Here is a 56,111-nt window from a genome sequence, read left to right on the forward strand (position 1 = left end):
CATAGCCCTCTCCGCGCCGCCGGTCCTCCATGCAGGGACAGACACCGGCGTGTATTCTTTGCCGTTGGCGTGATAATAAATTTCGAGTTATTGAATGCAGTCCGTAATCTATGGCGATAATTCCGTCCATTCGATAAACCCTCAGGGCAAGCCGATATATTATTTGCCACAGAAAGCACAAAGGGCACAAAGGGAATTTCGCAATTGCTCAACCAGCGATCGTCATGCCGGCGCCTGACCTCGGAACGGGGGTGAACTTAGCCGGCGTCCTTTTTTTTACAAGAACTTGATCCAGGCTTCGAGCACCCCCGCTTCGCTATCGGCATTACCCGAATGCCAAGAGCGGGCAATGCCACTCCACGAGGGCAAGCGCCGGGGTGACGGACAAAACCAATAATACCGGTGATGTATGGTTGTGATTATTCTGTCGAACTGAACCGCCTGATACGGAATTTCAAAATATTGGGAAAATTGATAAGGGGAGCAAATAGTAAAAAGTTATTTGTGTTTTATGTGCTTTTTGTGGCCATTTATCGGCGCATTGCAGGATATCCATCCAAAGCATTGCGAATTCCCCTTGAAGAAATGTGGAAAAAACTTGACCGGTGGTTTCGCCCGCCGCGGCACCCGCTTCGCAATCGCACAGGTTCCAAAAAGCGTCGATGCCTTTTTCGCTTCGCGGGTGCAGGTGCGGATCGTGCCGGAGACACGGTCGAGAAGAGAACTCGGCCTGCTCAACCAACTTATTTATACCTTGTCCTCCACCTCGCCCGGTTTGACCTCCCACACCTTCGAAGCCCGGTCGACGTACAGCGTCGCGTTCAAGTGATCGATCTCGTGCTGGAAGATCCGCGCCAGCCAACCCTTGGCTTTGATTTTTACCGACGCCCCTTGGACGTTATGCCCTTTCACCACAACCTCGGTATGGCGTTCCACCTCCCCGGCAAAACCCGGCACCGACAGGCAGGCTTCGATGCCGGCGACCTTTTCCCGCGAAGCCCGCGTGATGTCCGGATTAATCAGGACGTACAGCTCCGGCGTGGGCGGAGGAGTCCCCTCGGGCGGCGGCGGATCAGGCTCCTCGGCGTATTCGACCGTGATCACCCGCAATCCGACCCCGACCTGCGGCGCCGCCAAACCCACGCCCGGCGCGTCGCGCATGGTGTCGATCATATCGTCGATCAACCGGCGGATCTCGGGGGTCACCGCTTCGACTTTCCGGGCTTTCTTGCGCAGCACCGGATCCGGCTCGGTGCAAATCTCCCGTACGCTCATCGTTTACTCCTTTTGTTCAAAATCCTCCGACTCGGGGCGGGCGAGATGATGGTAAGCTTCGATCCAATCGGCGATTTCCTCCCGCCGGCGGCGGCGTTCGGATTCCGTCATCCGCCGCTTCTTGGATTCCATTCTCCGAAAAATATCTTCCTGCACATGGACCGGGTCGCCGACTTCCTCGAACACCAAAATCACCTGGCCGACGGTGGCTTTCACCGTGCCGAAATTCAACAGCCGCGCCAGGAGCGAAGGGCGGTCATACTCCAAGCTGAGGATGTTCTCCAACCCCGCCGCGCGGCGCTCCTCGTCCCCCAACGGCCGGCGGTGAAGGGCGAGGATTTGATCGGGGGTGATTTGATACAAATCGTTCGCCCAATCCAGGTATTCGTATGCGGCCCAGGCCGCCCCCCCCAGCATCACCCCGGCCGCCGTCAGCATACCCGCGGCTGGGCCTATCGGAAGGATACCCGCGTTCGCCGCCGCCCCGAGTGGAATCGCCGACAGCGAAAGCAGAACCGGAAGGAAGGTGTTGCGAACGAGGAAAAACCGGTGCTTACGGTAGGTAACGACGTTCCCCGATTCCACTCGGGTCTGGATGCCGCCCAGGGATCCGGACGGGGCTTCCGGACCGGAACCGGGCGGCATCGCCGGCGTCGAGGAATCGGTCTCCTCGAGACTCGCCTCCCCCGCTTGCCGCTGACTCAACCGCTCGGCAAGCAACCGCCCGATCTCCTCGCGGTCGTCCTGTTCTTGCGCCTGTTGCCGGCGCTTCCAGATCGTCTCCACCATTCGGGCGACGGCGTTGGGGTTCGGCACGGATTGAAAGACGATCGGGCGGGTGAAGGTCCGCACGGCCACGTCGCCGAAACCGAACGCGCGCTGGTTGACCGTGCTGGTCACGGCCACGGATTGGATCATATCGAGCGGGGTTTCCTGCCGGTCGTCATAAATCAGCGGGATCCGGCGCAGGGCGACGATCCTCCGGTTGGTGACCAGGTAGTAATCGTTGCTCCAGTCCAACGCCGACCAGAACCCATAGACGAGGGCGGCCAGCACCCCGGCTCCCGGGACCAGATACGCCCATCCATCCCAGCCCTGACGAAACACCAGAATGAATCCGGCCATGCTGAAAAACCCCAACAGAATCGGAAGGGCCAGACTCGGGACCAGGAGGAAGTTGGTTTTCCGAGTCGCCAGGAACACCGCCTCGTCGGGATCGAGCCAGGAAAAGGAGGCTCCGCGCACCAGGCGCCTTCCGCGGGCGACGGCCCGCAGCATTTCGTCCGTCTTCGGCAGATTCCGCAGACTGTCCCGGATCGCCGCCGAGGATATCCGCAGGACGGCTGCGTCGCTTTCCACGAAGGCCGAGGCGTGGCGCCGCGCCGCGCCAAGCACGGCTTCCTCGCCGAATATTTCGCCCGCCTCCAAAACCCGGATCTGCTCCTCCTGTTCGCCCAGCCGGTGCCAGATGCTGATCCGGCCCTCCAATATAAAATAGCAGTACCGGACGGGTTCGCCTTGGCGGAAGACGTCCTTGCCCTGCGGAAGCCGCTTGGCTTCCATCGCGGATTCCAGCGCGGACAGTTCTTCCGCGGGAAGATCGGCGAAGAGCTCGAAAGAGGATAAGCGGGGTTCGGAGTGGTCGTCGGCAGCCATGGGAATCATCGGTTATTTTACACCGGTAAACCCGGAAGTCAGGAAAATAAAAATGGAGTGTAAAAGAACCTTTTCGCGGTAAATGGGCAAAGGCCTCAAAGGGTCGAGGGCAATTTTCTCCGCACTCCAGCGACGATCCCGGCTTGCTTCTCGGGAAACCGCATTCCTTGATCCTGTAAAAATGCTCCTCTCCTTTCCTCTACGGCCTCGTTTCCGGCTTTGGATGGGCTTTGAAAAAATCCCACATCACGGCCGAGGCGGCGACCGCCGGGGAGGATTCATCGGCTATGGCCGCTGCCCATCGGCCGTCCGGCCAGCTGTGCCCTCCGCCGATGATAGTGTACAGCTCCACGGCGGTGCCGTCCGCGCAGGGGGAGTAAGAATCGCGGATGAGCGCGGCTGATTCCTCGTGTTCTGCGGCTGTGGGGCATCCGTCGGCCCGGATCCAGAAATCCGCCGTATCCCAGACCGAGGTAAAGGCTACACCGCTTATTCCGCTTCCGAACCCGCCGTTGTAGGGAACCATCGGATCCGCCGTGCCGTGAAAGTGGATGACGGACACCGGTTGGGACGGGGTGCATTCGGCGATGTTCTGGGTCCCGGACACCGGACCGATCGCGGCGATCCGGTCCGCCATTTCGCACGCCAAGCGGTAGGAGAGGATCGCCCCGTTGGAGAGGCCGGTTGCGAAGATCCGGCGCGAATCGACCGGCGCGACGGAGGCCAGATCGTCGAGCAGCGCGCGGACGAAACCGACGTCGTCGGCGCCGGACTTCTGGGCGTATCCGCAGCACAGGCCGGCGTTCCAGGTGTCGAATTCCAGCACCTCCGACCGCGAGGTCCCGCGCGGGTAGGCGACGATGAATCCCTCCTTATCCGCCAACGTGTTGAATCCGGTCCTCGTCGGCATATTCTCCGGTTTGCCCAACCCGCCGTGGAACACCAGCACAACCGGGGCTGCGGAAACATCGCGGACTCCCTCGGGGATGTACAACAGGTAGGAACGTTCCTGTCCTCCAACAGAAACGCTCCGTTCAACCATCGGATACGCATCCGCCGCCTGCGGGGATGAGAGGAATCGACAACCGGCAAGGCCGGCGGCGGAGAGTAGGCAGGCGAGCAAGGTCGGCGGAAAAAATCTCAGGGAAGGAATCGCCACTCGGGCAACCTCCGGAACCTATTATGAGGAATCATACTCCCGAATGGAACGGAATCCGGAGGCGTTCGATGGGGAGGCGAGGGGATCAGGCTTTCGGCCGCCGCGGGATAAGCATCGACGTTTTGGCTTTGTATTCCACGTAGGATTCACCGAAACGGATTTCCAATTCCCGTTCTTCATGCACTTTCAAGTAGAACGTCCAAAAGGGGGTGAGCAGAAAAACCACCCAAAGGACGAAGAGCGCGGATTGGATCCGGATCCCGAGAGAGAGGAAGAACAGCAAGGTGGCCAGCACCATCGGATTGCGGGTCCAGGCGTAGATCCAATCCGCGGCGAGTTTCCGGCTGAGCGACACGGCGAAGGGGGCGCCGAGTCCCCTCAAGGCGAGATTGGCCACGGTGAAGGCCAAGCAAGTGCCGGTCAGGACAACCAGCGCAAGGCCAACACCCGGCGGAATGGGGATTTTCCAATCGGGCCATTGCGGGTAGGTGGCCACGGCCCGGAAAATCGAGGCGCCGAGAAGGAACACTACGAGGTAATGCAGGATCGTGGTGACGCGCACCGTGTGTTCCAGGGTCGGCCGCCGATCGAGGATTTTTCTTCCCAGCCAAACCAGCGGAAAGATTATCAGAACAAGCCCCACCATTATTCCGAAATCCGGAGCCGGCGCATACGGCCGTTCCATCAGCCGCCGCCAACAAACCAGCATCACAAGAAGCGCAGCGATCCGCAGCAGGGCTGCGACGGTTTTCCTCATCGGACCCTCGATCTCTTTTCCGGCTTCGAACCGAATCCCCGCGGCCGCTTTTTCCTCTTCGCCGAATTGGAAATATTTGCCGGGCAGGAGGCTGGGATGCCGGCTTCAGCCCGTGAGGCAAAAGGAGGAAAATCCGGTCACAATCCTTGATATTTGGAATCGTCGATCGCTTTCTTCAGCTTTTCTTCCTCGGAAGGCGCGGGAATTCGCGTTTTCGCATTCTCCAATTCGGCCTGTTCGGCGGCCCGAAGGTCCGCAAGCGACGAGAGGCGGACGGAGCCGATCCTTCCGCAGTGGGGGCAGCGGGCGAACTTGTGCAGCAGCAGATTCAGGGAGAGAAAGGGAAACGGGAACGGACGTTTGCACTTCGGGCAGATGCCGCCGCCGAAGGTGTAGGTGCGCCGAGTGCCGGCCGGGAGGGGAGCGGATTTGCGTCCGGTCAGCAGGGGGATGACGGCTGAAACCGCGATCGCGCCGAAAATCACCGCAAAGGTCGGAATCAGGATTTTCACCAGCGCATCGCCCGCCTCCGAAGCCGGGACGAAGGTCGGGAAGGCGGAATTCGAGCGCAGCGTCTTTCCGTCGTCGGTGTGCCCGATCGCATACAGCTCATGCGGGCCATCCGGATAGCTGTCGGTCACGAATTGCAGGCTGAACGGCGCGGTTGCATCCTCGCCGACCAGCAATTCGTCGATGAAAAACTCCACCCGGACGAGATTGTCGGGTCCGCGCACGTGGAAGGAAAAGGTTCCCTGGATGTCGCCACCGAAACCGCCGTAGCCCCAATCCCGCGAAAGACTCATGGTGAGCGTTTCCTCCTGCGCCAGGACGGGGAAGGCGGATAAGCCAACGGCCAGGACGGCCAGGAACAACGCAATCCGAATTCTTTGGATCATTTTTTCATCTCCACCGGGTGAGGATCGATTCGCGCTGAAACACCTTTGTCGCCAAGTAAAACATTAGCCCGTCCAAGGCCAGGAAGATCAACGCCGCGAAGACGATGATCTCCCGATTAAGGACGAACAGGCCGGAAAGCTGGCCCAGGAAGCCCGCCATGACCGGGATGATGACGACCGCCGAGATCTGCTCGGCGACGCGCGGATCGTTGACACGCGAGGAGACCATCAGGGCGAAGGTCACCGCCAGGAACGCCAGGAGCGGGCCGAGGACGAAGACCGCCAGCAGCCAGCGCAGATCCAGGAGCACCGTCACAAGCGCCGGATTGGCCAGGATGATCGCCGCGCCGAGCGCGAAGATGCCGAACGCACCGAAGGTGGCCGCCACCGCCGGGATGACCGCCGCCAGGCACTTGCCGATCAGCAGTTCAAAGGTGGTGATCGGCGTCGCCAGGAGCGGTTCGAGCGAGCGGGTGGTTTTTTCGCCGACGACCGAGTAGCCGGCGATCGCGCCGGGGATGACGACCGGGATGATCATGAACAGGACCATGAAGGCGTTCATCATGTACACCTTCAGGCAGTCGCCGGGCTCCAGCGAACTCGGGCACAAGGCGGCCATCTCCCGCGGGATCGTCTCCGAGGACAACGTTCCGGCGGAGGCGGCGCCCGCGTCTTTCATGGAAAACAGAATGCCCAGTGGGAGGGCGGCCATCAGCAGGGGGAGAAATGCCACCGAGAAGATCACCAGCCGGTTCTGGAAAACCTCCAGCCACTCTTTTCGGATGATGGTGCGGATCTTTTGCATGCCCACCTCAAGCGTTCTTGACCAGCTGGAGGTAGACGTCCTCCAGCGTGTGCCGCAATTCGCCGACGAACACCACCTCCGCCCCGGCGCCGATCAGGCGGTGGAGGATTTCGGGATTGTGCGTTTCGGGATCGTCCAGGGCAATCACCAGTTTGTTCTCGATGATTTTCGCGTCCCGGATGAAAGGCAGTCTGTGCACCTCGTCGAGGAACTTGGCGTCCGCCGTCCGCAGATGAACGACGACTTTCCTCCCGAACACCGATTTGCGCAAGTTGGCCGGCGTGTCCACCACCAGCAGACGCGTTTTAAAAACGCCGATCCGGTCGCACAGCCGATCGGCTTCGTCCAGGTTGTGGGTGCAAAGGAAGATCGTGCGGCCTTCCTGCCGCAAACCGGCGATGAACTCGCGGACTAGGACCGAGGCTTCCGGATCGAGTCCGGCCGTCGGCTCGTCGAGGAACACGACCCGCGGTTCGTGCAAGAGCGCCCGCGCGATCGCCAGTTTCTGGCGCATCCCCTTGGAGAAGGTGCCGGCCGCATCCAGGCGGCGGTCCCACAGGCCGAGCATTTTTAAATATTTTTCCACCTGTCCGCGGACGTCCTTGACTTCGTGCAATTCGGCGAAAATCCGCAGGTTGTTTTCCGCCGAGAGGTTATCGTACATCCCCGGCGTTTCGGTCAGCACGCCGACCGTGCGGCGGATTTCGGTATCCTGACGGCCCACCGTGAGGCCGGCGACGGAGGCCGATCCGCGGGTGATCCCGATCAGGCTGGTCAACATTCGGACGGTGGTCGTCTTCCCGGCTCCGTTCGGGCCCAGAAAACCGAACACCTCGCCCTCGCGCACGTCCAGGCTGAGGGAATCCACCGCCAGAACCTTTCCGAACTGCTTGGTGACGTTGTCGGCGCGGATTATCGGCATTTATGAAAACCTCGTATCGTCGAGCTTTTGGGGCGTTTCTTCCACGGGCCGCGGGGTGAACGCGGCGGCGGGAGGAGTCGGACGGGGTTCCTGATCCGGAGGCTCGGGCCGGCGCAGCAGGTAAAGAATGCCGATGGAAAGTGCGCAATACCCCGCGACCATGGCCTCAGTGCCGTAGACCCCGAAATGCCGAATCGCCAATACGGCCGAGGCGTCGATGACCGCATGGAACCCGACCGCCAGCCAGAGCCAACGGTGTTGGCCCCGAACGAAGCACTGCAGCACGATCACGGCGAGGGCGATCTGCACCGGAATGGTGAGTGCGCGCTCGAGTGCGCCGAGCAGGGAATCGTACCAGGTCATCGACCAGTAGGCCCCGACCTGCTCCTGGGCGGCCGCCAGCTGGTCGGCCGGGACGAGCGCCGCAAGATCCGCCCCGCGCAGCGCCGCAAGCTGGAGCAATTCCAGCAGGACGAAGAATCCGAGCAAGATCGCTTCCGCGCCGCCGTGGCCGGCGCCGGTCAATACCCCCGTCCGCCACGAGCGGGCATCGGTGGCCCACCAGCGGTACATCCCGTAGCGGAAGAGTTCCTCGAATAATCCGGCGCTTAATCCGAGGAACGCGGCGTTGAAAAGCAGCTGCCCGGCGGGAGGAAGCTGGGCAAGCGGAGTCCGATTGAGGAGCGCGCCCATGAAGAGGTTGAACGGGATGTGGCCGACCTGGGAAAGGATGAACGTCGCGGCGCCGATCAACCACAGTCGCCACCCCAGCTTCCACCGGCGGGTCAGGAAGATCGCCAACCCGACGGGCAGGGCGATCATCAAGATGCCGTTGGCGGCGTGCGCGATAAAAATCCCGTCCATATCAAGACTCCCTTTTACCCGGAATCGATGGCCGGCTCAGGCGCGCGGAATCTCTGTTGAGAAGCGGGGGGGGGCCTCAGCCGAGCTGGGCGTCCAAACCGGGTATACTGCGCCTCCGGCGTACGGACGCGGTCAACGGACGCTTGGCGATGATCCGCAGGCGGGTGGTTCCCGTGTGATAGAACCCGCTGACGATCTCCCAGCCTTCTTCGCCCCAGGCGTTCAAGAGCGCCTCAAACTCCTCGCGCTTGGGCTCGCTCCTGATCACCCCGCCGAAATCCTCGACGCGGTATTCCCAGAGGGGATATTCGGATCCGGCCATCGGTTAATCCTTTTTGTTGACCTGGTTCTCCAACGAGACGAGCCCCGCCATCCCCCCTAAATTCATGGTTTCCACCGCGCCCGAAGGGACGATAACCAGCGCGCCCTTTTCCTTGAGTCCTTCGAAGAGCATGTTCATCGCCCGCAGGTGCAGCGCGGTTGGGTTGCCGTGGTAGGCGCGCGAGGCTTCGGCGAAGGAACCGGCGATCTGGCGTTCGGATTCGCCGAGGATAACCCGCGCCTGGCGTTCGCGCTCCGCCTGCGCCTGGCGGCTCATCGCGTCCTCCAGGTCCTGCGGGATGACGATGTCGCGGATCTCCACCGACTGCACGGTCACGCCCCACGGGGTAGTGCGTTCGTCGATGATCTTCTGCAGTTCGGCGTCCATTTTGGCGCGGCCGACAAGGATGTCGGCCAGGGTCATCTGGCCGATGATCTCGCGCAGGGCGGTCTGGGCGGCCCAGGTGATGGCGACGCGGTAGTTCTCCACCTCAAGTGCGGCCTTCTGGGCATCCCAAACCATCCAAAAGAGAACCGCGTCCACATCCACCGGGACGGTGTCCTTGGTGAGGGTCTTTTCGGCATTGAACGGCGTGACCATCACGCGGTGGTCGATCCAGGCGGCGATGGAATCCACGACCGGGATAATCCAGAAAAGGCCCGGACCGCGCAATCCGCGGAATTTCCCCAAACGCAGCACCACCGCCTTTTCCCATTGATTGGCCATCTTGAGCGCGGCCATGAAATAGAGGCCCGGCAGAACAGGCGGAACCATCGACAACGCAATGATCTCATCCGTCGCGGCGGTGAAGGCATCCAACGCGACGGCCAGGAGGACCGACAAGATAAGAAACAGGAAGAAAAGAGAAAGGCCGAGCGGGCTGACCGCATGCGCTGCGGCCGGATCCTTCCCGCGGTTTCTTTCACTTCGAATGGATTCGCCGGACATTTGTTAACCTCCGTTCATTAACCCCTAGGGATCCAGAAAGCCGGAACCGCACTCAGGACCGCCGCCAGCGGTGGAATCCTTCCTGCCAGGCTTTTTCCACCTCGTCGGGGGAAAAGCCCAACCGTTTTGCCTCCTCCAGCCAGCCGTGAACCATCGCCTGCAGCCGTTCCCGTTTCATCCGCCGGCCCTCCGACGGAGATGGGGGTTCCAGGACGTACGTTCCGCGGCCTTGCTGTGTGGAAATGATCCCTTCTTCATGCAGCAGGCGGTAGGCGCGCGCGGCGGTGTTGAAATTAATGCACAGTTCGGCCGCCACTTCACGGACCGTGGGCAGCTGGCTGCCGGGGGCGAGCACTCCGGAAGCTACCATGCTCTTCACTTGCTCGACGATCTGCAAGTAGATCGGCTCCTTTTCGTGAAAATCCAATCGGAGCTGCACGGCCGCACCTCTTGTATCAATTGTATCACTGAACTAATTGTATACTAGATTTGAGCTCTGTCAAGTAATTCCAGGGGGACGGAAAAAGCTGCGGCTCAAAAAAACCGGCGGGTTAATCGGATCGAACAAGGCTTCCGTTTCCTGAAGCCGAGGGGTCCATTCTTGTCCGTAGGTACCACCCGGCTTGCGCTCGTACTGGTTTGGGTTTAGACTCCAAGGCACCTGTTGACCAACGGGAATCTCATTGCGGGAGGGACTCATGGCTGAATTTCTCACCGACACGTGGAATCCGCTGTGCGAGTTATTTGGAAGCTTGCTCCGGCCGCTCGGCGGGCTGGTGTTCGGCGTTGCCGTCGGCTGGCTGACCGCTTCGGTGTTCCTGGATGCGGCCAGGGAGTGGCAGCTCAAGATCGCCATTTTCCTCGGGTTGCTTGGCTCCTTTGTCGCCGTGATCGACCATGCCGGAATCGGCACGGCGGGAATGCTCATGCTCGGCACCGGGGCCGCGGTGATCGCGTACGCGGTTATGAAGAATCGGCCGGAGAAGAAAAAGGAAAAATAGCAGTTCGGGAGAATAACCGACGCGCCCGCCGAAGCTACGCGGGCGCGTTTTCGTTAATCCATCCGGCGCTGTACCACACCAGGTACTCTCCGAGGTGCTCGCCCCAATATCCGTCGCTGTGGTCGCCGGGGGGGACTACTCGTTCGTAGGGCCGGTTCAACAAATCCAGAACCTGCAAGATCGCCTGCATCTGCGGAAGTTGCGGATCCGAGTATCCGGCGTCAAACCGCAGGCGCGGCCATAGGCTTTCCGGCACGGCTTCCGCCCAAAGGTAGATGTCCGCCAGGGCGGTCGGACCGGGGGAAATGCTGTGAGCGCCCGCCGCGCCGAATAAATCCGCCCGCCGGAGCGCAAGGCGCAGAGCCCACGCGGCTCCGCGGGATACGCCTCCGACGGCGCGGTGTCTGCGATCCGCGCGGATGCGGAATTTTGCTTCCACTGCCGGAAGCAGGTCGGCGAGGAACACGGCGTCGTTCGAATCCTCCCCGGGGATATGGGGAAGGACAATCACCAGCGGGGGAATTTGCCCGGAGACGATCAGGTGGTCCAGGGTGGCTTCCAATCCTAAATCGTGCCATTGATCCGGCGAACGACCCAGACCGTGGAAGAGGAACAGCGCCGGATAACGCGCTTGCGGATCGGATTCGTAGCAGGGCGGAAGGTAAATATAGAACATCACCGTCGTCCCGGTGATCGAACTGGAAATGCTTTCAGGCTGCAACGTTCCCTTGCGGTCGGAGCAGGGAAGCACGGATTTCAGCGTAGCGGTGTCGGCGAACGGCGCGGGCGGGGATTCGGTCGGCCGATAGGGCGCCGCCAGCGGCGTGGCGGTCGGGCTGGGAAGGGCGGTGGCCATCCGTGCGCGTTTTTCGCTTCGCCCGATTAGGGCGCAGGAGGCCGAGAAAAGTAGAATTCCCAAAGCGGAAAGGTTTTTTCCCGCGCGTCGGCTGAGGGAAACGGATGCGGGCGTCATCGGCTTTTCGGGCGGAGGCTCCTTCGCGGCCGGCGGTTTGAAAAACCCCGCCCGCCCGTAGCCAACGCGCCTTGCGGGCAGACGGGGCGCCTGTTAGGGGTTAGTGTAGACCGCGCCGATACGTACGTCAAGGCGGGGATATAATGGGGTCGGCCGGGATGATTCCCGGATCCGCTGCCCGGAGGAGAGGATCGCATGACTCTGCCCAAGTTCGCTTTTTTTAAAGGAAAGATCGTGCCGTACGAACAGGCGAAAGTCGGCGTCTTGACGCACACGCTGAACTACGGCACCGGCGTGTTCGGAGGCCTGCGGGCATATTGGAACGAGAGGGATGAGCAGCTTTACCTGTTCCGTCCGACGGATCACTTCCGACGGTTTCTGGATTCCACCCGCCTGCTGTGCATGGAGCTGCCGCATACTCCCGAACAGTTGACCGAGGTGGTGGTCGAACTCCTGCGCCTGGAAAAACGCAGCGAAGACACATACGTCCGCCCGCTGGCGATCGTCCCCGACGAAGTGGTCGGCGTTCGGCTGCACGATCTGCATGCGGATATTTCGATCGTCTCGGTCCCGATGGGCCGCTACATCGAGAGCGAGGAGGGGTCTTCGGTGACCTTTTCCTCCTGGCGGCGGGTAGACGACAACGCCATCCCCGCCCGCGGGAAGATCATCGGTTCTTATGTAAACTCCGCCTTCATCAAAACCGACGCAATGCGCGGCGGATACGACGAAGCGATCGTCCTGAATCCGAACGGGCACATTTCCGAAGGCAGTGCGGAGAATTTCTTCATGGTCAAGGGCGGCATGTTGGTCACTCCGCCGGTCACCGAAAACATCCTGGAAGGCATCACTCGCCGGACGGTGATCCAGTTGGCGCGCGAAGAGCTGGGAATGGCCGTCGTCGAGCGTCCGATCGACCGGACCGAGGTCTATCTGGCCGAGGAGGCGTTTTTCTGCGGAACCGGCGTCCAGATCTGCGCCATTTCGCGCGTGGACAAACGCTTGATCGCCGACGGCAAAATGGGCCCGTTTGTGACCAAACTCCGGGATCTATACTTCCGGATCGTCCGCGGCATGGAGCCGAAATTCCGCGCCTGGAATGTACCCATCTACCCGCAGGGCGCAGGCGGCTGATCCCAGCCGTCTGATCCGCTCGGCGGATACGGCATACGACGATATTTTCCCCGATCGACCGCCGAGAACCGCTTGCGGAGGATCGGGGACACCCTTCTTCTGGGCTGAGGATGCGTTTCCCCGTTGTCCGTAACCGTCTGCTCCTCCTGCACGCCGCTGCGGCAGTCGTGCTGTTCGCCGTAGCGGGTGTCTCCGTCTGGCGCCTGATCCGCTTTTCTCCGGACCCGATCGGCGCGGCGGCGCTTATCGGAGCGGCGATCGGCGTTTGCCTGCTGCCTCCGATTCTGTATCGGTTTTATTTCCTGTTGCGCGCGGGTTATGAAACCACGCCCGCCGGCGCATTGATCCTGCGGTTTGGGTCAAGGCGGGAAGTCCTGCCGATCGAGGAGATCGAGGAGATCCGCTCCGGGAGCAAGATCCCGGATACCGTCCGCCGCGCCGCTCCGGGATGGCTGGATATGTGGCACGGTCAGGTGGACATTCCGGACGGGGAAGTGATGGAATGGATGGCCACCGACCGCGGCCGGCCGTTGTTGTTGTTGGTCACCAAACGCCGGTATCTGGCGGTTTCGCCCGCCTCATCGGTTGAATTTGCGCGGTGCATCACCGATTTATCGGCACAAGGGGGATTGGAAAAGATCGAGCCGGAATCCGCAAAACCAAAACCGGTTTTCGCAGAAATCCTTAGGGATCCGCCGGCCGTCGGCCTGCTCGGGCCAAGCTTGGCGGGCGGAATCGCCTTGGGGGCGTTTCTGACGGCCATCCAACCCGGCTTGCCGGCGGACCAGCCGTTCCGGTTTGACGCATCCGGAATTCCAACCAGCTTGGGAGATCCTGGAAGGCTGCTATTACTCCCACTTGCGGGCGGGGCGATCTGGTTGATCAACGCGGTGCTGGGCTGGTGGGCTTGGCGTAAAGGACAGCGCCCTCCAGCGTATACATTTTGGGCGGTATCCTTCATGGTTACAGCCGCCTTATGGGCTGCATCCTTATCCCTGCTCTCGGCAAAATAACCTGCAGACTTCATTGAATATCCGCTGTTTTTTTCTTATTTCATTGATCCTTTCTCCACACCGCCCGTTCTTTTTTTTTCATAAACGCCAGGTTTTTCCCATTTCTTCCACAGTTTTATGTTAGTTATCCACAGATATAAGATAAAATAGATAAACAATAGCAATAATTGTTGTTATTTGCGTCTGCTCACTCTGATGAAGGTATTTTAAATAAGCCGGATAAAATTATTTTCCTCTTCAAACGATCCTCGCAAGGTTCGGTTTTGGTATACGCATTTCTAGCGCAACTCTCAAGGGTGTCAGTCTCGAAATGCCTATCTTTTTTCGGCAGTGATTGGGCTGAGGAGCCGGTCCCGGGACAATTTCGGGAAAAGCACCCGAACCTATCCCGGAGTTCCCGTTCAGAGCGCTTGTTCCGAGCGCCTTTTCAGAGCGCCTGTCCCGAGCGAAGCGAGGGAACGCGAGGGAACGCGACGGGAGGGAGAAAAGGAGGGAAAGGAGACTTTTTTTTACTATCCGGGTTTCGGGAAACGCTTTTCAAGTCCGCCGGATCTTCAACCGGAAAATCTTTTCTCCGCGACCGCCCCATTGGAACTTGTACGGCTCATCGCCGCGCATGAAATCGAAAGCTTGGAATCCGTCCTCGATCGCTTTACGGATCAGCAGCGCCAGCAGCACCCACCCCGGGGAGAGCGCCGCGTATTTTGGATCCATGCCGGAGTTGTAGACCCAGATCCGATTCCCGAAGGTGAAGTTAAAGAACGCGGCGATGTTGGCGTTGTCCATTTCCAGAAACGCCAGTTGCAGCATTTCAGCCTTCTGGGCGGCGTCCGCGATCGACCGGAATTGGGCGCGCATCGACGGGGTGAGGAACCGCGCTTTGGCTCCGTCGCAGGCCATCAGGCGGAGGAATTCCTCCGAAGCCTCCGATCCGCGCAGGTGCAGTGTTAAGCCGCCCTCGCCGCCTTCGGCCCGCCGCAGTTTGCGGCGGATTTCGTGGCGCGTCTTTTTATCCAGCGAGGCAAGGTAATCCTCCCACGAACGGGGCAAAGCGATTGCCGGGCACACTTGCAGAAATTCTCTAGATAATCCCCACCCGCGGCGTTCGGCTTCCGCCTCCAGGAGCGGGATGGTGGGGGAAGAAGCGTGCAGGTTGAACAAGTCGAGCGCGGCGAACTCCGATGCCGGAAAAGCCGCAAGCGATTCGAAGAGCGCCGCGCAAAACGAAGGCAGACGGTCCGGCGCGGCGACCAGATCCAAATAGTCGGATATCTCTGCGCTCCCGATAAAAAGCAGGCGGTGTTCGCCGTCGCAGGTGGTCCGAAAGAGCGGCGCGACGCCGGCCAAAGAGCCGTCTTCGCGCCAGACGGCAATGCGCAACTCGGCCGCCGGCCACTCGCCGGCGCCGAGATGATCCCACCAGGCGCGGAGGTATTCGCAGCGAAGGAAAGGATAGGCGGCCGCGCTGGCGGACAGCAGGCGGTTCCATTCCTCAGATATGGCTTCCCAAGTTCCCACATCGCGGATGATTTCGATCGGCATCGGTCTTCACCAAGCGGCTTGGCGGCGGCGGAGTTTACACCTCCCGACACCTCGAGATAACCCGCAGCGCCGCGCGGGCGGATCGGCGCTGGCCCGCTTGCCATCCTTCTTCCATCGTCATGGCCTGCAAATGCGCGCCGACGATCCGCCGTTCTTCCGGATTCAGCAATTTCCACGCGGCGCAAATGAGGTCCGGATCTTCCGAAAGCAGGCGGATCCAGAATTCCTCGGGGGGAAACGGAGCATTCATGGCGGCGGCCTCGCGGCTTCCTCCCGGAAGTATAATCGAACCGGACGCAAAAATGCATTTAATCCTCACTCACGATCAGGCCGATTTTGACGCGCTGGCCGCCCTTCTTGCGGCGCGCCTGTTGGAGCCGGATTCGCACGCGGTGATCCCGAACCGCACGAACCGGAACGTCCACGCGTTCCTCGCCCTGTACGGCGAGGAGTTGCCGCTCGAATCCCCGGACGACCTTCCGAAGGAGCGGGTCGAAAGGGTGACGCTGGTCGATACGCAGTCGATGCCGACAATCCGCGGCGTCGGAGAGCACACCCGGGTCCACATCGTAGACCACCACCCGGAGCGCACATCCCTGCCGAAGGGTTGGACCGCGGCTGTGGAATCCGTCGGCGCCACCACAACGATGCTGGTCGAATCCCTGCAGGCCGTCGGCCAGCCGGTTTCGTCGGAACAAGCCACCCTGCTCCTGCTCGGGATCTACGAGGACACCGGCTCACTCTCCTATGCCGGGACCACTCCGCGCGACGTCCGGGCCGCCGCCTGGCTGCTGGAGCAAGAGGCAAACCTCTCGCTGGCCGCCGGATTTCTCAACCACCCGCTTTCCGCGCCGCAGCGCCGGCTTTACGACCGTCTGCTGGAAAGCGCGGAAACCCGGATCGTCCAGGGCCGGAGGATCCTTCTGGCCCGGGCCGACGCTCCGGCGGACGTCGAGGAAATCTCCACCCTGGCCCACAAACTCCGCGACCTGTTCCATCCCGACGGATTGTTCGTGCTGGTGGACTTGGGCTCGCATGTCCAGCTGGTGGCGCGTTCCACCGCAGATTCGATCGACGTTTCCAAAATTTCCACGCACTTCGGCGGAGGGGGGCACGACCGCGCCGCGGCGGCGATGATCCGCGGGCGGACTCTCGAGGAAGTGTACCGGGAGTTGACGGATCTGCTCCCGACCTCGATCGTTCCGCCCTTGCAGGTGGCGCAGATCTATTCCCCGCGCCCCCAAGTTGTGGAATCCGATCTGACCGTGGCCGAGGCTTCCGAGCGGATGGCGCGCTACGGGTACGAGGGCTTTCCGGTGGTGCGGGAAGGCAGGGTGGTCGGCCTGCTCACGCGGCGGGCGGTCGACCGAGCGCTCGCCCATGGGATGAAGCGCGCCCATGTCGAGCACGTGATGGAAGGCGGCAATGTTTTCGTCCGGCCTTCGGATTCGATCACCCACCTCCAGCGCCTGATGGTGGAGCAAGGGTGGGGGCAGATTCCCGTCCTCTCGCCCGAAGGCGACGCCGTGGTGGGGATCGTCACGCGCACAGACCTGATCAAAGCCCTCGCGCCCGGACAGAAAGGCAGCGCCGCGGCCCGGTTGAACCTGCGGGACCGGTTGGAACGAGAGTTTCCGCCGGCGCGGATGGCCCTGTTGCGCGCCGTGTCATCCGTCGCGGATCGACAGCGGATTCCGCTGTATCTGGTGGGCGGCGTGGTCCGCGATTTGGTGCTGAACACCCCCTCCTACGACCTCGACCTGGTGGTGGAAGGCGATGCGATCGCACTTGTCCGCTCCGTGGCGAGGCAGTACGGCGGACGGGTGCGCAGCCACGACCGCTTCGGGACGGCCAAATGGCTGCTGCGCGGTGCCGACCTCGGCAAACTGTCCCTCTCCGCGGACGCGGCATCCCGGCTTCCGGAATCGTTGGATCTGGTTTCGGCGCGCGCGGAATTTTATCCGCATCCTTCGGCGCTTCCCGAAGTCGAGCGCGGCAACCTCAAGCTGGATCTTCACCGGCGGGATTTCACCATTAACACCCTTTCGCTTTCGCTCAACGCCGCTCATTTCGGAGAGATCAACGACTTCTGGGGCGGGCTGCGCGATCTGGAGGAAAAGCGCATTCGGGTCCTGCATTCGATTTCCTTCGTCGACGATCCGACCCGCATCCTGCGGGCTGTGCGCCTCGAACAGCGGCTGGGATTCCAAATCGAACCCCGGACTCGGGATCTGATCGACCGCGCCCTGCCCCTGCTCCACCGCGTCAGCGGCGACCGCATCCGCCACGAGTTCGAGGCGATCTTTGAAGAGCCGTCGCCTGGGGATGCCCTGCGGCGCCTGCAGGAGTTGGATGTGCTCGGACGGATCCACCCCGGATTGTCTTGGAATCCGGCCCACGCCGAGCATGTGCGCCGAGCCCGCGCCTTTTCGCCGGATCCGCGCTGGCGGCTGGCGGACGGCGGTCGGGGGGTTTTTCCTCCGATGCATGCCTGGCTGGTCGGGCATCCGGACTCCGACCTGGATGGAATCCTCGACCGCCTGAACCTTCCCAAGCGCGAGGCCACCCGGATTCGGTGCGCGCGCCGGGTGTTGGACCGTCTCTCCGCGACGGCGGCGGATGCCGCCCCGAGCCGCATCTGTGATTTGCTGGAAGACGTCTCCGAACCGGCGTTGGTGGGGGCGTATTTGCTGGCCGCCGAGCCGGTTCGCGGATGGCTGGATCGCTACCTGTCGGAGTGGCGGTTTGTGCAGACCGCGACCGACGGTACGGTCCTCCGCGCGCGCGGATTGCCGCCGGGCCCACGGTATCGGGAGGTCCTGCATCAACTCCGTTGCGCGCGACTCGACGGCCTCATTTCCACGGCGGAAGAGGAGGCGCGGATGCTTTCGGAGCTGATATCCGCTTCCTTGGCCGATGAAACGAACGGCCGGAGGAAGCCGGGTTGAGCGCCGGAGCGGTCGCGGCCGACGCCGTCCGCGCGGGCGAGGAATTCATCATCCGCTTGTTGGTGGAGCGGGACCTTCCGGCGTTGGAATGGGACGGCGTGTTCACCCATTTCCGGCGGCTGTTCCGCCAGGCTTACGACGATATGCGCAACGGATCGCGTCTGCTCTTAGTGATGGAATGCCGGACGACCCGGGAGCTGGTCGGGCAGGTGTTCATCCAATGGAACAGCAGCGACTCCCGATATGCCGACGGCCGCCACCGGGGCTACCTGTACGCGCTGAGGATCAAGCCGGATTTCCGCGGAAGGGGGTTGGGGTCGCGCCTGATCCGGTCGGCGGAGGACGAATTGCGGCGGCGGGGGATGGACGCGGCGTCGATCGGCGTGGAAAAAGAAAATTTGCGCGCGCGCACCCTCTACGAACGGCACGGCTACCGGGTCATCGCCGAAGATCCCGGTCATTGGTTCTACAACGATCATGAGGGGGTGCTTCGGGAAGTCGTCGAGCCCGCTTGGTTGATGGAAAAACGCTTTGCCTGACGGGCTTGGTCCACATCCCGTTATGGGGCTGGCAGGGTGAAAAAGAACGTGGCGCCGTTTTCCACGGCGCCCTCCGCCCAAACCCTGCCCCCGTGGCGATGGATGATCCGCTGCACCGTCGCCAACCCGATTCCGTTCCCCGGAAATTCCTTAACCGTATGCAGTCGTTGGAAGGCCTGGAACAATTTTCCGACGTGCTCCATGCTGAACCCGGCCCCATTGTCTTTGACGAAGAACGCGGTTTCCCCTTCCGGGGTGGCGCAGGCGCCGAATAGGATCTTCGCCTTTTTCCGCCGGGAGGTGAATTTCCACGCGTTTCCCAACAAGTTTTCCAGGACCGCCGACAGGAGTCGTTCGTCGCCGAGGACGGATAAACCCTTCGCGACCTCCGATTCTACATTCCGGTCAGGATCGTTGCGCCGCAATTCTTCCAGGATCCTGCCGGCGACGGCCGAGAGATCCACCTTCCTGCGGTTGATTTCGCCGCGGGTCAGGCGTGAAAGGACCAGCAGGTCGTCGATCAGCAAACCCATGCGCCGGCTGGCGGCGCGAATCCGCTGCAGAAAATCCTTCCCCGGATCGTCCAGGACCGCGCCGTAATCCTCTTCCAGGGCCTGGCTGAAACCGTCGATGCTCCGCAGGGGGGCGCGCAAATCGTGCGAGACGGAGTATCCGAAGGCTTCCAGCTCCTTGTTCGCGGCTTCCAGCTGAGCGGTCCGTTCGGCCACCCGGCGCTCCAACTCCGCGTTCAACCGCCGGATCTCCTCCTCCGCCTTCTTCCGTTCGGTGATGTCGGTGGCGAGGCACAGCACCTTGTCGCTGCGGCCGGTCTCCTCCCGCAGCGGGATTTTGTTGATGCTGAACCAGCGCTCGCGCCCCTCGGCGAAGGTGATTTTCTCCTCCGGTAACAGCTGCGGTCTTTGGCTGGAGAGGACCACGCCGTTGGCTCTCAGAATCCGGCGCACGTCTTCCGGCGGGTGTCCGCATTCGGCGTCCTCTTTGCCGGCCATCGCTTCGGGGGTGGACCCGTAAATGTCTGCCAGGGCTTGGTTGACCAACGCGAAAGTCCCGTCGGATTTCTGGACGCATACCAGATTGGGGGAAGAGTCGATCACCGCCCGGAGAAAGGCGCGTTCCTGGGAGAGCTCCTCCTCGACCCGTTTCAGCCGGGTGATGTCCATCCCGATCCCCACCAGGCCGATGATGCCGTCGTCCGCATCGCGCAGGGGGACCCGGGAGGTGAGGAGGGTCCGGGGATTCCCTTTGGTGTCGGAAATTTTCATCTCCTGGTCCAGAAAGGTTTCCCCGGATACCACAACCCGCCGGTCGAATTCCCGAAACCGGTCCGCGGTGGATTCGGCGTCGGCGGACCCCGGCCCGTGCGCGGCATGGAGCGGGCCCATCATCTCTTCGTCCATCCGGTTGGAAAGGATTTTGTGGGAATGCGCATCCTGGGCAAAGACGGCCACCGGCAGGTTGTCGATCACCGTCCGGAGCAGAACGTGCTCGCGGTTAAAGGCTTCCTCCGCCTGCCGCCGTCCGGTGATGTCGCGGATTCCGAAAATGATGCCTTCAAAGGTCCCGGACGGATCGTACATCAGGCGGGTTTCCGATTCGGCCCACTTGAATTCCCCGTCGGCGCAGCGGATGCGGAATTCCTGCCGGATGGTGGGCAGGAGGTTCGCCACGGCCCCTTGGACCTGTCGGAGGACCCGTTCGGATTCCTCGGGATGGATGCATTCCAAGACCGACCGGCCTTCCAGCTCCTTCGGCTCCCAGCCGAATATTTTTTTCACCGAAGGGCTGGCGTACAGGAGGATGCTGTGGGTGTCGGCGTGGCCGATCACATCGAGCATGTTTTCGGTGATCATCTGCAGCCGGGTTTGGAAGAGGCGCGATTGCGAGAGGGTGGATTCGAACCATGTGGCGCAGACCCAGGAAATGAACGCGATCAGCCCCATCACGAGCAGGGAAAAATAATTAAATTCCTGGGCCGCGCCGGCTTGGAAATAACTCGCCGTGTACAGGCCGGATTGGACCGCCAGGACGAGAAAGGAGGCGGCGGGAGAAATCAGGAAGGATGCCAGGGCGATCGGCACGGCCGCCACAATCAGCACCCGGTCGTAGTCCGCTCCGGCCAGGCTTAGGAAGGGAAGGAGGCTGGATAGGCAGACGAAGACCAGCGAGGCCGCGCGGTTCCATCCCCGGCGGTTGATCCACCAGATGCCGCTGATCGACACCAGCCCGATCAAGTTGACGAAGACGAAGGTCATTTGCCGCGGATCGGAATCCCTGAACCACAGAAAGAGGTTGATCAAAAACAAAAACAGGCTGGCGTGCAGGCCTCCGAGCAGGAAAAGGCTCAGGAGCTGGCCGCGCCAGCGCAATCCCGGTTTGCCTTGGCGCACTTCCATCCAGTCCGCCAATATTTTCTTATACACGGAGACAATCATATCCCGCTCCCGAGAACGAGGATGGCGTTGGGGGTCCGGCTTTTGAGGACCATTCGGGCCGGATCCGATTATCGGATAAACGCGACTCGGACGCAACCGGAATCGGCTGTCCGCAGGGGTGCTCTTCCAGGAAGCGTGCCGTCTGAAGGAAGCCCTGCGCGAAAAAAGGCAACCATCCGGTGCGGCGGGTAGAGCTTGTTGGAAAGGAGTCGAATCGACCGATGCCGCCGAGGGCGTTGACGACTCCGCTCGGGATTTCCGCGGCCGAGTGCTTTTCATCGGCCGGCGCGGAGCGGAACGGGCGAGGAGCGGCGGGTCAGCGGAAGTTCAGCAAAATGTCCAATACCTTGAGGTTGATCGCGAAATCCGTATTGGTGTGACTCAACAATTCCAGGTCCACGGCGGCGATGCCCTGAAAGGCGGCCCAATCGACGAGGTTGCCGGTGTACTTGCAGCCGGTGTCGATCGGCGGATATTGGTAGGGGGATTCGGCGGCGATCGCCTTCGCCAGGCGGACCGACGCCGGATCCGGAGGCTGGCCGGCGGCGAAGACGCCGAGCGCCGCGCTATGGTAATTGATCAACGCGTCGAAATGGTGCTCGAGGATGAAATCGCGCATGGCTATGCTTTCGGGTTCGGAGAACGGATACGGGCCGCCGGTGACGGGCGTCGCTACCCAGCAGCCGTACAGGTCCCATTTCTCCTGCCAATAGGCGTCCCAGTTCCGGTTTAGATCCACCCCGTTTTCGTTGGCGCGTCCTTCGGGTCCGTGCGCGCGGGCCTCCCCGTCCGGGTTTAGGGAGCGGACGATGTAGAGGGTCACCTGCTCGGGAATCATCTCCGGATGCTCGGTGATTTCCTGGATCAACTGGTCGGCCAGGGCGATGGTGTTCCACTCGCCGCCGCCGTGGATGCCGTGGATGGTCAGCCGTTCGACGGGCCCCGTCCCGAACCGGAAGGCTTCGATCGGCCGGCCGGCGACGGAATACCCGATCACCGCCGGGTCGGAGGCGAACGGGATCGGCGTCGGTGGAAGCGTGGCGGTGACGGTCGGGGTGATCGAGGGCGTGAAGGTCGCGGTGGCGGTCGCGGCCGGCGAAGCCGTCGCCGTGGAGGGGCCGGTGGGAGTGAGGGTGCGGGTGAGGGTGGGCGGGGCGCCGGGCGCGAGGGTCGGGGCAGGGAAGAGTGCGGCCGCCGCGGAATCGGCCAATCCGCTCCAAACGACGAGCATTCCGAGAATCAACAGCAGGCAGATCCCCCACACGGCAAGCGCGATTCTCTTCAGAGTCCGGGTGTCGTTCATGGCGCCACCAAAGCCGCCTCCAAGGCTTCGCGCAGCGAACGGCAACCGACAATGTCAATCCCCGACGGAGGCGGTTCGCCGCGGCGGACCGTCCGCGGCAGGATTGCGCGTCGGAATCCGAGCGCCGTCGCTTCCCGAAGGCGGGTCTGGGTTTGGCTGACGGCGCGCAACTCGCCCGACAATCCCACCTCGCCGATCAACACCGCGTCGGCGGCAACCGGCCGGTCCTTCACCGAAGAGGCGATCGCCGCGGCCATGGCCAGATCGGCCGCGGGTTCGCTCACCCGCAACCCGCCGATTACGTTCAGGAAGACGTCCTCTTCCGCCACCCGCACCCCCGCCCGGCGGGTGAGCACCGCCGAGACCAGGAGCAGGCGGTAGAGGTCGACACCGTTCGGCGTCCGCCGCGGGGTTCCGTAGGCGGCGGGGCTGGTCAGCCCCTGCAGTTCCAACAGCAATGGACGGGTTCCCTCCATGACGACGGCGATTGCCGAACCGGGCGATTGGGCGGCGCGCTCGGCCAGAAACGCCTCGGAGGGATTGGGAACTTCCACCAGCCCGTCGCCGCGCATTTCGAACACCCCTACTTCGGAAACCGCCCCGAAGCGGTTCTTCACCGCCCGCAATAACCGGTAGCTTTGAAACCGGTCCCCCTCCAGGTATAAGACGGTGTCGACGATGTGTTCGAGCACCCGCGGCCCGGCCAGCACGCCCTCCTTCGTCACGTGGCCGATCAGGAACACCGCGATCCCGGAGGATTTCGCCAGCGCCTGCAGGCGGGAGGCGCACTCTCGGACCTGCGAGACCGAACCGGCGGAGGAGGTCAACTCCGGAAGGTAAGCGGTCTGGATCGAATCGATGATCAGAATCCGCGGAGCGAGATCCTGCACGTGCTGCAGAATGGCGTCGAGGCGGGTTTCGGTGACGAGGAACAGCGATTCCGGATAAGCCTCCGCGGCGGCGGCGCGGCCGGCTTTTCCCGCCGGGCGGTCGGCGGCGCCTCCGGCCAGCCGGACGGCGCGCATCTTCATCTGGCGCTCGGATTCTTCGCCCGATACGTACAGCACCGGACCCGAGGAACCGGCGAGTTTCCACGAAGCCTGCAAGAGGAGGGTGGATTTTCCGATTCCGGGATCGCCGCCGATCAGGACGATCGATCCCGGGACGACCCCTCCGCCGAGTACGCGCGAAAACTCCTCGATCGGAAGGGGCAGGCGGCTTTCCTCTCCGCCCTCGACCTCGCGCAGACGCTTGGGCTTGGAAACGACCGGCCCGGCGGCGGAAGCAGGGGCCGGGACCGCCGGGATCTGCTCCACCATGGCGTTCCATGCGTTGCAGCGGGGGCAGCGGCCCATGCCGCGCGGGCTGGAATATCCGCATTGTTGGCAGACGAATTCGGTGCGGGGTTTCGGCAAGTCCGGCTCCTTACGGTCTGATTATCCCAACGAGGAGGCTTGTAAGCAAGGGGACCGCCGGCGCCCTTCCCCGCGGCGCAGAGGCTGGCGGACGGATCCTGTAAGGTAGGAACACCGGTTTCCACCCTTCCGGCCAGGATCGCCAAAACCGTATCCCGGGGGCCGCCCGCCCTCCAACCGGCGATGGAGGAGTAGAATCCTACCGTCCTAGCGAACTCGCTTGCCGGAGGGGATTACATTATTAGGAGGATATGCCGATGGTTTTTTTCGACAAGCTTATGAAAGCATTCTCCGGGGGAGGCCCGCGGATGTTTCCGCTGGCGGTAAAGTGCAAACGCTGCGGGGAGATCCTGACCGCGCAAGTCAACCTGGCGAACGATTTGAGCATCGAATACGACGATTCGGGAAATCCGGAATTTTACACCTGCCGGAAAGTCCTCATGGGAAGCGGCCGCTGCTTTCAGCGGGTGGAAGTCGTCTTGACCTTCGATACCAATAGGGTTTTACAAGAAAAAACGGTCCACGGCGGCTCCTTCGTCGAAGAATGACGGATGTCCTGGATAGTTCGTTGGGCCGGAATGACAAAATTCTCAACCCTCTCCGCAAAACGTCCGGACCGAAGGCTGCGGACCGCGGCATTCCCCGCGTCATCCTGAGAAAGCATCCGCGAAGGATTCTTCCCAGATCCGCGACTTAGGAATAGGAAGGAACCGCATGGCAGATCCGTCGGGAGCGGCCACCGTCCTGGTCGACCGTTTGCGCCGGGGCGACCCGGAAGCCTGGGCCGATGCGTGCGCGCAGTACGGCGGCCCGCTCTTCCGATACGCCTACCACCTCGCCGGAGGGGAATCCGCTTGGGCGGAGGACATCCGCCAGGAGACTCTCCTGGCGGCCGCATCGTCGATCCGCCGCTTCCGCGGGGAATCGCCCTTCTTCGGCTGGCTGTGCGCGATCGCGCGCCGGAAGGCGGCCGACGAACTGCGTCTTCGCGGGCGGATGGCCGACCCGCCCGGGGAGGACGATCCGGCGGCGGGGATCTGGGACCGGCTGGAAAGCGAGCCGCTCCCGGAAGAATGGGTCGAGCGGGCCGAATTGCGGATGCGGGTGGTGGAAGCGTTGGGCAATCTCCCGCGGGAATATCAGCGGCTTCTGGTGTCGCGCTACGCGGATGGGCTGGCCGTGGAGGCGCTTGCCCGGAGGATGGGCCGGACCTACAAGGCGACGGAGTCGATGCTTTCCAGGGCGCGGGAGGCGCTGCGGAGACAACTGAAGGAGGCGGGCCATGGCTGAAAGCGATCCCGTGAAATCGATCGAGGACCGAAACCTTGAGCGGATCATCACTTCCGCACTCGCCCCGCAGTCGCCGCCGCTCCCCGACGATTTGGCCGCACAGCTTGCGGCGCGTGCACGTTCCCGCCCGCCGACGCGGGATGATCTGCCGCTCGCGGCGGCGGTTTGTTCCGCGGCCGGCATCCTGCTTCTGGCCGGCGCGGTCCTGCTTCCCGCGGGGCGGACGGACCTGCGCGCCTGGGTTTTGGTCCTCCCGGCCGCGAACCTTCTGCTGGGGCCGGTGGCCGCGTTCATCGTCATCCGGAATTTCCAAGGAGGTGTTTCCAATGCCGAAACGTAATTGGATCCTGATTGCGGCCGTGACCGGATTGGCGGCTTTTATCTGCATGGTGGCCGGGATGTTCCTTGTCGTAGGCGTAAACGCTTCCGGGCGGGATTGGGGGGCGGCGGACGCGCGCCGGCAGGCGGTGGAAAATGCGCTCGAAGCCATGCTTCCCGACGAAGTGCAGGCGGCGGATTCGGCCGACCTTGCCCGGGCCATGGAGCGGCTTAAGCAGGAAGAATTCATCGTCCGGGTGTGGATGGTGGATCTGGAGGGCGATGTCAGGCTTTCGCTAAACGGGCCGGCCGGGCCGGAGAGCAACGTCTACGATCTGTCGCAGTACGAGGAGGACCTGATCTTCGCGGTCGAACCCGGGCAACTGGATCCGCTCACGGAATTGGAACTGCGCCTGGCGATGGCCTTGCGGCGCGAAAGCGAGTTTAACGACGTCTACGGCCACGTAGTGCGGTCGATCCCCGGACCGGATGGGACGGCGGCGGTTCTGGTCGGGGTCACCTACGAAGCGGTGGATCCGACGCCCAAGACGTTTGATCTTGCACTCGCCCTCGTCGGCACGGTGGGTTTCTTTTTGTTCTGGCTGGGACTGCCGTTCTGGACCTTCCTCGACGCGCGTTCCCGCGGAGATGGCCGCGCCGCCGTCCTCTGGGGTCTGTTTGTCCTGGTCGCGAACGCCGCCGGGCTGCTGGCGTATCTGCTGGTTAAGCGCCGCAGTCCGTGATCCGGACGGCGAAAAGAAGGCCGCGGCGAATCCGCCGCGGCCTGTTTCTTGGCCGGGAGTGAAGGTTGGCGTTGCCGGGATTGTCTCCGCGGGCGGGATGATGCGCCGCCGAGGGACTGCTGAATCAGCCGGCGGAAGAAAATGAACGGCGCGGACGGATTTGTCCGCGCCGAGAACAAACGCATCGTAAGGCGTACCGTCACCGCGGGATGGCGAAGGCTTTCCCGCGGTTCATTTTTGCGTCCCGCTCTTCATCAAGTCTTCCCCCTCGCCGGTGGCGGCGGACTTAACGGCGCTGGCGATCCCGACGCCGCCGCCGACGACACCTGCCAATCCGAAGACGAGTTTAATGATTAGAATGCGGGCTGTGTTCGCCATCAGCACGGCGTTCACAACCTTTTCGGCGTCGAGCGGGGGTTCCAGCGCAGCAAGAATCGGAAGAAGATCCATACAGGCCGAATAAAAGGAGAAAGCCCCGATCGACAGGAACAGGATGCCGAGCGCCACCAGCAAAGGCATCCTCCGCTGGTGGACTTCCTTCTGATCCAAGTCGATGACTTGTTCGACGAACCGCTTGGATAAGTTCCAATCCCAGCCGGTGCGGTGGCATATTTGGAAAATGATGTCGTTTGGTTTTTTATGGCCGGCCAGGCTGGAAACCACCCACTTGCGCAATTCCGGGTATCGGCTGGCGTCGATGTCCTTGATGTTTATGCTGCCGTTGTACATCGCACCTCTCAATCCCCGGCATCGCGCTCGGTTTCGACCTCTTCCGGATCCAACCGGACCCACAGCATCAGCAGGTGCCCTTCCTGGGTGGACACGTAGCGGGCGGCCTGGATCGGCGCTTGGGCGACCCGTCCGTCGGGGGCCCGGAATTCCAGGACGATCGGCTCGCGCTTTTTCCAGGCGTGGTAGCACCGTTCGACCAGCGCCGGCCCGTTGAACGTCCGCATCCGCGTCAGGGCGGACCGGTACGGGCGCACGCTGTCGCCCAGGCTGGCGGGCCATGCCGCACCCGGATCTTCGAACACGGGCGGCGGACCTTCGATGATGGTGATCTTTTGTTGAGCGCTCATGATTTTATGCGACCTCATAATACCATGGTTGCTGTTCATGGCGGATAGAAGCGACCTAAAAAAGCCGATCAGATCGACCACGGCTCCTTCTTCCACTGCTATAATTCCTGTCAGGATAACGAGCCGGGAAGCCGTACATAACAGCTTTTTATCCGGAATATACGCGGAGGCCTATGAAACAAGACCTGGACCGTCTGATGCAGGAACGGGATCTGGATGCCCTGTGGATAACCGGGCCGGCCAACCATAATCCTTCGATGGTGTACTTCACCGGAGTGGCCAACATCACCCGCGCCGATCTGATCAAAAAACGCGGGGACCCGCCGGTCCTGTTCCATTACCCGATGGAGCGGGAGGAAGCGGCCCGGACCGGCCTGCGCTGCCGGAACCTGGGCGACTTCCGACTCGGGGAAATCTTGAAGGAGGCCGGGGGCGATCCGTCCAAGGCCGGGGCGATCCGCATGGCCCGGATCTTCCGCGAGTTGGATGTGAGCGGGCGGGTGGCGGTCGGCGGAAACGTCGAGCTTTCCGGAGCGTATGCGCTGCTGGCGAAGCTCCCCTCGCAAGCGCCGGACATCCGCTTGGTCGGGGAAGGCGGCGATCCGATCCTTCTCCGCGCCCGGGCGACCAAAAGCGCGGAGGAAATCGAACGCGTTCGTTCGATCGGGAGGGTCTCCACGGCGGTGATCGCCGAGGCGGCCGAGTTCCTGGCGTCGCACTCGGCGAGGGGAAGCACGCTGGTCGGCCGCGACGGGGAGCGGCTGACGATCGGCAAGATGAAGGCGTTCATTCGGCTCCGGCTGGCGGAGCGCGGCGCGGAGGCTCCCGAAGGACTCATCTTCGCCCAGGGGCGGGATGCGGCGATACCGCATTCGACCGGGACCGACGCGGATCCGGTCGAGGCCGGCAAGACGATCGTCTTCGACCTGTTCCCGTGCGAAATGGGGGGCGGCTACTTCTACGACGTCACCCGCACGTGGTGTCCGGGATTCGCAACCGAGGAGGCGGAGCGGCTGTACGAACAGGTGCGCCAGGCCTATGCCGACGCCGAAGGGAAGATTCGCGCGGGCGTGCCGGCCAATCAGGTCCAGCCTGCGGTTTGCGACCTGTTCGAATCGATGGGCCACCCGACCATCCGCACCGATCCTCAGACGGAGTGTGGATACGTGCACACCGTCGGCCATGGAGTGGGGTTGGACGTCCACGAATCCCCCTCCTTCCTGTACGCCGAATCCAACCGCGATGTGGTGGAGAAGGGGGCGGTGTTCACCATCGAGCCGGGCTTGTATTATCCGGAGCGGGAGATGGGCGTGCGGTTGGAGAATACCGTCTGGGTCCGGCCGGACGGCGCGGTGGAAGTGGTCGCGCCGTATCCGATGGACCTTGTTCTCCCGTTGCGGAAGGGGCCGAAGGGCCGGGCCGCGGACCGGATCCGGACTCCCGTCCGCCGCGCGCGCCGGGCGGCGCGGACCGCTTCCGGCAAGCGGAAAACCGGCCGGCGGCCGGGATAGGCGGAGCGATGAGTCCGTCCAAGGTTCCCATAGCGGAAGTGCGGATTCTCGGAATTGAAACCTCCTGCGACGACACCGGCGCCGCGGTCGTTGCGGACGGCGTGCGCATCCTCTCCAATGTGCTCCTCTCGCAAAGTGAACTTCATGCCCGCTACGGCGGAGTGTTTCCGGAGATGGCTTCGCGCAGCCACGTCGAGACGATCGAGCCCGCCGTCCGGCGGGCGCTCGAGGAGGCTCATCTGACGGTGGGGGAATTGGACGCCGTGGCGGTCACGCGCGGACCGGGTCTGGCTGGATCGCTGGTGGTGGGGGTCAATGCCGCCAAGGGGCTGGCGCTGGCGGCGGATCTTCCGCTGCTCGGAATTCACCACCTGGAAGCCCACATCCATTCCCTATGGCTGGGGCGCGAGGAGGAAGACCTTTTCCCCGCACTGTGCCTAATCGTCTCCGGCGGGCATTCCGATCTGTACGTAATGGAGGGGCACGGCCGATACCGCCGATTGGGCGGAACCTTGGACGATGCGGCCGGCGAGGCGTTCGACAAGGTCGCGCGGCTGCTCGGTCTGCCGTATCCGGGCGGACCGGCGATCGAGGAGGCCGCGCGCGACGGGGATCCGGAATCGATCCGCTTCCCGCGCGCTTGGCTGGAGGATTCGTGGGATTTTTCCTTCAGCGGATTGAAAACCGCCGTTCTGCGCGAGGTCCGGCGACTTCAGCCCGATATCGCCGCCGGAGTCGACGCCCCCACGCCGGGATTGCCGGTACCCAATTTGGCGGCGGCATTTCAAGCGGCGGTGGTCGACGTCCTGGCGCAAAAAACCGTCAAGGCCGCGCGCGAAACCGCGGCGAAGGAAATCCTGGTGGCCGGCGGAGTGTCGGCCAATCAGGCCTTGCGCGGAGCGCTGCAACGAACCGCGCCCTGCCCGGTGCGGGTACCGCCGCTGGAACTGTGCACCGACAACGCCGCGATGGTCGCCGCCGCCGGCTACTTCCGGTTCCAAGCCGGACACCGCACCTCGCTCAACGCCGATGTGGAGCCGGATTGGGAGCTGGTCGAGGCGTAGCGGCTGGCGGACACACCCACCCGGCCTGCCTACGGAGGGAGCTCCGATCGCGCCGTTCGCCCGAATATTCGATCTAAGATCCGCGCAGGACCCACGTTTTTCCCGCAAGCCGAATACTCCGCTTGCCTTTGATCCGAGTAGGGTTTGGAAAAATGCCGGCGGGCCGAGACCCGGCTTTCCCGGGCGACTGCGATCCGGGAAGGGCATATCCGCCCATTCCTTTTTTGTAGCTCCTCAGCCTATCCCTCATCCCATTCTTCTCCCAGCCCATCTCTCAAGATAGGTGGCTTCGAATAATTTCGTTTTTTTCCGCTGTTGTCGGGGTGGGAAAAGGTGCCCGAACCTGCCCCGGAGCGCCTATCCCGAACAAGGCGAGGGAAAGCGACGGGAGGGCGGATGAAGGGCAGGCTGAGGAGATTTATTAATGCGAAGGGAGGAGGGAGCTGATTGCCAATAGCGGATCCAATCGCAATTGCCGCCCGTTAAATTTTGTTTTATGCTCGCCGGAATTCTTTCCGCCCCGAAGGAGCGGGGGGACGGATATTGACGATTTTACAATCCTCGGTTAGAATACTTCTACAACAACGGGGAGCCCGTATCCGGGCTGAGAGGAAGGCGCCCAACCTTCGACCCGCAGAACCTGCTCCGGGTAATGCCGGCGGAGGGAAAACGTGGCTAACAGTCACCCTCCGCAACGGAGGGTGTTTTTTTATGCCGACGAACCGCGCGGTGATTTTCGCCAATGGAATCCTGCCGAATGTGCCAGCAGCCCAGCGGCTTTTGCGGGAAGGCGACTTCTGGATCGCCGCCGACGGCGGGTGCCGGCATGCACTGGCTTGCGGCCGCGCTCCGGATGTCCTTGTCGGCGATCTTGATTCCATCCCCAATGGAATCCGCCAAACCCTCGATCGCGCCGGAACCGTCGTGAAATCGTTTCCCGCCGAAAAAAATGAAACCGATCTCGAGTTGGCGATCCGCTTCGCAGTCCGGGAGGGATTTGCCGCCGTGCTGATCCTGGGGGGCTTGGGCGGCAGGACGGATCAAACTTTGGCCAACTTGGCTTTGCTTTTTGATGCAGAGCTGGCGGGGATCAACATCCGGATCGACGACGGGCGCGAAGAGGCGGTAAGAGTTTGGAAGCGGACGATGTTGCGGGGGGCTCCGGGCGACACCGTCTCCCTGTTGGCGTGGGGCGTCCCTGCGGAGGGTGTGACGACCGAGGGATTGAAATATCCGCTGTCCGGAGAAAGGCTTCTCCCGCATAAAACCCGCGGAATAAGCAACTGCATGCTGGCGGACGAGGCGGCGGTAACGGTGCAAAAAGGAGCATTGCTATGCATTCACACGCGATCGAACATCAAACCCGCAAGCATGTAGGGTTGGGGCGTTGCTTGCCGGCCGTTCTCGGGACGTCGGTCCTGCCTTTGATCCTTCTGGCCGGATGCGCGGCGCCGGCGGCAGAACCCTCGCCGCGCGAAACCCGGACGGTCACCCTGATGACCCACGATTCCTTCGCGATCAGCGAAACCGCGTTGCAGGAGTTCGAAGCCGCGACGGGCGCCAAGCTGGCCGTTCTGGAAAGCGGCGATGCCGGAGCCGCGCTGAACAAGGCGATCCTCACCAAGCAGGCACCGCTGGCGGACGTTTTCTTCGGCGTCGACAATACCTTTCTCGCCCGCGCCCTGGAGGAAGGGGTTTTCGAAACCTATGCCTCGCCGCGGTTGGATTCAATTCCCGCCGAATACCGGCTGGATCCGGGCAACCGCGCTCTGCCGGTCGATTACGGAGACGTGTGCATAAATTACGACCGGGATTGGTTCGCCGCGCATTCCCTGGACGTACCCGGATCGCTCGAGGACTTGGCCGAGGAGGAATACCGGGGCTTGCTGGTGGTCGAGAATCCGTTCACATCCTCGCCTGGATTGGCGTTTCTCCTGGCGACCGTGGCGCATTTCGGGCCGGACGGATTCGCGGATTATTGGGGATCCTTGAAGTCCAACGGAACCGTGGTCGTCGACGGATGGGAGACCGCGTATTACACGAATTTCAGCGCGTCCTCCGGAAAGGGGTTTCAGCCGATGGTGGTTTCATACGCCACCAGCCCGGCCTTCGAATTCCTGTACGCCGACCCGCCGCGGGATGAGCCGCCGACCGCCTCCCTGCTCGGCCCGGAGATGTGCTTCCGCCAGATCGAATTCGCCGGCATCCTGGCCGGGACCGAACAGCGGGACCTCGCGGAAAAATTGGTCGAATTTCTTTTAAGCCGGACCTTCCAGGAGGATATCCCGCTGCAGATGGCGATGTTCCCGGTGAATCCGGATGCGGTTCTGCCCGAAGCCTTCCTGCGTTTCGCGCCCTTGCCCGCGGAGCCCGCGGTTCTCGCGCCGGAGGAGATCGCGGCGCACCGGGAGGAATGGATGAATGTATGGAAAGGCGTAATGCTGTCGTAGGGCGGGCGGCGTTGTTCGGAGCAAGACGGCCGGCCTGGTTTTTCAGGATCGTGCAGTGGATTCCGGCTGTCGCGTTTATCGGCCTGTTCTTCTACTATCCGCTGGCGGCGGTTCTGCGGCTGGGGGTGGAGGCCGTCCTGCAGGGGGAAGCGGACGCACTGCCGCTGGGCTCCGCTTTCCGGGTCCTCGGCTTTACGGTTTTCCAGGCGGCGCTGTCGATGCTCCTCACCTTGGCCGTCGGATTGCCGGGAGCGTATCTTTTTGCCCGGTATGATTTTCCCCTCAAGCGGTTCCTGCGGGCGTTTTCGATCGTCCCGTTCATCCTCCCCACCGTGGTGGTGGCGGCGGGATTCGAATCCCTGCTCGGACCGCGGGGATGGATCAACCTGGCGCTGCAACAAACCGGGTGGATCGGCCGGCCCATCCCGTTCCTACACACGCTGGGGGCGATCCTGCTGGCCCATGTGTTCTACAACACCTCGATCGTCCTGCGGACGGTCGGAGCGGCCTGGGAGCGTTTAGATCCGCGCTTGGGCGACGCCGCGCGCGTGCTGGGCGCCGGAAGGCGGCAGGCTTTCCGCCGGGTGACGCTTCCGCTCTTGATGCCGTCGATCCTCGCCGCGGCCTCGCTCGTGTTCCTGTTCGATTTCACCTCATTCGGAGTTATTCTGATCCTGGGAGGTCCGTCCTTCTCCACCCTGGAAGTGGAGATCTACATCCAAGCCCTGCAAGCGCTCAACCTTCCGGCGGCCGCTCTTCTTTCCATCCTGCAGATCCTCTGCAGCTTGACTCTGATCGCGGTTTCGGGGCGGCTTGCCCGGCGGATGGAGGCCGCATCGGCGCGGGTCGGAATCCGCGCCGCACGCAAGCCCGCTTCCACGGCTGAATGGATCCTGGCCGCATCGATCCTCGCCGCACTCGCCGCGTTGTTCCTGGCGCCTCTGGCTTCGCCGGCGGCGAGGTCGCTGCTGCGGATGGACGCGGGGCTCGGCGAGCGGTCGGGGGTCCGGGCGGAATGGACGCTGGAGTATTACCGCGAGCTGTTCTATAACCGGAGGGGGACCGCGTTCTTCGCCACCCCACTCGAGATGGCGGGGAATTCCCTGCTGGCGGCCGCGGCGACGGCGGCCTTCGCCCTGGCCTTTGGAATACCGGCGGCGGCTTTGCTTTCCCGTCCGACACGGATCGACCGCGCGCTCGAGCCGTTGCTCCTGCTCCCGCTCGGAACCTCGGCCGTCACCCTCGGTTTGGGCATGCTGATCGTCTTTTCCCGGCCGCCGTGGAATTGGATCCGTTCGCCGGCGATGATACCAGTCGCCCATACCTTGGTCGCGTTCCCCTTCGTGGTCCGCGGATTGAAGCCCGCCTTTGCCGGAATCCCGGAGCGGCTGCGCGAAGCCGCCGCCGTCCTGGGCGCTTCACCGTGGATGGTGTGGCGCACGGTGGTGTTCCCGATCGCACTGCGGGCGGTTCTCTCCTCCGCGGCGTTCGCCTTCGCCGTCTCGCTCGGCGAATTCGGCGCAACCTCGATCATCGTCCGCCCGGATTTCCCGACCATGCCGGTCGGGATCTACCGGCTGCTCTCCCAGCCCGGCGGATTGAACTACGGCCAGGCGATGGCGATGACCACCCTGCTGATGCTCTTTTGCGCCGCGGCGGTGATGTTCATCGAATGGGAACATCAACCGGCAAAACCTGCCTGAAGTGCGCCAGAACATCAATCGCATGGCAAATGGGGGGGGGACAACAGGGGGAGGGGGGCGTAGGAAGGAAAAAAAACTAGCCATGCTCGAATTAGTCGATATCCATAAAAATTATGAAGCCAGGCCGCTGCTGGCAGGGGTAAACCTGGCGGTCGCAGAAGGCGAAACGGTCTGCCTGCTCGGCTCCTCCGGCAGCGGGAAAAGCACGCTGCTGCGGATCGTTGCCGGCTTGGAGCAACCCGATTCCGGGCGAGTGCTGTGGGACGGCGAAGACCTCTCCCGCGTTCCGGCGCACCGCCGCGGATTCGGATTGATGTTCCAGGATTACGCTCTGTTCCCGCATTTAAACGTCGCCGAAAACGTCGCGTTCGGATTGCGCATGCAGAATCAGCCTGAAGATCGGATCCGGTCGGAAACACAGGCGGCGCTCCGCAGGGTGGATTTGGAGGGGTTTGCCCGGCGGGCGATGGCCGGTCTTTCCGGGGGGGAGCAGCAACGGGTGGCGTTGGCGCGCACGCTCGCTCCCCGCCCGAGGCTGTTGATGCTCGACGAGCCGCTCGGCGCGCTGGACAGGGCCCTGCGCGAGCAGTTGGCCGATCAGTTGCGCCGCTTGCTGGCGGACTTGCGGATCCCCTCGCTGTACGTCACGCACGATCAGGAGGAGGCGTTCGCCGTGGCGCAGCGCGTGGCGTTGCTGCACGAAGGGCGGATCGTGCAGGCGGATTCGCCGGAGAACCTTGTCAACTATCCGGCTTCAAAATGGGCGGCGAATTTCCTCGGGCTGGGGAACCTTCTGCGCGCCGGGGTCCGGAAGGTTCGGCCGTTGACGGTTCGCACTCCGCTGGGCGAATTCGAGGCGGAGTGCCGTGGGCCGCGGCCGGTTGCGGGGGACGAGGGATGGATCCTGCTTCCGCCCGGCGGAGGAGTTCTGCGGCGCGGCGGTTCGGCCGCCGCCGGCGAGATCCGGGGAGAGGTGATCGAATCGGTTTGGCGGGGCGGCGCCTACCGGATCCTCTTGCGTTGCGGCGGGGAAAGGGAGATCTTCTGCAACGACATCCGTCCGGCGGAGGAGGGAGAGCGGCGTATTTGGCGGCCCGGGAAAGGATTTTGGATTCGGGGATAAAACGGAAAAGGCGGCCCGATCCGGGCCGCCCGAGGATATTCCGCGAACGGGTGGATAACCGGTCTGCTAGAAACCGCAGCTGCCGCCGGTCAACACGTCTCCGCAATAATACAACAAGCCTGCGAGGAAGATGGAGCAGCAGCAAAGCAGAACGAGCGCGGCGCCGACGATGACGATTACTGCCGGGCCTTTTGACTTTTTCGCTGGGGCTGGTGCGGGCTGGACCATGAAATATCCTCCTCCGAACTGACGTATCTGGGTTAGGGTGTCAACCATTGTACCCGATTATGAAAAAACGATGCGGGCGGCCGTCTGGCCGCCCGTTCCGGATACTCCGCGGCCGAACGGCGAACGCCGTCAGGTTTGTCTGGCGTCGCGGTTGATTTTCCTCAGGATCAGCCAGATGATCCAGGCCGTGACGATGCAGATCAGGGCTCCGAGGATCACGGGAACCAGGATGGCGACGATCGACAAGACGGTGGCGATGACGTCTTCTACGGTGCTGACCACCGGATTGGCGGTCCCGCCGGTTGTGGCGGTTACGGCGGGGCGGATCGCCAGCGCCTTCGCGCCGTGGACCGCACCGGCGACGAACAGCCCGCAGATCATCGCGATCGCGGGATGGATGTCGCTGATGACGTGCGCGCTGGCGGCGAAGACGATCGCGCCGGCGATGGGCCGGACGATCGTCTGCAGGCCGTCGTTGATGTGGTTCACCGCTGGAATTTTGTCGGCCAAAATTTCGATCAACAGCAGAACGGCCAGCACCAGCAGGACCCACGGGTCGGTCAGCGTGTCCCACGGGGCGTTGAGTTTGATCGCGTCGGTGTAGCGGGCCAGCAGGCCGACGATCAGCAGGGGAATGTAGGCGTTCAGCCCCGCGCTGGCCGACAACCCGAAAGCCGAAAAGATGTCCATGACGTACCTCCGAAAAGGCGCCGGGTGTATCCGCATTCCGCGGAGCCGCCCGGACGGACGATTATCCCCCTATCCCGAAGCCCCCCCAGGTGTGGGTGATTTGGAAACGGACGATGTCGATGGCGTAGATCTGAAGCAGTCCCAGGGCAAATCCGCCGGCGACCGCCGGCCAGGCGTCGTGCCAGGTCTCCGCCTGATTTTCCCTGCGGAGGACCATCAACAACAGCGAAAGATAAACGCCGGTTAAAAGGAAAAGAATGCCGGCAACGCTGAGGAGGGCGAACGGATAAAGCAAAATCGGATTCTCCGGCATGACCAAGCCAATCAGGATCGGGGCGGCGAGGAAATAACCAAAAAGCTCCCGGAAATTCCGGAGGACGGGCACGGCGGATGGCGATTTCCACAGGCTTTGATTCACAGCCGGCAGGAACACCACCGCCATCGCCAGCCCGAGGAGCGTTCCGGTCGTCATCCGCAGAAAATTGCTCGGCGGATAGAGGTGCGGGAACCGGGGGAAGAGGGAAACATAGGAGTTGAAGCCATCCACCCCCCAAAGCAGCACGGGGACGGCCAGCGCGAAGAGGATTCCGCGCGACGGCCAGACCGCGGAGCGGCCCCGTCCGCCCGCGATCAGGATCAGAGCGCCGACGATCGTCCCCAGGAAGGTTCCCATACAGCGGGCGCACAGCGGAAGCGGACGGTCTCCCAAGTGCAGGGAACGCAGTTCGATGCGGTGGCATACGGCGTACCCGATCGCATCCGCCTTGCCGAGCAATCCCGGCGGGGAAGCCGCCAATCCGGCCAGGAGGATGAGCGCTACCACGGCAAGCAAAAGCAGGCGCCAAGCCGGGATGCGGCGGATCCGCTGGAGCAAGTTGCGGAGGGGAGGCGGCGAAGCTTCCGGCGGCAAAGTCGAATCCGTTCGAGACATTGCGCCGTATTGTATCGCTTTCAATCTCCCGCCGGAAGCGGCGGCCGGGATCGCCGATGGCCGACATGCGTTCGTGCTTCATACAATCATCTACGGTTTTTTCACGGCGTCCGTTCGCGGCGGCCCGGTTGCGCTCCACCGGCCGGGGGATGCGGAGGAAGGGGTTTTGTGGCATACTTGCGGAAAGCAGTACGCGGATGTCGGCTTGGTCCGACGGCGAGGGCGTTGGCAAACGCCCTCGTTTGGCGCCTGCCCGAAGTGGGCGCCGGTCCGGAAGGAGAGTGACTCATGCCATTGCATATCATCATTGGCGCGCAATGGGGCGACGAGGGGAAGGGGCGCATCCTGGACGCGATCGCCGCCGAAGCGGCGGTGGTGGCGCGCTTCGCCGGGGGCGACAACGCCGGACACACCGTCGCGGCCGGCGGAAAAATTTTCCGCCTGCACCTCGTCCCCTCCGGGATCGTGCATCCCCGGCCGCTCTGCATTTTAGGGAGCGGCATGGTGATCAACCCGCAGCGCCTTTTGGCGGAGATGGCCGCCTTGCGCGAGCAGGGCGTGGTCTGCAACCCGGACCGGATTCGCATCTCCCATGCGGCACACCTGCTGACGCCGCTTCACATCGAGCTGGACCGGGCGGAGGAAGCCACACGGGAAAATCGGATCGGAACCACGGGGCGCGGAATCGGCCCCGCCTTTTCCGAAAAGAGCGCGCGCTGCGGGCTGCGGGCGGAATTGCTGGCATCGCCGGAGGAATGCGCCGAGAAGATCAAATCCCAGATCCTTCGCGGAAACCGGATCCTGGAAAAATTATACAGCCGGCCTCCCTTGGACGCGGAGGCGGTTGCCGCGTCGTTCTTTGAATACGCCCGGACGCTCGGTCCTTACGTCGCCGACACGTCGGCGTTGGTGGCGGAGGCGCTCGGCAGGGGCGAGACGGTGCTGGCGGAAGGCGCCCAAGGGACGTTGCTGGACCTTGACCAGGGGACCTACCCGTTTGTGACGAGCTCCAACACCGGCTTGGCCGGAGTCTTCTCCGGATTGGGAGTCGGCGCCCGCGCCCTCGGCCGGGTGATCGGCGTGGTCAAAGCCTTTCAAACCCGCGTCGGAGAGGGTCCGTTTCCGACCGAAGAGGCCGGGGAGATCGGGGATCGGCTGCGGGGAACCGGATCGATGCCCTGGGACGAATACGGCACTACAACGCGGCGGCCGCGGCGCTGCGGCTGGCTCGACCTGATGTTGTTGCGCTATTCGGTCCGGCAAAACGGGCTGACCGAATTGGTGCTTACCAAACTCGATATCCTCAGCGGGTTGAATCCGGTCCGGCTGTGCGGTGCCTACCTGCGGGACGGAAAAAAATACCACGAGCTGCCGATGGGGCTTTCCGGACTCGGGGCTTTCCAGCCGGTGTACGAGGATCTTCCCGGTTGGGAAGCCGACATCCGAAAAATCCGGAAGAAGGAAGACCTGCCAGAGGCGGCGCGGAAGTACATCGAAAGGATCGAGCGGGAAGCCGGCGTTCCGGTATCGCTCGTGTCCGTCGGATCGGAACGGGAGGACATCATCCCCTGGAAATGACTCGCGCCTAAAAAAAAAGAGGCGGTCCAGAAGACCGCCTCTTTTTTTAGAAGGGCTAATCCGGTATCGTCCAATCGTATCGCAGGAAGATCTGAACGTCCACCGGATTGTCGAAGCGGATGTCGGTTTTCAAGTTGGTCGCGGATAACCCCATCAGCTCGTATAACAGGCGGACGGTATACGGCCTGCCCGAGTAATCGGTGATCAGGGTGTAGAACGGGTAGTAATTCATCTGCTCCGCGGTCGCGGTCGTGGCGGTGATGTTGGCTTCGGAGAAGCCGTGGCGCACGAGCCAGTCCCTTGTCGCCCCCGCCAGACCGTCGGTTCCGGAGCCGTTGACGATTTCAATTTTGGCGTTCTCTTTTAGCGCGAGCGAAGCGAGGTCCGCGGGAGGCGAGGCGTAGCCGAGGACGCCGCCCGAGGAGAACAGGGTGTTGCGCAGTTCGCGGACCTTCTCCAGATTCGGGATCAACACATCTTCCTCGCCGAAGGTTTCCACCGCCAGCAGGCAGGATTCGTCGATCACCGCGTAGGGGATTTTTTGGCGCGGAACGTCCTTGGCGACCAAGGCCAGTTGGACGATCTGCTCCAGGGTGAGGTTGGTCTTGATCCCCCCAGCGAGCTGCTCGTAAAGGTTGCCCGCCTCCAAGATCAACTTGGGAACCATGTCCAAGGTCAGGATCTTGTCCCGGATGGCGAGGATCACCTGCATCGTCCGCGAGCCGCGGTCGAAATCGCCGCCTTCGGTCGAGCGCGACCGGGCGAAGGCCAGCGCCTCCGACCCGCTCAGGTGGTTCCAGCCGAAGAACAGCTCCTTCACGTCTTCGTCGCCGATCGGATCGATGACCATGTTGTCGAAGGGCACATAGACGTCGATGCCGCCGATGGTGTCGACGAAGGTGGTGAACGAATTAAAATCCACCACCGCGTAGTAGTCGATCGGCAAGCCGAGCAGGTTCTCCACCGTCTGGATCGCCAGGCCGGGCCCGCCGATCGGCAGGCGGTCCTTTTCGGCCAAGAAATACGCCTTGTTGATCTTGTCGAATCCGTATCCGGGGATATCGACATACAGGTCGCGCGGAATGGAAAGCATGGCCGCGGTTTTGGCGATCGGATCCATAGACAGAACGAGCATAGTGTCGGAGCGCGCGGCGGCGGAATTGGCTTCGGGCCCCCAATCCCGCGCGTCCAAACCGAGAGCCAGGATCGTCACCCGGTCGACCTCGTTCCAGGGTTTGTAGTTGTAAGCCGGAATCTCGACCGTGGGGGTGACGCCGAGGGGAAGCGGGGTGCTTTCTCCGCCGCTTGGATTAAAAATATTGATATCCACCATCCCGCTGGCGAAAAAATTCTCAACGGATAAGAAGGAGAATATCCCGGAGAAGGCCAACAGCGCCAGGGCCAGCGTGGTCAGCGCGCCTTTGGCCCAATCGGGCAGGCGGCTTTTGCGGCGGACGGGCTTCTGCGGGAGGGCGGGCTGTTCCGCCGAAACCTCCGGCGCGGCCGCAACCGGCTCGGCCGGTTCGGGGGCCTTGGCCGGCTTGGGTCGTTTGGATTTCGGTGTGGGCAGGTAAGATGCCATGCGCTTTTTCGCCTTCCTGAAGTTACCGGTTAAGAAGAACGGCCAGAACGATCATAACGACGATGAATGATCCGGCGATGAGAACAATCCGGCGCAGGTCGCTTTTAATGTGCGAATAATCCGGATGGTTCAACTCGTCGCGCGCGGAGGTGCGGTATTTTTTTTCCGGCATCAGGTTTCCTTTCCTATCCTCGCATCATCCCGAACGGATGCCCGCCCGTGCGGATCCCAATGGATGCATCCCCGCGGGGTATCCGCGGACGTCGGCTGGGGGGAGGTCGTTCTCGTCGGGGTGTAAGCGCGCAAATTGTAGCATAAGAATTCAATCCGGCCGCAAGGGCGGTTTTTCTCAGGAAACCCTTAGATTTTCCGAATCGAGAAAAGGAAGGACGGCTTCGAACCGGCGCCGAAAAAAAGAGGGGGTGTCTTTGTACACCTCGAGCCCGGAGACCGGGACGGTCGATTCTGCGAGGAATCTGCTGCGTGGTTGCGCCGTGCCCGGGTGAGGTGGGGAGACGGTTGCCTGTCAGAGTTGCCTGACTGGATCCCGACCTGCCTGGCCGGAGTGGGATATGGGGAAGCCTGCGGAAGGGCAAGGCCGCGACCGGTTGACCAGAAGCCGGCAAAGACACCCGGACGCGGCGGTAACGCCCAGGACCCGTTGCGTGTTTTTTCAGTGTCCGCCGGCCGGCATTTTTCATAGGCCCGCTAATACGAAGCCAGTTCAGCGGTAACGACGATCCGCTGGGTATCGACCATGTACGGGTAGCAGGAAATCAGGGTCAGGGTCGGGCGTCCGGTCGGAGCCAGGACGGAAACGTCGGTGGGTTCGACGATCCGGATCGCGACGACCCGGTAGGCGAATTTCTGAGTGGCGGTATAGACGACGGCCTCATCGCCGGGTTGAAGGCGGTCCAGGTCACGGAACAGTTCGCCGAAAATGTCGTTGTGGGCGGACAGCACGACGTTGCCGGTGGTGCCCGGATTGGCGCTGCCGATATGATGGCCCACCCCCTGCTTAAGTTGTTCCCACCCATCGCCTTGGACTACCGGCATGTTGGTTTTACCGATGCTCGGCAGATCCAGCCGGAGGGGCTGTTCCGGCCCGCGGGTTGGAATGGCAAGCGAGAGGTAGGATTGCATCTGCGGGCGCAGGTCGGCGGGGATTTCTTCCTCGTTGACGGCCGGCCCGCCGGGGGAATCGGGGGGCGTGTGCCCCGACGGAAGGACCACGGCGGTGATCAGCGGGGTGGCCGAGGGGGTTTCGGAGAGGATCCGGGCGAGGGAATCGCGGTTCAGATCCTGCAGGCGGAACACGAATTGCAGGACGACCAGTCCGAGAACGATCACCGCGCCGATTTCCACGCCGAGAAGCAGGCGGTCGAGGAGGTTTTTGCGGGCGGCGGGCGGGGCGCTTTTTTCCGGAACGGAGGGCGGTCCGGCGGGCGGAGCGGGAGGCTCGGTGAAAACCGCGCGCCCCGACCGTCCAAAACGGCGGATTCTGTCGCGCCGAGCGGCCTGACGCTTGGCCGACAGCAGCCGTTCCAACTCCTCGATCGAAAGATCGTGCGGTTCGCGGGGGCTCATCAGGTCTCGGGAAAAATTATACCGGAGAGCCTGCCAGCGCGCGCCGGATCGGAGCATACGAGCGGCGGTGCTCCGGGCAGACGCCCAGCCGGGCCAGCCGCTCGGTATGGGCCCCGGTGCCGTAGCCCTTGTGCCGGTCGAATCCGTACCCCGGATAGATCCGCGAGAGGTCGTCCATCTTGGAATCGCGCCAGGTTTTGGCGAGGATCGACGCCGCGGCGATCGAGAGCGAGAGGGAATCGCCGTGGAACACGGCGGTTTGCGGCAGATCGGATTCGGGCAGGAGCAGGTAGTCGATCAGCAGGTGGTCCGGGGGGATCCGTAAGGCGGAGACGGCGCGGAGCATCGCCAAGCGCGTCGCCCGGAGCGGACCGATTCGGTCCACCTCCACGGCGGACGCCCAGCCGACGGCCCAGGCGACGGCCGCCGTGCGGATGGCATCGGCGGCCGTCGCCCTTTGCAGAGGCGTGAGCTGCTTCGAATCGCGGACGCCGGAGAGATTGGAGCGCGCGGCAGGGCGGTTCAGGGGAAGAATCACCGCACCGGCCGCGAGCGGACCGGCCCAAGCCCCCCGTCCGGCTTCGTCGAGCCCCGCCACCTGCAGAAATCCCCGGCGAAGCAGGCGGCGTTCCCGGCTAAGAGTCGGGGCGGGAGTGCGGATCGGGGTTGGCATATATTCCGCGCAGGTCGTACCAGCGGATTCGGATCAGATCCAGGAACATCCGCAGGGAATCGCTGAACAGCCGGATCCGGCTGTCGGATTGATAGTACCAGGAGATGGGCACCTCGCAGATCCGCATGCCGCGCCGGCGGGCGAGGTAAAGGACTTCGACGTCGAAGGACCAGCCGTTGAAGCGTTGGCGCGAAAAGAGGTCCTCCGCCGCGGAATCACGGAAGCATTTAAAGCCGCACTGGGTGTCTTCAAACCCGCGCATGACGAGCAGCTTGACCGCCAAGGAGAACACCCGTCCGGTGAGGTGTCGGTACTCAGGCTCGTGAAACCGGCGGGCGCCGGCCGCCTCGCGCGACCCGATGGCGACGTCCGCGTCCGAGAGTCGCGGCGGATAGAACCGCTCGAATTCCTCCACCGGCATCGAAAGGTCGGCGTCGCACAGGAAGCGGTATTTCCCCCCGGCCTGGAGCATTCCCGCCCGCACCGCCGACCCCTTCCCGCGCACGGGATTGCGGATCAACCGCAGACAAGGCCATCCGCGCGCCTGCTCGCGGACCAAGTCGGGCGTGCGGTCGGTGCTGCCGTTATCCACCACCCAGACGTCGTGGGAGAAAGCCTGCTTCTCGAGATACTCGCGAAGCTTCGCCAGGGTGGCGGGCAGGCGACGCTCCTCGTTGAGGGCGGGGATGATGACGGAAAGCCAGGGGGGGGCGGAGGAGTCGGCCATGGCGGGCGCGGCGGCTTCTCAGCGCAGGATATTCAGCAGCACGATCCCGAATCCCGCCAGAATTACCAGCAGGTCCAACAGGACCATCACGCCCAGCAGGGTGATCTGGTTGGCGGACATGTGAGTCCGCGCGAGCCAGGCGGAGATCGAGAAGGCGCCGGCCGGCGCCAGTTCCACCGCCTCTTCGATGACGGGCGGGAGCGGGATCGGAGCCGGTTCCGCCTGCGCGGCATGCTCCTCGACGAAGGCGGTGCGCACCATGTCTTCCGAGATGAAGTTTGGCTGCTCTTCCGGCTCCGGGATCGCTTCTTCCTGCGGTTCTTCAGAGGGCATGATCACCGCCTGCGGGACGATCTCCTCCTCCGCGGCGGCGATCTCGTCGGCGATGTTGAGCTTCCCCTCCGGATTGGACAGCAGACGCGTGATCGCGAGGCGCTCCTCGGTGGAATACACCGGGTTCAGAAGGCGGAGGCTGGCGCTGTAGCTTTCCATCCCGTCGCACATGACCATCCGGATCGGCGCCTTGATGTTCTCGACGAAGGCTTCCGGCTCGGAAAAAAGCAGGACCGCCTCGATCTCCGCGTTGGGCAGCTCGTGCTGGGTCAGGAATTTGCGGATGGCCTCGGCGTACAGACGCGTCAGATGCGGCAGGTTGGGGCTGGAGTTGCGCATGTTTCCGGAATTGTCGAGTTTGAGCCAAGCTTCGCCCCGGGCGCGGAACGTCCCTCTCACCGAACTGGCCAGGAAGACGAAAATTCCGGGAGGCCCCACCAGCGCCATCGGAATCGACGTATCCAGACCCGGCAAATGGATTTCGCGGATCAGGGTGAATTCGTCCCCCAGCGCCCGCTCCAGGTGGGCGACCGCCTGGTCCTGGGCGTCTTTGTCCTTCTGGCGGTCCTTGCCGCCCGCGAATAATTCGTTCAACCACCGGATGGCGGGGTTTTTTGCCGGTTCGCCGCGCTGTTTGGTGAGATCGATCAGCTTCATACCGGATTCCTCGAACCTCACACCGGATTATACGTTTGCCGAATTGAATCCGCCAGTAGCCGGAGAAGCCTCCCGGCGCATGCGGGAAGCGCGGGGACCGGCTTACCACAGGTTGAGGTGGGAGAGGAGAATGCGCAAACCGATCAACAGCAGGATCATGCCGCCGAATATTTCCATCCGGCTTCCGAACCGCTGGCCGAGCCGGTGGCCCAGCCGAGCCGCAAGCAGGGATAGGACAAACGTCACTAGGCCGATGGCCAGCGCCGGGAGGAGGATCGGGGCGGAGACCATGGCCAGGGAAAAGCCGACGGCCATGGCGTCGATGCTGGTGGCGATCGAAAGCATGACGAGGGTGGAGCCGCGGGTTGGGTCGCAAGGTGAATCCGGCGAATCACCCTTCAGGCCGGAGCGGATCATCCGTCCGGCGACGAACGCCAACAGCAGAAACGCCAGCCAGTGGTCGACGCTGCCCACCAGGGGCTCGATGGTCACACCCGCCAGCCATCCCAAGAGGGGCATGATCCCTTGAAAGAGGCCGAAGTGAAAAGCGATTCGGAGCGCCGGCCTCGGGCGGGAGGCAAACCCTCCCGCTCCGGCGCACAGCGAAACGGCCACGGCGTCCATCGAGAGGCCGACGGCGATGGAGAGGATCTCGATCAGGGACATGCTGGCTCCCGGCGAATTGCCCGAGTTTACCAGATATTGGAAAGCGTTCGACTATTGAAGATCGGAAAGGCCGGCCATCGATTGTCGAAAAGCCAGCCATAGACGATGGTCTCTGGATCAACGTCGAATTGCATGGGGGGCGCCGATTTTATTAGTGAAGACCGAGAGGCCGTCTTTCGTCGGCGCACGGCCGAAAGTCGAACATCGAAAAAGGGGAGATGGATGCGCAGTGGGGCCAAGGCGGCATGGACTTCCCTGCTGAACAGACGAAGAGGACACCCCACGGGGCAAGGCTGGGACCAACGATAATTATCGGCCATGGTCGACGGTCAATCGTCCATGGTCGATTGCCGATTTACTGGGCCAACGGCAACCGCTTTTCAATCGGGCGGATGACCATCACCACCTTGCCGCGGATTTCCAGGTTTTCATCGGGATTTTCGATTACGATCGGCTGCATCGAGGGGTTGGCCGGCTGCAACCGGACCTTTCCGTTTTCGAGATAGAAATATTTAAGCGTGGTTTCTTCACGATTTTTAATCCAAACCGCAACCATCTCCCCGTTGCGCGCCTCGCGTTGGGGCTTCAGGATGACGTAGTCGCCGTCGTGTACCATCGCGTCGATCATCGAATCCCCCCGGACGACGAGCGCAAACAGGTCGGCATCCCGTGGAAGGAGATCCTGGGAGATGGACAGAGCTTCGTCTTCGCCGAAGAGGGGTTCGCTGACGCCGGGAACCGGTGTGGGCTCGCCGGCTTGGATGTAACCCCAAACGCGGATGGATTGCTGTTCGGGCGTCCGCCGCGGACGGATCCCGCGGGCGACCCGCGGATCCCTTTCCAGAAGCCCCTCGCGCTGCAGGCGCTCGAGGTTGTAGCGCACTACGGAAAGGGATGGAATCCCCACGTGCTTCATTATCTCCCGGTACGAGGGTGCATAGCCATGATCGGCGAAGTACTCCTCGATGAAGGCTTTCATCCTGGTTTGACGTTCAGTTATCCCGCCTTCACGCATACCAACCTCCTGGCCGAAATTGCGACGCATATTCTTGAGAAAAATCGTACACGAACAATCGTTCTGTGTCAAGAAGGATAATTAAGAGTTTATTTATCCATAAATAATTAGATTGACCGCTGTGTATCGGAAAGCGTACAGAGGCGATAGGCTATTGTCTGGGCCAAGAATGCCGTTAGGGGTGTCATGCTCCGCCTACTCTGCGAAGCGGGGTGTATCTACCTGCCACACGCCTCATAATTCCAGGAATCCCGGAAAACACACGCGGGAATGGCGCCACAATCCAAAAGCAATGTTTCAATGGAAAAATCGTTTTTCCGCTTTCCAAACAGTCCCTAGAACATCAGTATATTGAAAGGGATTTTTGGGACAAAACACTTGCAGGGTGCTGAAACAGACAGGCCGGCTAAACAGTTTTTCTCCCATTTTCAGCACTCTGATAGATTGAGTATCCGGCTCTGTTCCCGAGGCCCGTAAAAATTTTTGGCAACAAAGTTCAAGCCTGCCTTCTTCTTTATCATCCCTTCGACCGCGCTTCGGTGAACGGATAAACGGCAGTGGATCTTGGTCAATTGTCGGAGTTTTCTTGCGATGGATGGATTGATCGAAGCCTGAGGAAACGCGGCGTGGGGCTATTCTTTCGGCAGCGGCAGAACCACGGTGAACTTGGTCTCCATCCCGCCGGTCGAATCCACCCAAACCCGCCCGCCGTGGATTTCGGCGATCGATTTCACGATCGAGAGGCCAAGCCCGGTGCCGGCCGTGTTCTGCACGTTGGATGCGCGGTAGAACTTGTTGAACACATGCGGAAGTTCGTTGGGGGGGATGCCGATCCCCGAATCGGACACCTGCAGAAAGGCCTGCCCTTCCTCGCGCCGGGTGGTGAAACCGATCCGCCCCCCCTCGGGCGTGTATTTGACGGCGTTGTCGAGCAGGTTTGCGACCATCTGCCGGAGGCGGAGGGGGTTTCCGTTGAGCGCGGGAATCGACTCGTCGAGCGATACCTCCAGGCGGATCTGTTTGGCGTCCACCCGGCCGCGGATACCGTCCAGGGCGGCGCGCGCGACCGCATTCAGTTGGATCGCCTCCTTCTGCGAATCGATTCCGGATTCGATTTTCCCAAGGTCCAGCAGGTCGGAGATCAGCGTGGTGATGGACCCGACGCTGTTCTGGATGCGGCGGATGAAGGTTTTTTGCTGGTCGGTGACCGGGCCGGCGCGCTCGATCAGATCGACGTAGCCGAGGATGGTGGTGAGCGGCGAGCGCAGATCGTGCGAGACGGTGGCGACGAATTCGCTCTTCAGCCGGTCCAGCTCCTTGAGTTGGGTGATGTCGTTAAGCACGATGGCGTAGCCGACGCCCTCGATCGGAGTGAGGTGGGCGTTATAGACGCGGTCGTCGGCGAGCGTGATTTCCGTCCGCCGCTGTTTGGCGAGGGGGGATTCCCGCCGCGCGAAAAGGTATTGCAGTTCGAGGTTGGGGAAGACCTCCTTCAACGGGCGCCCGGCCAGCGGCGAATCGTCGAGATGGAAGAGGGCGCGGACGGTCCGGTTGGCGATCAGCATCCGTCCCTCGGTGTCGGTGATGATCACGCCGTCCTCCACCTGCTGGATTACGGTTTCCAGCTGGCGCATCTGCGCGCGGGTGGCTTCCAGCAGCCGGGCGTTTTCCAGGGCGATGACGGCATGCTCGGCCAGCGCCTGCATCAGCGCCAGATCGCTTTCGTGCAGCGGGCGGCGGGCGGCGCGGTTGTCCACCCCGAGCAGGCCGATCGTCTTTCCCTGCTGCAGCAAGGGCACGAAGATCAGCGAATGGACCAGAAAGGAGGATTTGATCTTGCGCGGCCCTTCGCCATCGAGAAGGATCGGCTCCCCCTTGCGGATCACCTCTCCGGCAAGGGAATCTTCCATCTTCATGCGGAAGGTGCGGACGAACTCCTCGTCGAAATTTTTCGACGCGCGCATGTAGAGCTCGCCGCTGGCGGGATCGACGAGCATCAGGCTGCCTTCCTCCGCTCCGGTCAGGCGGACGGCGGCTTCGACGATGCTGGCCAGCGCCTGGTCGAGATCCAGCTGGCTGTTGATGTTCTTGGCCAGCTGGGAGAGAGTCTCCAGCTCCCGGACCCGGACGTGCAGGGGGGAAGTGGTGCCCAGGGCCGAATGGCGGTCGAGGGCGGCCAGGAGGGCCGCCGGATCGACCGGATCGGCGATCCACTCATCGGCCCGAACGCGAAGCACGTCGGCATAGGATTTTTCCACCGACTTTCCCAGCAGGAGGATGATCGGCAGGCCCGGGCGCTCGGCTCGGATCCGGGTTGCCGCGTCGAGAGATTCCGCCCCGCCGGGAAAGGCCAGGAGGGCGATCCGGGGATTCGAGTTTTCCAATTCTTTAAGCGCATCGGGAAGCGAGGGCGGGGCAGAGAGCCGGTAGCGGCCCTCCCGGGTGAGAATCGGCTCCAGGGCGGGAAGGTGCTTTCGGGCGGGGTCTACGAAAAGAATCAGGGGTTCGGGCATCGGCTCACCCCGGCGGGGCCTTCTTCGCGGCGGCCCGGTTTTCCAAGGCGCGGAACAGGCGCGCGTTGATCATGGCAATCGAGGCATAGTCGGCGACGGCCTCCAGCATGGTCTGCTCGCGGACCGTGAAGTCGCGGGCTTCCTTATGTCCGACCGCTATCACGCCGAGGGATTCGGTTTTGGCTTTGATCGGCGCGACCAGGACGGACCGGCAGACCTGAGCGATTTTGAACCGTTGCAGGCCGGCGCCCGAAAGGCGCAGGGCTTCGCCGGAGGCGATCACCAACGGCGACACCCCGTCGTCCCACGGCAGGTTGAGCTTGGCGGCGAGGGATGCCGGCAGGCCGTGCTGGCTGCGCAGCAGGAGCGCCCGGCCTTCGTCGTCCCGCTGGAGGAGCCAGCCCATTTCCGTCTCGGTGGCGTAGCGCGCGCCTTCCATCAGGCGGTCGAACAGCCGGTCCAGATGGTTCAACGACACCATCGCCTTTCCGATCCCGAACAGCAGGGTGAGTTCCTTAACCCGGTGTTCCAACTGCTGGTTGGCTTCGGACAGGCGCAGCGCGAGCGCTTCCCGCTCCTTGCGCAGGCGGACTTCGGAAAGCGCGCGCTCCACGGAGGAGACCACCTCCGCCTCCCGCAGAGGCTTGGCGAGGTAATCCTTCGCGCCGAGTCGGAACGCCTGCAGCGCGGCTTTTTCCTGGCCTTCCGGGGCGGTGACGATCACGAGCGATTCCAACCCTTGGGCGCGCAGGGCGACGAGGATCTCCTTGGCCGAGAGTCCGAGCAGCGTCAGGCTGGCGATGACGATGTCGGGATGGAAAGTCATGATCTGGTGAATCGCGCCTGGGCCGTCGGAGGCGGCGGCCATGGAATAGCCGAGCGGCCCCAGGGTTTGGCGCGCCACCAGGTCGACGACGTCCGGATCCTCGTCCGCGATCAGAATTTTTTCCGATGGTTTCGGCATCGCGTATGGAATAATCCCGGGCGGAATACATCCGTCCGGGATGCGGATATCGGCCAGGGTTCGGCGGGACAAAGAAACTATATCACACCGGTCCGGGCCGGGGCAATCCGCGGCGCCCCGCAAAGCAACGGCAAAGGATTTTCCGCCGCGGGAATGGTCCGCGGGCTCGGCGAACCATCATTGTTAGAAATCCGTAAGAAGCAACGTGTGATATTGACGCTCCCATCCGCCGGGAATAGAATGAATCCGCGCCCTCCGGGGTCCGTCCGGAGAATCTACGCCATCAAAACGCTATGGAATATCGAGATTACTACCAAACCCTCGGCGTCCCGCGGAACGCCGGCGAAGAAGAAATTAAGAAAGCGTACCGCCGGTTGGCGATGAAGCACCACCCGGACCGAAACCGCGGGAACAAGCAGGCCGAGGAAAAATTCAAAGAGATCAACGAGGCCTACGAGGTCCTCGGCGATCCGCAAAAGCGCGCCCGCTACGACAAGCTGGGGAGCGCCTACCAGAACTGGCAGAACTCCGGCACGCCGGGCGGATTCGACTGGTCGCAATGGATGGGAGGCATGCCGGGGGGCGGCGCCCGGGTCGAGTACGGGGATCTTTCCGACCTGTTTTCGGATTTTTTCCAATCCATTTTTGGAGACATCCCCATCCACCGGGCCGAGGCCTATACCCGCACCGGGAGGGTGCGGACGGGAGGAGCCCGCGCGCCGCGGGGCGAGCTTCCCCCGGTGGATGTGACAATCACCTTGGAGGAAGCTTTCCGCGGGACCACCCGGATCGTCCAAAAGGGCAATCGGCGGCTGGAAGTGAAGATTCCCCCGGGGTCCCGCACCGGGACCCGCATCCGATTGGCGGGGGAAGGCGAATCCGCTCTTGGCGGAAGGGGGGGCGATCTTTACCTGGTAATCCAGGTGGCCGACGATCCTCATTGGGAGCGGCACGGAGACGATCTGCACACCGAGGTGCCGGTCGACCTCTACACGCTTCTGCTCGGCGGCGAAGCGCGGATCGCCACGCTCGATTCGAAATCCGTCATGCTGACCGTACCGGCTGAGACCCGCGCCGGACAATCCTTCCGCTTGGCGGGATTGGGGATGCCCGCCCTCGGCGATTCTTCCCGCCGGGGCAATCTGATCGTGAAAGTCCAGCCGGACCTGCCCTCGCGCCTGAGCGACGAAGAGAAGGGATTGATCCGGGAGCTCGCCCGGCTGCGCAAACGGCGCTGACCGGCCGGCTTCCCGGCGGGATGCCCCCGTCCTCTGCCGCGGCCCGCGAGGTTCTGAAACGGTTTGGCAAAGGATCGGCGGAGGAGTGCGGCAAAGAGCGAGGCGGAAGGAAGCCTGTGGCCGTTGGGATGGGAAAGGGGGTTCTTATCGGCGCCGCGGGCTGTTACAATCCCCCAAATTGCGTTAAAGGACGGAGGCCACTGCTCCGACAGCGGCCGTCATGCCGGCGACCGCCCTCGGCGCGTTCTTCGCCGGGGGTGATTTTTGCCGGCATCGATTGAATGATCAAAAATCACTGGATCCCGGCTTCGAACACCCCCGCTTGCCCGGCTTAGCCAACGCGGCCGCGAGGGCGGGCGCCGGGATGACAAATAAATCCAAGAACGCTGGCAACTCTTTTTGAGTTGTTTGCACGGAAATAGACAGCCTGAGCAGGTACGAATGGAGTTGTTTAATCCAGGACAGATTATGTTGGCATCGCATTCTTTCGGAAAAACCGCTTGGTTGTTGATTCCGGCGATCGCAACGACCGTTGTCACCGGATTGGCCCCTCCCATGCCTTCCTCAGGAACCGTGGAAGAGGGGGAGATCTGCACCTTTGATATGCAGATGGAACGGCCGGATCTCTGCCCGGCGGACGGTCCGAGCGCCCAGCGCGCGGAATACTGGCGGATGGGCTTGCTTCCCCGCCGCGGTGCGCCCGCCCTGCCGCTCGACCCCGCCCTGGCCGAGTTAGACCGCGGATACGGCCGCGCCGGAGGGGACGTGCAACTGGGGTTTTATCTGAGCGTGGAAGACGCCGTCGCCAGCAACCCGCATCATTGGGTGTACAAAGGGCTGGTGTACGTTTCGATCGTCCAAACGATCCAGCGGGACGAGGGCACCTTCTACCGCACCGGCGACGGATTCATCGTCCGCGGGGACGAGGTAACGCCGGTTTACATTGCCGGCCAATTCAACGGGGTTACGCTGGCCGAGAATCCCGTCCGTCCGTTCGGTTGGGTGATCCCCTACGAGGGCGTCTATCCTTCGCGGACGCCCGGCGGGCCGGCCGATCCGACGGCGGACCATTACCCGCGCTATTCTCTGGTGGAGGTTTTCGAAACCCGGACAGTGGAAACCGGCGACTGGTATCTGGTCGGAATCAACCAATGGATCCAGCAGAAAAAAGTGGGATTGGTTTTTCCGGACGTCGTCCGCCCGGCGGAGATCCCCGCCGGCGTGAAATGGATCGGCGTCAATCTGTTTGAGCAGTCGCTCACGGCCTACGAGGGCGAGCGGATGGTGTTTGCGACGTTGGTCGCGAGCGGTGTCCCGCCGTTCTGGACCCGGCCGGGGGTCTTCCAGGTCAAGAAGAAATACGAAATGCAGTCGATGAGCGGATCGTTCGAGCCGGACAAATCGGATTACTACTACCTGGGCGATGTTCCCTGGGTGATGTATTTCGACCACGAACGCGCGATCCACGGAGAGTATTGGCACAACAACCTCGGCGGGCGCCGTTCGCACGGCTGCGTGAACGTCGCGGTGGGCGACGGGCACTGGCTCTTCGATTGGGCGCCGGACGGCACCTCGGTGTATGTGTACGATCCCTCCGGGAAAACCCCCACCGACGACGAATCCTACAAGTACGATAAATAGGCGGCGGTTTTCCGGTGGACGGTTCGGCAAAACGAGTCGGCCCGGAATTCTCAATCCGCCTCGGCCGCAGAAAAACGCCGCGGCCGCCCTCCCCTTTTCTCGGGATCGGGAGGGCGCTTAAGTGCCGCCCCGCCCCCGCCGCGCGATATCCAGGAGTGCAGCGCAAGACACAACCCAGACTGCCCCGCGCAGTGGGCGCAAGCCGCGGGAGGCTCATCATTCCGCGGACGCAGAAAAAAACGCCCCTCTCGAAAAAGACCACATGCGGGCGCTGAGCTCCGGCGGATCGGGATTTGCCGGAATTCCGCCGCCATGATATATTCCGCCTCACCAAATCCGGGCCAAGGCCCGAAAACCCAAAGGGGGATCTATGCCAGCACTAAACCGTATTCAATTGATTGGACGTCTGGGGAAGGATCCGGAATCAAAGCTTTTGCCTTCCGGCAGGAAGGTGTGTTCCTTTTCCCTGGCGGTGGACCGCCGGTGGAAGGGCGCGAACGGCGAAGCCAAGGAAGCCACCGATTGGTTCAACGTGGAATCCTGGGGCCGATTGGGCGAGGTCTGCCAGCAGTACCTTGGCAAGGGACGCCTGGTCTACGTCGAGGGGCGGGTGCAGACCGACCGCTGGCAGGATGAAAAGGGGGATCCGCGTTCGCGCACTAAGGTGGTCGGGGCGGTGATGCAGATCCTCGACCGCAAGCCGGAGGAGCCTGAAGTGGCCGCGGCTCCCGAGGAAGAAGCCGAGGCTTAAGAAAAAAACGCCTCTCCGTTCGGAGAGGCGTTTTTCATCCGGGCCGGCTTATTTCGCCACGCGAAGCTTGAGCTTTTCGGCCACCTCGCGGTACTTGTCGGGGTTGGTTTTTCCAAGGTACGCCAGATGGCGCCGCCGCTGTCCGACCAGCCGGAGCAGCCCGCGCCGCGAGGATTCGTCGTGGGTATTCTTTTTAAGGTGTTCGGTGAGCTGGTTGATGCGCGCCGTCAGCAGTGCAACCTGCACCTCGGGTGAGCCGGTGTCCCCGCTCTTGCGTTGGAACTGGCTCATGACCTTTTGTTTCTCTTGCGTTGGGAGTGGCATGACTTCTGCTTCCTTTTCTTCCTGCAGGTCGCCTTACCGGTAGCTGTGCGCCTCCGGAGGGTCTAGTCAGGTGGCGGGATTATACCAAACCGCGGAAGGGTCAGGCGGATTCGTCCCCGCGTTCAAGGTTCCCCGGATTCCCGTTTGGAACGGCGCCAGGGTGCTGAAAATGGCGTAAACGGGCGCCTTTCCGAGCGGCCGCATGTGTGGGGGCGCTCCGGGCTGCTTCTTTCTACGTTAATTCATCTTTCATGCAAACCGGGAAGGTGCGCCCTCTGCGGGGGCGGGTATAATCCGCGGGCGACGGGCCATCCTGGGGATGAACCGGCGATCCGGTGGATGAGAATCCGACGGCCCGATTGATTACTGGAGGTTGCCCGTTGGCATATGATCCGCGGAAGCTGGTGGCGCGCAGGAGGAATCCGACGGAATCAACTTGGGGAGCGATTCTGCTCCTGATCCTGGCCGGGGCGCTGGCGGGGGGATATTTCCTATACCGGTGGTGGCGGGGGGACGGCCGGCGCACCGCGATGGTGTGGGAATATCTGAGGGATCCGGCCGCGCATGCGGATTGGGCGGCCCAAGCCAATGCGCGCTGCCCCGGGGCGCCGTTCGCCTTTCCAACCAGCGGATACATCGGATACCTCTACGGCGATTCGTTTCAGCCTCTGCACAAACATACCGGGATCGACGTATTCGGGAACCGGCCGATCGGAGAGACGCCGGTGTACGCCGCCTACGACGGCTTTCTGACGCGCCTCCCGGAATGGAAAAGCGCGGTGATCATCCGCGTTGCGGACGATCCGCTTTCGCCGGGGAGGGAGATCTGGCTGTACTACGCGCACATGGCCGATGCGCAAGGCAACTCCTTCATCGCCGAGGAGTTTCCGCCCGGGACGGCGGAAAGGCCGGTGAAAACGGGGGAGTTGCTCGGATACCAGGGCAATTACTCGGGCGATCCGGAACATCCCACCGGGTTGCATCTGCATTTTTCAATTGTTCTCGGCGATGGAAACGGGGGCTTCCGCAATGAGACCCGCTTCGAGAATACGCTTGATCCCTCGCCGTATTTCGGCATGGCGCTCGATGCACACAGCGGCGCATACGGCCTGCCGCAGTGTATAATCGCTGGCAATAGCGAACCCTAGCGGCAATGGGTTTTTCCACCGGAACCCCCGCAACCGAATTTTCCGGCGGGGTCACGGGCGTTTCGAACTCAGCGGCTTGCCCACCTATCGGAGGATGTATGAAAAGAGGGAAACGGATTTTTGCTTTGTTGGCCTTGTGCCTGTTGTCGGCGTGTTCGGGACAGAATACCGCAGCGCCCACCCCATCCCCTGAACCGACGGCGACCCCCCAACCGACCCCGACCGCCACCCCGATGCCGGGGCTGACGGCCGAACCGGAACTGATCACGATCGTAGCCCCCGGCCAAACGGCGACCTTCCTGATGGGGTCGACCGACGAGGAAATTGAAGCGACCTCCGGCCTTCGCACGAATTCGGATTATTACACCGACGACGAACAGCCCGCCCACAACGTGACCTTGACCGTGCCGTATGCGATCGGCAAATACGAGGTTACGAACTATCAATACTGCGATGCGATGAACTGGGCGATCGAAAACGGATTGGCGAAGATCGACGGCGACCGGCTGGTCGATTCGAGCGGGGTCTTTCTTTTCCTCAATCTGGATGCACACTACGGCGGATACCGGTCCCAATTGGGGATCCGGGTGGAGGGAACCCGCCTGGAACCGGTTGAAAAATACCGCGACCATCCGGTGAACGCCGTGACGTGGTACGGAGCGGCGGCGTACGCGAATTTCCTCAGCCGCAAGAACGGATTGACCCCGGCGTACGACGAGGCGACCTGGGAGTGGAGGGTCGGCGCGGATGGATACCGGCTTCCGACCGAGGCCGAATGGGAATACGCCGCGCGCGGGAACGAACGCTACGTCTACGCCTGGGGCGATACGATGAGCGACCAATGCAACCGCTACGGAGACACAGTTCCGGTGGGATATTTCGACGGGACGGAGAAGCGCGGCAAGCCGACCAAGGACAACTCCTCGCCCCTCGGCGCCTACGACATGACCGGCAACGTCTGGGAATGGGTTTGGGATTGGTACGGGCGAAGCTATTACGCGGTCTCGCCGGCCGAGGATCCGCTCGGCCCGGAGCAGGGAGACGACCGGCCGCCGTACGAAGATGACAAACCCACCAGGGTCTGGCGCGGCGGCGGGCTGCTGGCCGCGGACGATTTCGGATATTTGCGGATCGCCAAGCGGTTCAGCGCCGGGCCCGATAAATTCTATATCGAAACGGGATTCCGCATCGCGCGCACGTTGGGGTAAATCTGCGGGCGACGCGGGCGATCCCTGCATCGGTCCTTTGGCTTTCCGTTTCGGGCACGGAAGCGGGCCGTCCGGCGCCTTAGCTTAAGACGATGATCCTTTGCTTGCCTCCGGTGACACAATCGCCGGAGGCGGTTTTTCGATACGGATTGCCGGATATATTTCGACTGAGGATGCCTTCTGCGGAACCGACCTGCAATGATTCCAAAAATTGGAGGACGGCCGAAGCAAGACCGGGCGGGATTTTTCCCCAACCGGAATATCCTCCGGGCGAGACGAAGGGACGGCATGAATATTGATCCTTTGTTACTACTCGGCTGGCGATCGTCATGCCGGCGTCCGCCCCCGGGGTGTTCTTTGCTGGGGGTGAAATTGGCCGGCATCCAGTAAATCTTCAATAAATACTGGACCCCGGCTTCGAACCCCGCTCCCTCGCTTCCCTCGCTTCGCG

The 56,111-nt window shown here is 62.6% G+C and carries 55 protein-coding genes and 1 riboswitch; of the genes, 21 read left to right on the forward strand and 34 right to left on the reverse strand.

The window, feature by feature from the left end; all coding sequences use genetic code 11:
- Positions 1 to 747: 747 nt before the first annotated feature.
- From def to JW929_15300, 11 genes are all read right to left on the reverse strand, one after another.
- Entirely contained in the window at positions 748 to 1,275 is a 528-nt protein-coding gene (gene def, locus JW929_15250) for a peptide deformylase (protein ID MBN1440762.1), read from the reverse strand.
- 3 nt (positions 1,276 to 1,278) lie between these two features.
- Positions 1,279 to 2,931: a cyclic nucleotide-binding domain-containing protein gene (locus JW929_15255; GenBank protein ID MBN1440763.1), complete on the reverse strand. Its 1,653-nt coding sequence runs from the start codon at positions 2,929 to 2,931 to the stop codon at positions 1,279 to 1,281.
- 199 nt (positions 2,932 to 3,130) lie between these two features.
- Positions 3,131 to 3,973, reverse strand: coding sequence for a hypothetical protein (locus tag JW929_15260; protein ID MBN1440764.1), 843 nt, complete (start codon positions 3,971 to 3,973; stop codon positions 3,131 to 3,133).
- Positions 3,974 to 4,175: 202 nt separating this feature from the next.
- Positions 4,176 to 4,847 carry an isoprenylcysteine carboxylmethyltransferase family protein gene (locus JW929_15265; protein ID MBN1440765.1) on the reverse strand — a complete coding sequence of 224 codons (672 nt, stop codon included), beginning with the start codon at positions 4,845 to 4,847 and terminating at the stop codon, positions 4,176 to 4,178.
- A gap of 137 nt (positions 4,848 to 4,984) precedes the next feature.
- Positions 4,985 to 5,743 (reverse strand): hypothetical protein, encoded by a 759-nt coding sequence (locus JW929_15270; GenBank protein MBN1440766.1) that lies wholly within the window; start codon positions 5,741 to 5,743, stop codon positions 4,985 to 4,987.
- A gap of 4 nt (positions 5,744 to 5,747) precedes the next feature.
- Entirely contained in the window at positions 5,748 to 6,548 is an 801-nt protein-coding gene (locus tag JW929_15275) for an ABC transporter permease (protein ID MBN1440767.1), read from the reverse strand.
- A gap of 7 nt (positions 6,549 to 6,555) precedes the next feature.
- A complete protein-coding gene (locus JW929_15280; GenBank protein ID MBN1440768.1) occupies positions 6,556 to 7,470 on the reverse strand; it encodes an ABC transporter ATP-binding protein in 915 nt (304 codons plus the stop codon).
- Positions 7,471 to 8,334: a YhfC family intramembrane metalloprotease gene (locus JW929_15285; GenBank protein ID MBN1440769.1), complete on the reverse strand. Its 864-nt coding sequence runs from the start codon at positions 8,332 to 8,334 to the stop codon at positions 7,471 to 7,473.
- A gap of 76 nt (positions 8,335 to 8,410) precedes the next feature.
- The gene (locus JW929_15290; protein MBN1440770.1) at positions 8,411 to 8,656 is read right to left on the reverse strand and encodes a DUF4177 domain-containing protein; all 246 of its coding nucleotides are present in this window, start codon (positions 8,654 to 8,656) and stop codon (positions 8,411 to 8,413) included.
- Between the two features lie 3 nt (positions 8,657 to 8,659).
- On the reverse strand, positions 8,660 to 9,604 hold the full coding sequence (locus JW929_15295; protein ID MBN1440771.1) for a slipin family protein: 945 nt from the start codon (positions 9,602 to 9,604) through the stop codon (positions 8,660 to 8,662).
- A 52-nt stretch (positions 9,605 to 9,656) separates the two neighbouring features.
- Positions 9,657 to 10,043: a GntR family transcriptional regulator gene (locus JW929_15300; protein ID MBN1440772.1), complete on the reverse strand. Its 387-nt coding sequence runs from the start codon at positions 10,041 to 10,043 to the stop codon at positions 9,657 to 9,659.
- A 259-nt stretch (positions 10,044 to 10,302) separates the two neighbouring features.
- Here JW929_15300 and JW929_15305 point away from each other — a divergent pair, with 259 nt between their 5' ends.
- Complete coding sequence (locus JW929_15305; protein MBN1440773.1) at positions 10,303 to 10,605, forward strand: hypothetical protein; 303 nt, start codon at positions 10,303 to 10,305, stop codon at positions 10,603 to 10,605.
- Between the two features lie 34 nt (positions 10,606 to 10,639).
- Here JW929_15305 and JW929_15310 read toward each other — a convergent pair whose 3' ends face one another.
- Positions 10,640 to 11,578 carry a hypothetical protein gene (locus JW929_15310; GenBank protein MBN1440774.1) on the reverse strand — a complete coding sequence of 313 codons (939 nt, stop codon included), beginning with the start codon at positions 11,576 to 11,578 and terminating at the stop codon, positions 10,640 to 10,642.
- Between the two features lie 195 nt (positions 11,579 to 11,773).
- Between JW929_15310 and JW929_15315 the strand changes: the two genes are divergently transcribed.
- Together JW929_15315 and JW929_15320 are read left to right on the forward strand one after the other, a co-directional pair.
- The gene (locus JW929_15315) at positions 11,774 to 12,712 is read left to right on the forward strand and encodes a branched-chain amino acid transaminase (GenBank protein MBN1440775.1); all 939 of its coding nucleotides are present in this window, start codon (positions 11,774 to 11,776) and stop codon (positions 12,710 to 12,712) included.
- 110 nt (positions 12,713 to 12,822) lie between these two features.
- Positions 12,823 to 13,725: a hypothetical protein gene (locus JW929_15320; protein ID MBN1440776.1), complete on the forward strand. Its 903-nt coding sequence runs from the start codon at positions 12,823 to 12,825 to the stop codon at positions 13,723 to 13,725.
- A gap of 537 nt (positions 13,726 to 14,262) precedes the next feature.
- Here the strand turns inward: JW929_15320 and JW929_15325 are convergent.
- Positions 14,263 to 15,267 (reverse strand): GNAT family N-acetyltransferase, encoded by a 1,005-nt coding sequence (locus JW929_15325; GenBank protein ID MBN1440777.1) that lies wholly within the window; start codon positions 15,265 to 15,267, stop codon positions 14,263 to 14,265.
- 34 nt (positions 15,268 to 15,301) lie between these two features.
- Positions 15,302 to 15,517, reverse strand: a complete 216-nt coding sequence (locus tag JW929_15330) for a hypothetical protein (GenBank protein ID MBN1440778.1) — start codon at positions 15,515 to 15,517, stop codon at positions 15,302 to 15,304.
- Between the two features lie 52 nt (positions 15,518 to 15,569).
- Here JW929_15330 and JW929_15335 point away from each other — a divergent pair, with 52 nt between their 5' ends.
- Positions 15,570 to 18,215, forward strand: a complete 2,646-nt coding sequence (locus JW929_15335; GenBank protein MBN1440779.1) for a CBS domain-containing protein — start codon at positions 15,570 to 15,572, stop codon at positions 18,213 to 18,215.
- A complete protein-coding gene (locus JW929_15340) occupies positions 18,212 to 18,754 on the forward strand; it encodes a GNAT family N-acetyltransferase (protein ID MBN1440780.1) in 543 nt (180 codons plus the stop codon). Before JW929_15335 ends, JW929_15340 begins: the two co-directional genes overlap by 4 nt.
- 20 nt (positions 18,755 to 18,774) lie before the next feature.
- Here the strand turns inward: JW929_15340 and JW929_15345 are convergent, their stop codons facing one another.
- The 3 genes from JW929_15345 to radA form a co-directional block, all read right to left on the reverse strand.
- Positions 18,775 to 21,207: a PAS domain S-box protein gene (locus tag JW929_15345; protein MBN1440781.1), complete on the reverse strand. Its 2,433-nt coding sequence runs from the start codon at positions 21,205 to 21,207 to the stop codon at positions 18,775 to 18,777.
- A 316-nt stretch (positions 21,208 to 21,523) separates the two neighbouring features.
- Positions 21,524 to 22,510: a hypothetical protein gene (locus JW929_15350; GenBank protein MBN1440782.1), complete on the reverse strand. Its 987-nt coding sequence runs from the start codon at positions 22,508 to 22,510 to the stop codon at positions 21,524 to 21,526.
- Complete coding sequence (gene radA / locus JW929_15355) at positions 22,507 to 23,925, reverse strand: DNA repair protein RadA (GenBank protein ID MBN1440783.1); 1,419 nt, start codon at positions 23,923 to 23,925, stop codon at positions 22,507 to 22,509. Before radA ends, JW929_15350 begins: the two co-directional genes overlap by 4 nt.
- A gap of 308 nt (positions 23,926 to 24,233) precedes the next feature.
- Between radA and JW929_15360 the strand changes: the two genes are divergently transcribed.
- From JW929_15360 to JW929_15375, 4 genes are all read left to right on the forward strand, one after another.
- Complete coding sequence (locus JW929_15360; protein MBN1440784.1) at positions 24,234 to 24,473, forward strand: hypothetical protein; 240 nt, start codon at positions 24,234 to 24,236, stop codon at positions 24,471 to 24,473.
- 166 nt (positions 24,474 to 24,639) lie between these two features.
- On the forward strand, positions 24,640 to 25,215 hold the full coding sequence (locus tag JW929_15365) for an RNA polymerase sigma factor (protein MBN1440785.1): 576 nt from the start codon (positions 24,640 to 24,642) through the stop codon (positions 25,213 to 25,215).
- Positions 25,208 to 25,555, forward strand: a complete 348-nt coding sequence (locus JW929_15370) for a hypothetical protein (GenBank protein MBN1440786.1) — start codon at positions 25,208 to 25,210, stop codon at positions 25,553 to 25,555. The genes JW929_15365 and JW929_15370 overlap by 8 nt, the downstream gene beginning before the upstream one ends.
- Positions 25,542 to 26,276, forward strand: a complete 735-nt coding sequence (locus tag JW929_15375) for a hypothetical protein (GenBank protein ID MBN1440787.1) — start codon at positions 25,542 to 25,544, stop codon at positions 26,274 to 26,276. Before JW929_15370 ends, JW929_15375 begins: the two co-directional genes overlap by 14 nt.
- 231 nt (positions 26,277 to 26,507) lie before the next feature.
- On the opposite strand, the gene JW929_15380 is transcribed toward JW929_15375, so the two are convergent.
- Together JW929_15380 and JW929_15385 are read right to left on the reverse strand one after the other, a co-directional pair.
- Positions 26,508 to 27,005, reverse strand: coding sequence for a hypothetical protein (locus JW929_15380; protein MBN1440788.1), 498 nt, complete (start codon positions 27,003 to 27,005; stop codon positions 26,508 to 26,510).
- 8 nt (positions 27,006 to 27,013) lie between these two features.
- Positions 27,014 to 27,355, reverse strand: coding sequence for a hypothetical protein (locus tag JW929_15385; protein MBN1440789.1), 342 nt, complete (start codon positions 27,353 to 27,355; stop codon positions 27,014 to 27,016).
- A 173-nt stretch (positions 27,356 to 27,528) separates the two neighbouring features.
- On the opposite strand from JW929_15385, the gene JW929_15390 reads away from it, so the two are divergent.
- From JW929_15390 to JW929_15415, 6 genes are all read left to right on the forward strand, one after another.
- Complete coding sequence (locus JW929_15390; protein MBN1440790.1) at positions 27,529 to 28,866, forward strand: aminopeptidase P family protein; 1,338 nt, start codon at positions 27,529 to 27,531, stop codon at positions 28,864 to 28,866.
- Between the two features lie 8 nt (positions 28,867 to 28,874).
- A complete protein-coding gene (gene tsaD, locus JW929_15395) occupies positions 28,875 to 29,930 on the forward strand; it encodes a tRNA (adenosine(37)-N6)-threonylcarbamoyltransferase complex transferase subunit TsaD (GenBank protein ID MBN1440791.1) in 1,056 nt (351 codons plus the stop codon).
- 575 nt (positions 29,931 to 30,505) lie between these two features.
- A riboswitch (TPP riboswitch) is annotated at positions 30,506 to 30,616 on the forward strand.
- Between the two features lie 25 nt (positions 30,617 to 30,641).
- The gene (locus JW929_15400; GenBank protein ID MBN1440792.1) at positions 30,642 to 31,307 is read left to right on the forward strand and encodes a thiamine diphosphokinase; all 666 of its coding nucleotides are present in this window, start codon (positions 30,642 to 30,644) and stop codon (positions 31,305 to 31,307) included.
- The gene (locus JW929_15405; GenBank protein MBN1440793.1) at positions 31,265 to 32,380 is read left to right on the forward strand and encodes a thiamine ABC transporter substrate-binding protein; all 1,116 of its coding nucleotides are present in this window, start codon (positions 31,265 to 31,267) and stop codon (positions 32,378 to 32,380) included. Before JW929_15400 ends, JW929_15405 begins: the two co-directional genes overlap by 43 nt.
- Positions 32,356 to 34,083, forward strand: coding sequence for an iron ABC transporter permease (locus JW929_15410; GenBank protein MBN1440794.1), 1,728 nt, complete (start codon positions 32,356 to 32,358; stop codon positions 34,081 to 34,083). The genes JW929_15405 and JW929_15410 overlap by 25 nt, the downstream gene beginning before the upstream one ends.
- An 82-nt stretch (positions 34,084 to 34,165) precedes the next feature.
- Positions 34,166 to 35,206 (forward strand): ABC transporter ATP-binding protein, encoded by a 1,041-nt coding sequence (locus JW929_15415; GenBank protein MBN1440795.1) that lies wholly within the window; start codon positions 34,166 to 34,168, stop codon positions 35,204 to 35,206.
- Positions 35,207 to 35,272: 66 nt separating this feature from the next.
- Here JW929_15415 and JW929_15420 read toward each other — a convergent pair whose 3' ends face one another.
- The 3 genes from JW929_15420 to JW929_15430 form a co-directional block, all read right to left on the reverse strand.
- Complete coding sequence (locus tag JW929_15420) at positions 35,273 to 35,434, reverse strand: hypothetical protein (GenBank protein MBN1440796.1); 162 nt, start codon at positions 35,432 to 35,434, stop codon at positions 35,273 to 35,275.
- A gap of 129 nt (positions 35,435 to 35,563) precedes the next feature.
- Positions 35,564 to 36,124, reverse strand: a complete 561-nt coding sequence (locus tag JW929_15425) for a DUF4126 domain-containing protein (GenBank protein MBN1440797.1) — start codon at positions 36,122 to 36,124, stop codon at positions 35,564 to 35,566.
- Positions 36,125 to 36,185: 61 nt separating this feature from the next.
- A complete protein-coding gene (locus JW929_15430) occupies positions 36,186 to 37,034 on the reverse strand; it encodes a DUF2085 domain-containing protein (protein ID MBN1440798.1) in 849 nt (282 codons plus the stop codon).
- A gap of 309 nt (positions 37,035 to 37,343) precedes the next feature.
- Here JW929_15430 and JW929_15435 point away from each other — a divergent pair, with 309 nt between their 5' ends.
- Positions 37,344 to 38,633, forward strand: a complete 1,290-nt coding sequence (locus tag JW929_15435; GenBank protein ID MBN1440799.1) for an adenylosuccinate synthase — start codon at positions 37,344 to 37,346, stop codon at positions 38,631 to 38,633.
- 55 nt (positions 38,634 to 38,688) lie between these two features.
- Here JW929_15435 and JW929_15440 read toward each other — a convergent pair whose 3' ends face one another.
- The 10 genes from JW929_15440 to JW929_15485 form a co-directional block, all read right to left on the reverse strand.
- Positions 38,689 to 40,215, reverse strand: coding sequence for an LCP family protein (locus tag JW929_15440; GenBank protein ID MBN1440800.1), 1,527 nt, complete (start codon positions 40,213 to 40,215; stop codon positions 38,689 to 38,691).
- Between the two features lie 22 nt (positions 40,216 to 40,237).
- The gene (locus JW929_15445) at positions 40,238 to 40,387 is read right to left on the reverse strand and encodes a hypothetical protein (GenBank protein MBN1440801.1); all 150 of its coding nucleotides are present in this window, start codon (positions 40,385 to 40,387) and stop codon (positions 40,238 to 40,240) included.
- A 536-nt stretch (positions 40,388 to 40,923) separates the two neighbouring features.
- The gene (locus JW929_15450) at positions 40,924 to 41,802 is read right to left on the reverse strand and encodes a class D sortase (GenBank protein ID MBN1440802.1); all 879 of its coding nucleotides are present in this window, start codon (positions 41,800 to 41,802) and stop codon (positions 40,924 to 40,926) included.
- 16 nt (positions 41,803 to 41,818) lie between these two features.
- Positions 41,819 to 42,475 (reverse strand): ribonuclease HII, encoded by a 657-nt coding sequence (locus JW929_15455; GenBank protein MBN1440803.1) that lies wholly within the window; start codon positions 42,473 to 42,475, stop codon positions 41,819 to 41,821.
- Positions 42,438 to 43,202, reverse strand: coding sequence for a glycosyltransferase family 2 protein (locus tag JW929_15460; protein ID MBN1440804.1), 765 nt, complete (start codon positions 43,200 to 43,202; stop codon positions 42,438 to 42,440). The genes JW929_15455 and JW929_15460 overlap by 38 nt, the downstream gene beginning before the upstream one ends.
- 18 nt (positions 43,203 to 43,220) lie before the next feature.
- Positions 43,221 to 44,192 carry a hypothetical protein gene (locus JW929_15465; protein ID MBN1440805.1) on the reverse strand — a complete coding sequence of 324 codons (972 nt, stop codon included), beginning with the start codon at positions 44,190 to 44,192 and terminating at the stop codon, positions 43,221 to 43,223.
- Positions 44,193 to 44,294: 102 nt separating this feature from the next.
- Positions 44,295 to 44,858, reverse strand: a complete 564-nt coding sequence (locus JW929_15470) for a manganese efflux pump (protein MBN1440806.1) — start codon at positions 44,856 to 44,858, stop codon at positions 44,295 to 44,297.
- Positions 44,859 to 45,213: 355 nt separating this feature from the next.
- Complete coding sequence (lexA, locus tag JW929_15475) at positions 45,214 to 45,837, reverse strand: repressor LexA (protein MBN1440807.1); 624 nt, start codon at positions 45,835 to 45,837, stop codon at positions 45,214 to 45,216.
- A gap of 668 nt (positions 45,838 to 46,505) precedes the next feature.
- Complete coding sequence (locus tag JW929_15480; GenBank protein ID MBN1440808.1) at positions 46,506 to 48,386, reverse strand: GAF domain-containing protein; 1,881 nt, start codon at positions 48,384 to 48,386, stop codon at positions 46,506 to 46,508.
- A gap of 4 nt (positions 48,387 to 48,390) precedes the next feature.
- Positions 48,391 to 49,350 carry a response regulator gene (locus JW929_15485; protein ID MBN1440809.1) on the reverse strand — a complete coding sequence of 320 codons (960 nt, stop codon included), beginning with the start codon at positions 49,348 to 49,350 and terminating at the stop codon, positions 48,391 to 48,393.
- A 293-nt stretch (positions 49,351 to 49,643) separates the two neighbouring features.
- On the opposite strand from JW929_15485, the gene JW929_15490 reads away from it, so the two are divergent.
- The 3 genes from JW929_15490 to ssb all read left to right on the forward strand — a co-directional run bounded on the left by JW929_15490 (position 49,644) and on the right by ssb (position 52,980).
- Positions 49,644 to 50,588: a DnaJ domain-containing protein gene (locus tag JW929_15490; protein ID MBN1440810.1), complete on the forward strand. Its 945-nt coding sequence runs from the start codon at positions 49,644 to 49,646 to the stop codon at positions 50,586 to 50,588.
- A gap of 555 nt (positions 50,589 to 51,143) precedes the next feature.
- Positions 51,144 to 52,229: a L,D-transpeptidase gene (locus tag JW929_15495; GenBank protein ID MBN1440811.1), complete on the forward strand. Its 1,086-nt coding sequence runs from the start codon at positions 51,144 to 51,146 to the stop codon at positions 52,227 to 52,229.
- A gap of 370 nt (positions 52,230 to 52,599) precedes the next feature.
- Positions 52,600 to 52,980, forward strand: a complete 381-nt coding sequence (ssb, locus tag JW929_15500; protein ID MBN1440812.1) for a single-stranded DNA-binding protein — start codon at positions 52,600 to 52,602, stop codon at positions 52,978 to 52,980.
- Positions 52,981 to 53,028: 48 nt separating this feature from the next.
- On the opposite strand, the gene rpsO is transcribed toward ssb, so the two are convergent.
- Positions 53,029 to 53,304, reverse strand: coding sequence for a 30S ribosomal protein S15 (gene rpsO / locus JW929_15505; protein ID MBN1440813.1), 276 nt, complete (start codon positions 53,302 to 53,304; stop codon positions 53,029 to 53,031).
- 380 nt (positions 53,305 to 53,684) lie between these two features.
- On the opposite strand from rpsO, the gene JW929_15510 reads away from it, so the two are divergent.
- Together JW929_15510 and JW929_15515 are read left to right on the forward strand one after the other, a co-directional pair.
- Positions 53,685 to 54,452 carry a M23 family metallopeptidase gene (locus tag JW929_15510; GenBank protein MBN1440814.1) on the forward strand — a complete coding sequence of 256 codons (768 nt, stop codon included), beginning with the start codon at positions 53,685 to 53,687 and terminating at the stop codon, positions 54,450 to 54,452.
- Between the two features lie 98 nt (positions 54,453 to 54,550).
- On the forward strand, positions 54,551 to 55,660 hold the full coding sequence (locus JW929_15515; GenBank protein ID MBN1440815.1) for an SUMF1/EgtB/PvdO family nonheme iron enzyme: 1,110 nt from the start codon (positions 54,551 to 54,553) through the stop codon (positions 55,658 to 55,660).
- Between the two features lie 79 nt (positions 55,661 to 55,739).
- On the opposite strand, the gene JW929_15520 is transcribed toward JW929_15515, so the two are convergent.
- Complete coding sequence (locus tag JW929_15520) at positions 55,740 to 55,991, reverse strand: hypothetical protein (protein ID MBN1440816.1); 252 nt, start codon at positions 55,989 to 55,991, stop codon at positions 55,740 to 55,742.
- Between the last annotated feature and the right edge of the window lie 120 nt (positions 55,992 to 56,111).

The sequence above is a fragment of the Anaerolineales bacterium genome, assembly GCA_016928575.1.
In the GTDB taxonomy this organism is placed as follows: domain Bacteria; phylum Chloroflexota; class Anaerolineae; order Anaerolineales; family RBG-16-64-43; genus JAFGKK01.

Excerpts from the sequence above, each read along its gene's own strand:
- def (MBN1440762.1), bottom strand. The coding sequence starts at position 1,275 with ATGAGCGTACGGGAGATTTGCACCGAGCCGGATCCGGTGCTGCGCAAG.
- JW929_15255 (MBN1440763.1), bottom strand. The coding sequence starts at position 2,931 with ATGGCTGCCGACGACCACTCCGAACCCCGCTTATCCTCTTTCGAGCTC.
- JW929_15260 (MBN1440764.1), bottom strand. The coding sequence starts at position 3,973 with ATGGTTGAACGGAGCGTTTCTGTTGGAGGACAGGAACGTTCCTACCTG.
- JW929_15265 (MBN1440765.1), bottom strand. The coding sequence starts at position 4,847 with ATGAGGAAAACCGTCGCAGCCCTGCTGCGGATCGCTGCGCTTCTTGTG.
- JW929_15270 (MBN1440766.1), bottom strand. The coding sequence starts at position 5,743 with ATGATCCAAAGAATTCGGATTGCGTTGTTCCTGGCCGTCCTGGCCGTT.
- JW929_15275 (MBN1440767.1), bottom strand. The coding sequence starts at position 6,548 with ATGCAAAAGATCCGCACCATCATCCGAAAAGAGTGGCTGGAGGTTTTC.
- JW929_15280 (MBN1440768.1), bottom strand. The coding sequence starts at position 7,470 with ATGCCGATAATCCGCGCCGACAACGTCACCAAGCAGTTCGGAAAGGTT.
- JW929_15285 (MBN1440769.1), bottom strand. The coding sequence starts at position 8,334 with ATGGACGGGATTTTTATCGCGCACGCCGCCAACGGCATCTTGATGATC.
- JW929_15290 (MBN1440770.1), bottom strand. The coding sequence starts at position 8,656 with ATGGCCGGATCCGAATATCCCCTCTGGGAATACCGCGTCGAGGATTTC.
- JW929_15295 (MBN1440771.1), bottom strand. The coding sequence starts at position 9,604 with ATGTCCGGCGAATCCATTCGAAGTGAAAGAAACCGCGGGAAGGATCCG.
- JW929_15305 (MBN1440773.1), top strand. The coding sequence starts at position 10,303 with ATGGCTGAATTTCTCACCGACACGTGGAATCCGCTGTGCGAGTTATTT.
- JW929_15310 (MBN1440774.1), bottom strand. The coding sequence starts at position 11,578 with ATGACGCCCGCATCCGTTTCCCTCAGCCGACGCGCGGGAAAAAACCTT.
- JW929_15315 (MBN1440775.1), top strand. The coding sequence starts at position 11,774 with ATGACTCTGCCCAAGTTCGCTTTTTTTAAAGGAAAGATCGTGCCGTAC.
- JW929_15320 (MBN1440776.1), top strand. The coding sequence starts at position 12,823 with ATGCGTTTCCCCGTTGTCCGTAACCGTCTGCTCCTCCTGCACGCCGCT.
- JW929_15325 (MBN1440777.1), bottom strand. The coding sequence starts at position 15,267 with ATGCCGATCGAAATCATCCGCGATGTGGGAACTTGGGAAGCCATATCT.
- JW929_15330 (MBN1440778.1), bottom strand. The coding sequence starts at position 15,517 with ATGAATGCTCCGTTTCCCCCCGAGGAATTCTGGATCCGCCTGCTTTCG.
- JW929_15335 (MBN1440779.1), top strand. The coding sequence starts at position 15,570 with ATGCATTTAATCCTCACTCACGATCAGGCCGATTTTGACGCGCTGGCC.
- JW929_15345 (MBN1440781.1), bottom strand. The coding sequence starts at position 21,207 with ATGATTGTCTCCGTGTATAAGAAAATATTGGCGGACTGGATGGAAGTG.
- JW929_15350 (MBN1440782.1), bottom strand. The coding sequence starts at position 22,510 with ATGAACGACACCCGGACTCTGAAGAGAATCGCGCTTGCCGTGTGGGGG.
- JW929_15360 (MBN1440784.1), top strand. The coding sequence starts at position 24,234 with ATGTTTCCGCTGGCGGTAAAGTGCAAACGCTGCGGGGAGATCCTGACC.
- JW929_15365 (MBN1440785.1), top strand. The coding sequence starts at position 24,640 with ATGGCAGATCCGTCGGGAGCGGCCACCGTCCTGGTCGACCGTTTGCGC.
- JW929_15370 (MBN1440786.1), top strand. The coding sequence starts at position 25,208 with ATGGCTGAAAGCGATCCCGTGAAATCGATCGAGGACCGAAACCTTGAG.
- JW929_15375 (MBN1440787.1), top strand. The coding sequence starts at position 25,542 with ATGCCGAAACGTAATTGGATCCTGATTGCGGCCGTGACCGGATTGGCG.
- JW929_15380 (MBN1440788.1), bottom strand. The coding sequence starts at position 27,005 with ATGTACAACGGCAGCATAAACATCAAGGACATCGACGCCAGCCGATAC.
- JW929_15385 (MBN1440789.1), bottom strand. The coding sequence starts at position 27,355 with ATGAGCGCTCAACAAAAGATCACCATCATCGAAGGTCCGCCGCCCGTG.
- JW929_15390 (MBN1440790.1), top strand. The coding sequence starts at position 27,529 with ATGAAACAAGACCTGGACCGTCTGATGCAGGAACGGGATCTGGATGCC.
- tsaD (MBN1440791.1), top strand. The coding sequence starts at position 28,875 with ATGAGTCCGTCCAAGGTTCCCATAGCGGAAGTGCGGATTCTCGGAATT.
- JW929_15400 (MBN1440792.1), top strand. The coding sequence starts at position 30,642 with ATGCCGACGAACCGCGCGGTGATTTTCGCCAATGGAATCCTGCCGAAT.
- JW929_15405 (MBN1440793.1), top strand. The coding sequence starts at position 31,265 with ATGCATTCACACGCGATCGAACATCAAACCCGCAAGCATGTAGGGTTG.
- JW929_15410 (MBN1440794.1), top strand. The coding sequence starts at position 32,356 with ATGGAAAGGCGTAATGCTGTCGTAGGGCGGGCGGCGTTGTTCGGAGCA.
- JW929_15415 (MBN1440795.1), top strand. The coding sequence starts at position 34,166 with ATGCTCGAATTAGTCGATATCCATAAAAATTATGAAGCCAGGCCGCTG.
- JW929_15420 (MBN1440796.1), bottom strand. The coding sequence starts at position 35,434 with ATGGTCCAGCCCGCACCAGCCCCAGCGAAAAAGTCAAAAGGCCCGGCA.
- JW929_15425 (MBN1440797.1), bottom strand. The coding sequence starts at position 36,124 with ATGGACATCTTTTCGGCTTTCGGGTTGTCGGCCAGCGCGGGGCTGAAC.
- JW929_15435 (MBN1440799.1), top strand. The coding sequence starts at position 37,344 with ATGCCATTGCATATCATCATTGGCGCGCAATGGGGCGACGAGGGGAAG.
- JW929_15440 (MBN1440800.1), bottom strand. The coding sequence starts at position 40,215 with ATGGCATCTTACCTGCCCACACCGAAATCCAAACGACCCAAGCCGGCC.
- JW929_15445 (MBN1440801.1), bottom strand. The coding sequence starts at position 40,387 with ATGCCGGAAAAAAAATACCGCACCTCCGCGCGCGACGAGTTGAACCAT.
- JW929_15450 (MBN1440802.1), bottom strand. The coding sequence starts at position 41,802 with ATGAGCCCCCGCGAACCGCACGATCTTTCGATCGAGGAGTTGGAACGG.
- JW929_15455 (MBN1440803.1), bottom strand. The coding sequence starts at position 42,475 with ATGCCAACCCCGATCCGCACTCCCGCCCCGACTCTTAGCCGGGAACGC.
- JW929_15460 (MBN1440804.1), bottom strand. The coding sequence starts at position 43,202 with ATGGCCGACTCCTCCGCCCCCCCCTGGCTTTCCGTCATCATCCCCGCC.
- JW929_15465 (MBN1440805.1), bottom strand. The coding sequence starts at position 44,192 with ATGAAGCTGATCGATCTCACCAAACAGCGCGGCGAACCGGCAAAAAAC.
- JW929_15470 (MBN1440806.1), bottom strand. The coding sequence starts at position 44,858 with ATGTCCCTGATCGAGATCCTCTCCATCGCCGTCGGCCTCTCGATGGAC.
- lexA (MBN1440807.1), bottom strand. The coding sequence starts at position 45,837 with ATGAAAGCCTTCATCGAGGAGTACTTCGCCGATCATGGCTATGCACCC.
- JW929_15480 (MBN1440808.1), bottom strand. The coding sequence starts at position 48,386 with ATGCCCGAACCCCTGATTCTTTTCGTAGACCCCGCCCGAAAGCACCTT.
- JW929_15485 (MBN1440809.1), bottom strand. The coding sequence starts at position 49,350 with ATGCCGAAACCATCGGAAAAAATTCTGATCGCGGACGAGGATCCGGAC.
- JW929_15490 (MBN1440810.1), top strand. The coding sequence starts at position 49,644 with ATGGAATATCGAGATTACTACCAAACCCTCGGCGTCCCGCGGAACGCC.
- JW929_15495 (MBN1440811.1), top strand. The coding sequence starts at position 51,144 with ATGCCTTCCTCAGGAACCGTGGAAGAGGGGGAGATCTGCACCTTTGAT.
- ssb (MBN1440812.1), top strand. The coding sequence starts at position 52,600 with ATGCCAGCACTAAACCGTATTCAATTGATTGGACGTCTGGGGAAGGAT.
- rpsO (MBN1440813.1), bottom strand. The coding sequence starts at position 53,304 with ATGCCACTCCCAACGCAAGAGAAACAAAAGGTCATGAGCCAGTTCCAA.
- JW929_15515 (MBN1440815.1), top strand. The coding sequence starts at position 54,551 with ATGAAAAGAGGGAAACGGATTTTTGCTTTGTTGGCCTTGTGCCTGTTG.
- JW929_15520 (MBN1440816.1), bottom strand. The coding sequence starts at position 55,991 with ATGACGATCGCCAGCCGAGTAGTAACAAAGGATCAATATTCATGCCGT.